General features: G+C 57.3%; 61 protein-coding genes, 1 tRNA gene, 2 pseudogenes and 1 other annotated feature (2 of these 65 cut by a window edge). Of the genes and pseudogenes, 32 read left to right on the top strand and 32 right to left on the bottom strand.

Annotated elements, in window-relative coordinates; all coding sequences use genetic code 11:
• Positions 1-458, top strand: the final stretch of a protein-coding gene (locus HFD97_RS01160) for an AI-2E family transporter (RefSeq protein ID WP_167431138.1). 769 nt of this gene lie to the left of the window's left edge; 458 of the gene's 1227 nt are visible here — the last part of the coding sequence; the start codon falls outside the window, past its left edge; it ends in the stop codon at positions 456-458.
• A gap of 296 nt (positions 459-754) precedes the next feature.
• Here HFD97_RS01160 and HFD97_RS01155 read toward each other — a convergent pair whose 3' ends face one another.
• From HFD97_RS01155 to HFD97_RS01145, 3 genes are all read right to left on the bottom strand, one after another.
• Complete coding sequence (locus HFD97_RS01155) at positions 755-1072, bottom strand: hypothetical protein (protein WP_033736382.1); 318 nt, start codon at positions 1070-1072, stop codon at positions 755-757.
• 138 nt (positions 1073-1210) lie between these two features.
• A complete protein-coding gene (locus HFD97_RS01150) occupies positions 1211-1636 on the bottom strand; it encodes a DUF4186 domain-containing protein (protein WP_046101396.1) in 426 nt (141 codons plus the stop codon).
• Between the two features lie 12 nt (positions 1637-1648).
• The gene (locus HFD97_RS01145; protein WP_009091548.1) at positions 1649-1921 is read right to left on the bottom strand and encodes a cupin domain-containing protein; all 273 of its coding nucleotides are present in this window, start codon (positions 1919-1921) and stop codon (positions 1649-1651) included.
• 170 nt (positions 1922-2091) lie between these two features.
• Between HFD97_RS01145 and HFD97_RS01140 the strand changes: the two genes are divergently transcribed.
• Positions 2092-2988, top strand: coding sequence for a lipid kinase (locus tag HFD97_RS01140; RefSeq protein ID WP_167431139.1), 897 nt, complete (start codon positions 2092-2094; stop codon positions 2986-2988).
• Between the two features lie 19 nt (positions 2989-3007).
• Here HFD97_RS01140 and HFD97_RS01135 read toward each other — a convergent pair whose 3' ends face one another.
• The 8 genes from HFD97_RS01135 to HFD97_RS01100 form a co-directional block, all read right to left on the bottom strand.
• Positions 3008-3241: a hypothetical protein gene (locus tag HFD97_RS01135; RefSeq protein WP_150029393.1), complete on the bottom strand. Its 234-nt coding sequence runs from the start codon at positions 3239-3241 to the stop codon at positions 3008-3010.
• 175 nt (positions 3242-3416) lie between these two features.
• On the bottom strand, positions 3417-3866 hold the full coding sequence (locus tag HFD97_RS01130) for a DUF421 domain-containing protein (protein ID WP_167431140.1): 450 nt from the start codon (positions 3864-3866) through the stop codon (positions 3417-3419).
• Positions 3867-3878: 12 nt separating this feature from the next.
• On the bottom strand, positions 3879-4394 hold the full coding sequence (locus HFD97_RS01125) for a hypothetical protein (RefSeq protein WP_167431141.1): 516 nt from the start codon (positions 4392-4394) through the stop codon (positions 3879-3881).
• A gap of 59 nt (positions 4395-4453) precedes the next feature.
• On the bottom strand, positions 4454-5389 hold the full coding sequence (locus HFD97_RS01120) for a cytochrome d ubiquinol oxidase subunit II (RefSeq protein ID WP_167431142.1): 936 nt from the start codon (positions 5387-5389) through the stop codon (positions 4454-4456).
• Between the two features lie 9 nt (positions 5390-5398).
• Entirely contained in the window at positions 5399-6763 is a 1365-nt protein-coding gene (locus tag HFD97_RS01115; RefSeq protein WP_167431143.1) for a cytochrome ubiquinol oxidase subunit I, read from the bottom strand.
• A gap of 359 nt (positions 6764-7122) precedes the next feature.
• The gene (locus tag HFD97_RS01110; protein ID WP_009091558.1) at positions 7123-8088 is read right to left on the bottom strand and encodes a magnesium and cobalt transport protein CorA; all 966 of its coding nucleotides are present in this window, start codon (positions 8086-8088) and stop codon (positions 7123-7125) included.
• Between the two features lie 103 nt (positions 8089-8191).
• Positions 8192-9211, bottom strand: coding sequence for a DUF481 domain-containing protein (locus HFD97_RS01105; RefSeq protein WP_167431144.1), 1020 nt, complete (start codon positions 9209-9211; stop codon positions 8192-8194).
• Positions 9212-9315: 104 nt separating this feature from the next.
• Positions 9316-9912, bottom strand: coding sequence for a DUF1349 domain-containing protein (locus HFD97_RS01100; RefSeq protein ID WP_167431145.1), 597 nt, complete (start codon positions 9910-9912; stop codon positions 9316-9318).
• A 195-nt stretch (positions 9913-10107) separates the two neighbouring features.
• Between HFD97_RS01100 and HFD97_RS01095 the strand changes: the two genes are divergently transcribed.
• Positions 10108-10344 carry a DUF2171 domain-containing protein gene (locus HFD97_RS01095; RefSeq protein WP_003854080.1) on the top strand — a complete coding sequence of 79 codons (237 nt, stop codon included), beginning with the start codon at positions 10108-10110 and terminating at the stop codon, positions 10342-10344.
• Positions 10345-10477: 133 nt separating this feature from the next.
• On the opposite strand, the gene ddpX is transcribed toward HFD97_RS01095, so the two are convergent.
• Entirely contained in the window at positions 10478-11065 is a 588-nt protein-coding gene (ddpX, locus tag HFD97_RS01090; protein ID WP_167431146.1) for a D-alanyl-D-alanine dipeptidase, read from the bottom strand.
• Positions 11066-11326: 261 nt separating this feature from the next.
• Here ddpX and HFD97_RS01085 point away from each other — a divergent pair, with 261 nt between their 5' ends.
• Complete coding sequence (locus HFD97_RS01085) at positions 11327-11545, top strand: hypothetical protein (protein WP_167431147.1); 219 nt, start codon at positions 11327-11329, stop codon at positions 11543-11545.
• Positions 11546-11931: 386 nt separating this feature from the next.
• Positions 11932-12165, top strand: coding sequence for a SymE family type I addiction module toxin (locus HFD97_RS01080; RefSeq protein WP_058956340.1), 234 nt, complete (start codon positions 11932-11934; stop codon positions 12163-12165).
• A 52-nt stretch (positions 12166-12217) separates the two neighbouring features.
• On the opposite strand, the gene HFD97_RS01075 is transcribed toward HFD97_RS01080, so the two are convergent.
• A complete protein-coding gene (locus HFD97_RS01075; protein WP_140028199.1) occupies positions 12218-12466 on the bottom strand; it encodes a hypothetical protein in 249 nt (82 codons plus the stop codon).
• A gap of 448 nt (positions 12467-12914) precedes the next feature.
• Here HFD97_RS01075 and HFD97_RS22450 point away from each other — a divergent pair.
• The 5 genes and pseudogenes from HFD97_RS22450 to HFD97_RS01050 all read left to right on the top strand — a co-directional run.
• Positions 12915-13157, top strand: a pseudogene (locus HFD97_RS22450) (tyrosine-type recombinase/integrase); the annotation flags it as partial.
• A 253-nt stretch (positions 13158-13410) separates the two neighbouring features.
• A complete protein-coding gene (locus HFD97_RS01065; RefSeq protein ID WP_167431148.1) occupies positions 13411-14214 on the top strand; it encodes a DUF3289 family protein in 804 nt (267 codons plus the stop codon).
• Entirely contained in the window at positions 14207-14659 is a 453-nt protein-coding gene (locus HFD97_RS01060) for a DUF943 family protein (protein WP_058956341.1), read from the top strand. Before HFD97_RS01065 ends, HFD97_RS01060 begins: the two co-directional genes overlap by 8 nt.
• Before the next feature lie 112 nt (positions 14660-14771).
• Positions 14772-15122, top strand: a complete 351-nt coding sequence (locus tag HFD97_RS01055) for a glycoside hydrolase family 19 protein (protein ID WP_244319727.1) — start codon at positions 14772-14774, stop codon at positions 15120-15122.
• A 257-nt stretch (positions 15123-15379) separates the two neighbouring features.
• Positions 15380-15640 (top strand): annotated as a pseudogene (locus HFD97_RS01050) (tyrosine-type recombinase/integrase); the annotation flags it as partial.
• 15 nt (positions 15641-15655) lie between these two features.
• On the opposite strand, the gene HFD97_RS01045 reads toward HFD97_RS01050, so the two are convergent.
• Together HFD97_RS01045 and HFD97_RS01040 are read right to left on the bottom strand one after the other, a co-directional pair.
• Positions 15656-15732: transfer RNA gene (locus HFD97_RS01045), tRNA-Arg, on the bottom strand.
• A 94-nt stretch (positions 15733-15826) separates the two neighbouring features.
• A complete protein-coding gene (locus HFD97_RS01040; RefSeq protein WP_167431149.1) occupies positions 15827-16330 on the bottom strand; it encodes a DUF1198 family protein in 504 nt (167 codons plus the stop codon).
• A 173-nt stretch (positions 16331-16503) separates the two neighbouring features.
• Between HFD97_RS01040 and folD the strand changes: the two genes are divergently transcribed.
• Entirely contained in the window at positions 16504-17370 is an 867-nt protein-coding gene (folD, locus tag HFD97_RS01035; RefSeq protein ID WP_009091578.1) for a bifunctional methylenetetrahydrofolate dehydrogenase/methenyltetrahydrofolate cyclohydrolase FolD, read from the top strand.
• On the top strand, positions 17371-17583 hold the full coding sequence (gene ybcJ / locus HFD97_RS01030; RefSeq protein ID WP_167431150.1) for a ribosome-associated protein YbcJ: 213 nt from the start codon (positions 17371-17373) through the stop codon (positions 17581-17583).
• Between the two features lie 185 nt (positions 17584-17768).
• Here the strand turns inward: ybcJ and cysS are convergent, their stop codons facing one another.
• A complete protein-coding gene (cysS, locus tag HFD97_RS01025; RefSeq protein ID WP_046101382.1) occupies positions 17769-19154 on the bottom strand; it encodes a cysteine--tRNA ligase in 1386 nt (461 codons plus the stop codon).
• A gap of 212 nt (positions 19155-19366) precedes the next feature.
• On the opposite strand from cysS, the gene ppiB reads away from it, so the two are divergent.
• The 4 genes from ppiB to purK all read left to right on the top strand — a co-directional run bounded on the left by ppiB (position 19367) and on the right by purK (position 22275).
• Positions 19367-19861: a peptidylprolyl isomerase B gene (gene ppiB / locus HFD97_RS01020; RefSeq protein WP_009091583.1), complete on the top strand. Its 495-nt coding sequence runs from the start codon at positions 19367-19369 to the stop codon at positions 19859-19861.
• Positions 19861-20577: a UDP-2,3-diacylglucosamine diphosphatase gene (gene lpxH / locus HFD97_RS01015; protein WP_009091586.1), complete on the top strand. Its 717-nt coding sequence runs from the start codon at positions 19861-19863 to the stop codon at positions 20575-20577. The genes ppiB and lpxH overlap by 1 nt, the downstream gene beginning before the upstream one ends.
• A gap of 130 nt (positions 20578-20707) precedes the next feature.
• Entirely contained in the window at positions 20708-21214 is a 507-nt protein-coding gene (purE, locus tag HFD97_RS01010) for a 5-(carboxyamino)imidazole ribonucleotide mutase (RefSeq protein WP_009091589.1), read from the top strand.
• The gene (gene purK / locus HFD97_RS01005; RefSeq protein WP_058956345.1) at positions 21211-22275 is read left to right on the top strand and encodes a 5-(carboxyamino)imidazole ribonucleotide synthase; all 1065 of its coding nucleotides are present in this window, start codon (positions 21211-21213) and stop codon (positions 22273-22275) included. The genes purE and purK overlap by 4 nt, the downstream gene beginning before the upstream one ends.
• A 77-nt stretch (positions 22276-22352) precedes the next feature.
• Here purK and ybbP read toward each other — a convergent pair whose 3' ends face one another.
• Both ybbP and ybbA read right to left on the bottom strand, forming a co-directional pair.
• Positions 22353-24770 carry a putative ABC transporter permease subunit YbbP gene (gene ybbP, locus HFD97_RS01000; protein ID WP_167431151.1) on the bottom strand — a complete coding sequence of 806 codons (2418 nt, stop codon included), beginning with the start codon at positions 24768-24770 and terminating at the stop codon, positions 22353-22355.
• Positions 24767-25453, bottom strand: a complete 687-nt coding sequence (gene ybbA, locus HFD97_RS00995) for a putative ABC transporter ATP-binding protein YbbA (RefSeq protein WP_154927999.1) — start codon at positions 25451-25453, stop codon at positions 24767-24769. The genes ybbP and ybbA overlap by 4 nt, the downstream gene beginning before the upstream one ends.
• Here ybbA and tesA point away from each other — a divergent pair.
• The 5 genes from tesA to HFD97_RS00970 all read left to right on the top strand — a co-directional run bounded on the left by tesA (position 25421) and on the right by HFD97_RS00970 (position 29206).
• The gene (gene tesA, locus HFD97_RS00990) at positions 25421-26047 is read left to right on the top strand and encodes a multifunctional acyl-CoA thioesterase I/protease I/lysophospholipase L1 (RefSeq protein ID WP_140028190.1); all 627 of its coding nucleotides are present in this window, start codon (positions 25421-25423) and stop codon (positions 26045-26047) included. The genes ybbA and tesA overlap by 33 nt on opposite strands.
• A gap of 30 nt (positions 26048-26077) precedes the next feature.
• Positions 26078-26851: an SDR family oxidoreductase gene (locus tag HFD97_RS00985; protein WP_009091599.1), complete on the top strand. Its 774-nt coding sequence runs from the start codon at positions 26078-26080 to the stop codon at positions 26849-26851.
• Between the two features lie 79 nt (positions 26852-26930).
• A complete protein-coding gene (locus HFD97_RS00980) occupies positions 26931-27788 on the top strand; it encodes a co-chaperone YbbN (RefSeq protein ID WP_058956350.1) in 858 nt (285 codons plus the stop codon).
• 57 nt (positions 27789-27845) lie between these two features.
• The gene (locus tag HFD97_RS00975; RefSeq protein ID WP_009091604.1) at positions 27846-28760 is read left to right on the top strand and encodes an SPFH domain-containing protein; all 915 of its coding nucleotides are present in this window, start codon (positions 27846-27848) and stop codon (positions 28758-28760) included.
• On the top strand, positions 28760-29206 hold the full coding sequence (locus tag HFD97_RS00970; protein ID WP_167431152.1) for an NfeD family protein: 447 nt from the start codon (positions 28760-28762) through the stop codon (positions 29204-29206). The genes HFD97_RS00975 and HFD97_RS00970 overlap by 1 nt, the downstream gene beginning before the upstream one ends.
• Here the strand turns inward: HFD97_RS00970 and cueR are convergent.
• Positions 29194-29598, bottom strand: a complete 405-nt coding sequence (gene cueR, locus HFD97_RS00965) for a Cu(I)-responsive transcriptional regulator (RefSeq protein WP_009091609.1) — start codon at positions 29596-29598, stop codon at positions 29194-29196. The two genes, HFD97_RS00970 and cueR, sit on opposite strands and share 13 nt — an antisense overlap.
• Positions 29599-29695: 97 nt before the next feature.
• Here cueR and copA point away from each other — a divergent pair, with 97 nt between their 5' ends.
• The 3 genes from copA to ybaK all read left to right on the top strand — a co-directional run bounded on the left by copA (position 29696) and on the right by ybaK (position 33739).
• Positions 29696-32209 carry a copper-exporting P-type ATPase CopA gene (copA, locus tag HFD97_RS00960; RefSeq protein WP_167431153.1) on the top strand — a complete coding sequence of 838 codons (2514 nt, stop codon included), beginning with the start codon at positions 29696-29698 and terminating at the stop codon, positions 32207-32209.
• Positions 32210-32280: 71 nt separating this feature from the next.
• Positions 32281-33084 (top strand): TraB/GumN family protein, encoded by an 804-nt coding sequence (locus tag HFD97_RS00955; RefSeq protein WP_167431154.1) that lies wholly within the window; start codon positions 32281-32283, stop codon positions 33082-33084.
• A gap of 175 nt (positions 33085-33259) precedes the next feature.
• A complete protein-coding gene (ybaK, locus tag HFD97_RS00950) occupies positions 33260-33739 on the top strand; it encodes a Cys-tRNA(Pro)/Cys-tRNA(Cys) deacylase YbaK (protein WP_167431155.1) in 480 nt (159 codons plus the stop codon).
• Here ybaK and HFD97_RS00945 read toward each other — a convergent pair.
• Positions 33736-34605 carry a LysR family transcriptional regulator gene (locus tag HFD97_RS00945; RefSeq protein ID WP_009091617.1) on the bottom strand — a complete coding sequence of 290 codons (870 nt, stop codon included), beginning with the start codon at positions 34603-34605 and terminating at the stop codon, positions 33736-33738. The genes ybaK and HFD97_RS00945 overlap by 4 nt on opposite strands.
• 89 nt (positions 34606-34694) lie before the next feature.
• Between HFD97_RS00945 and HFD97_RS00940 the strand changes: the two genes are divergently transcribed.
• Positions 34695-35126, top strand: coding sequence for a multidrug/biocide efflux PACE transporter (locus HFD97_RS00940; RefSeq protein ID WP_009091619.1), 432 nt, complete (start codon positions 34695-34697; stop codon positions 35124-35126).
• A gap of 34 nt (positions 35127-35160) precedes the next feature.
• Here HFD97_RS00940 and ushA read toward each other — a convergent pair whose 3' ends face one another.
• Positions 35161-36933 carry a bifunctional UDP-sugar hydrolase/5'-nucleotidase UshA gene (gene ushA / locus HFD97_RS00935; RefSeq protein ID WP_167431156.1) on the bottom strand — a complete coding sequence of 591 codons (1773 nt, stop codon included), beginning with the start codon at positions 36931-36933 and terminating at the stop codon, positions 35161-35163.
• 505 nt (positions 36934-37438) lie between these two features.
• On the opposite strand from ushA, the gene ybaL reads away from it, so the two are divergent.
• Entirely contained in the window at positions 37439-39133 is a 1695-nt protein-coding gene (ybaL, locus tag HFD97_RS00930) for a YbaL family putative K(+) efflux transporter (protein WP_009091623.1), read from the top strand.
• A gap of 62 nt (positions 39134-39195) precedes the next feature.
• On the opposite strand, the gene HFD97_RS00925 is transcribed toward ybaL, so the two are convergent.
• The 4 genes from HFD97_RS00925 to HFD97_RS00910 form a co-directional block, all read right to left on the bottom strand.
• A complete protein-coding gene (locus tag HFD97_RS00925) occupies positions 39196-40497 on the bottom strand; it encodes an inosine/guanosine kinase (protein ID WP_009091626.1) in 1302 nt (433 codons plus the stop codon).
• Between the two features lie 57 nt (positions 40498-40554).
• Positions 40555-41514 (bottom strand): ferrochelatase, encoded by a 960-nt coding sequence (gene hemH, locus HFD97_RS00920; protein WP_058956355.1) that lies wholly within the window; start codon positions 41512-41514, stop codon positions 40555-40557.
• A 113-nt stretch (positions 41515-41627) separates the two neighbouring features.
• The gene (adk, locus tag HFD97_RS00915) at positions 41628-42272 is read right to left on the bottom strand and encodes an adenylate kinase (protein WP_009091630.1); all 645 of its coding nucleotides are present in this window, start codon (positions 42270-42272) and stop codon (positions 41628-41630) included.
• Positions 42273-42385: 113 nt separating this feature from the next.
• Entirely contained in the window at positions 42386-43261 is an 876-nt protein-coding gene (locus HFD97_RS00910) for a DUF6024 family protein (protein WP_167431157.1), read from the bottom strand.
• 187 nt (positions 43262-43448) lie between these two features.
• Here HFD97_RS00910 and HFD97_RS00905 point away from each other — a divergent pair, with 187 nt between their 5' ends.
• Positions 43449-44318: a LysR substrate-binding domain-containing protein gene (locus HFD97_RS00905; RefSeq protein ID WP_009091634.1), complete on the top strand. Its 870-nt coding sequence runs from the start codon at positions 43449-43451 to the stop codon at positions 44316-44318.
• Between the two features lie 276 nt (positions 44319-44594).
• Here the strand turns inward: HFD97_RS00905 and htpG are convergent, their stop codons facing one another.
• The 6 genes from htpG to HFD97_RS00875 all read right to left on the bottom strand — a co-directional run bounded on the left by htpG (position 44595) and on the right by HFD97_RS00875 (position 50866).
• Positions 44595-46469, bottom strand: a complete 1875-nt coding sequence (gene htpG / locus HFD97_RS00900) for a molecular chaperone HtpG (RefSeq protein WP_033736390.1) — start codon at positions 46467-46469, stop codon at positions 44595-44597.
• A gap of 97 nt (positions 46470-46566) precedes the next feature.
• The gene (gene recR, locus HFD97_RS00895) at positions 46567-47172 is read right to left on the bottom strand and encodes a recombination mediator RecR (protein WP_046101370.1); all 606 of its coding nucleotides are present in this window, start codon (positions 47170-47172) and stop codon (positions 46567-46569) included.
• Positions 47172-47504, bottom strand: coding sequence for a YbaB/EbfC family nucleoid-associated protein (locus tag HFD97_RS00890; protein WP_009091641.1), 333 nt, complete (start codon positions 47502-47504; stop codon positions 47172-47174). The genes recR and HFD97_RS00890 overlap by 1 nt, the downstream gene beginning before the upstream one ends.
• Before the next feature lie 55 nt (positions 47505-47559).
• Positions 47560-49623 (bottom strand): DNA polymerase III subunit gamma/tau, encoded by a 2064-nt coding sequence (gene dnaX / locus HFD97_RS00885; RefSeq protein WP_167431158.1) that lies wholly within the window; start codon positions 49621-49623, stop codon positions 47560-47562.
• Positions 48157-48218 (bottom strand) — a sequence feature (DnaX frameshifting element). Its footprint overlaps the gene before it by 62 nt.
• A 157-nt stretch (positions 49624-49780) precedes the next feature.
• Positions 49781-50332, bottom strand: a complete 552-nt coding sequence (apt, locus tag HFD97_RS00880; RefSeq protein WP_009091646.1) for an adenine phosphoribosyltransferase — start codon at positions 50330-50332, stop codon at positions 49781-49783.
• Positions 50333-50476: 144 nt separating this feature from the next.
• Positions 50477-50866, bottom strand: coding sequence for a DUF454 family protein (locus HFD97_RS00875; RefSeq protein ID WP_009091649.1), 390 nt, complete (start codon positions 50864-50866; stop codon positions 50477-50479).
• A 57-nt stretch (positions 50867-50923) separates the two neighbouring features.
• On the opposite strand from HFD97_RS00875, the gene priC reads away from it, so the two are divergent.
• Genes priC through rsmS form a run of 3 tightly spaced genes read left to right on the top strand, consistent with a single transcriptional unit; the run spans position 50924 to position 51909 of the window.
• Complete coding sequence (gene priC / locus HFD97_RS00870; RefSeq protein WP_167431159.1) at positions 50924-51445, top strand: primosomal replication protein PriC; 522 nt, start codon at positions 50924-50926, stop codon at positions 51443-51445.
• A 57-nt stretch (positions 51446-51502) separates the two neighbouring features.
• A complete protein-coding gene (locus HFD97_RS00865; RefSeq protein WP_046101367.1) occupies positions 51503-51748 on the top strand; it encodes a GlsB/YeaQ/YmgE family stress response membrane protein in 246 nt (81 codons plus the stop codon).
• A gap of 8 nt (positions 51749-51756) precedes the next feature.
• Positions 51757-51909 carry a pleiotropic regulatory protein RsmS gene (gene rsmS / locus HFD97_RS00860; protein ID WP_009091656.1) on the top strand — a complete coding sequence of 51 codons (153 nt, stop codon included), beginning with the start codon at positions 51757-51759 and terminating at the stop codon, positions 51907-51909.
• Here rsmS and acrR read toward each other — a convergent pair.
• The gene (gene acrR, locus HFD97_RS00855) at positions 51906-52544 is read right to left on the bottom strand and encodes a multidrug efflux transporter transcriptional repressor AcrR (RefSeq protein WP_009091658.1); all 639 of its coding nucleotides are present in this window, start codon (positions 52542-52544) and stop codon (positions 51906-51908) included. The two genes, rsmS and acrR, sit on opposite strands and share 4 nt — an antisense overlap.
• Positions 52545-52686: 142 nt before the next feature.
• On the opposite strand from acrR, the gene HFD97_RS00850 reads away from it, so the two are divergent.
• Together HFD97_RS00850 and HFD97_RS00845 are read left to right on the top strand one after the other, a co-directional pair.
• Positions 52687-53880: an efflux RND transporter periplasmic adaptor subunit gene (locus HFD97_RS00850; protein ID WP_009091659.1), complete on the top strand. Its 1194-nt coding sequence runs from the start codon at positions 52687-52689 to the stop codon at positions 53878-53880.
• A gap of 16 nt (positions 53881-53896) precedes the next feature.
• On the top strand, positions 53897-53970 hold the beginning of the coding sequence (locus HFD97_RS00845; protein ID WP_150029368.1) for an efflux RND transporter permease subunit. It continues 3082 nt past the right edge of the window; only the first 74 of its 3156 coding nucleotides appear in the window; it begins with the start codon at positions 53897-53899; its stop codon lies beyond the right edge, outside the window.

Raw genomic sequence — 53970 nt, 5'->3', positions numbered from 1 at the left:
CCATTATCTGGGTGCCTGCAGCGGTCTTCTTCTTCGCCACCGGTGCCGTGTGGAAAGGCCTCTTCCTGGTCGGTTTCTTCGTGGTGATTGTGGGGCTGGTGGATAACATCCTGCGTCCGCTGCTGGTCGGTAAAGACACCAAAATGCCTGACTACCTGATCCTGATCGCCACGCTGGGCGGGATGGAGATTTACGGCATCAACGGTTTTGTCATCGGTCCGGTGATTGCGGCGCTGTTCATCGCCTGCTGGAACCTGCTCTCCGGTCGCGATAATCGCGAGAACATCGAAGTCATCGACGAAGAGGTGATCGAAGAGGGCAAGAAACAGTCTGAGACCGCCGCCGAGGCCGCGGCAGAAGCCGCCGCCGTTGCAGCCGAAGCAGCGGCTGACGCGGAGATGAAAGTCTCAGCCTTAGCGGCGGCGGAGAAAGAAAAAGCCGCCGCCAGCAAAGCCTGATTTTCTCTGGAAATAAAAAAACCCACCTTTCGGTGGGTTTTCAGAGGCTACAAAATTTAAGACCCGGTTAATCAGGCAGCAATGAAAACGCGCAACGCGTCGGGAACAGGGTCAGAAGAGGAAAGCGTCCCGCGCCAGGGACGGTGCGGGCCGAGCGGCCATGGATGGCATAAGCGACTTTCCGATCTGCCCCTGCTCCCGGGGCAGGCTCAATATCAAAGCAATCTGCCCTGGCATTGCAGCCATAAAAAAACCCACCTTTCGGTGGGTTCTTTTTTATCTGAAATGGCAGCGAATCAGTTGGTCGCTTTGTTTTTCAGATCTTCAGCGCCCTGCTTGGTTTTATCCCAGCCTTTCTCGGCACCTTCTTTCGTTTTGTGCCAGCCCTTCTGGGTGCCTTCGCTGATTTTGCTGCCGGTGGTGTGGCTCTTGCCTTCCGCCGCGTGCTCAGATTTCAGCTTCAGCTCTTCGCCCTGATTCTGCGCATGATGCAGTTTTTCTTTAGCGGTATCCGCGCCTTTGTGCGCTTCCGCAACGGTGTTATCGGTAGTGGTAGCAGCAAATACCGGCGAGGCCAGCAAAATAGCAGACAGTGCAATAATTGATTTCTTCATAATTCCCTCTGTATTCATTGTTGCCGTGTAGGTTTTAATCCTGGCATAGCGATTCCAGGAAAGATTTAAGAATAAACCAGGAATGAAAAAGGGCCAGTTTTCACCAGAAAATTCCCTCCGGGGCAGCCTGATCGTCCGTTACCAGAGCGCGAGCTGCGGATCGTCATCCGGCTTCGTCGTCTTTCTGACCACCCGCGCGGGCGGTGCGGGACGCTGCATCTGATCGCTGATCCACTGCAACAGCACTGACACCACATAGGCCTGCTGCTCTGCGCTCAGGGGCTGCTGCTGAGCAATATTGTGCCATTTGCTCAGACAGCCGCGACAGCAGGTCGCGGTGGCGTGCTGGGCGATAAACACCGGATGACCGCGCATCGGCGTCTGTTTGCCATCACGCGCAGGCCGGGCGGGCGCCAGCCGCTGTGCAACAAACTCTGCGGCATGCTCACGCAACACCGGCTCGCCTTTGCTCAGCGCATAATCATACTCCGCGCGCCCCAGTCGAAAGCGCTGGCGGAATGGCGAGCGCGCCAGGCGGGCAAAGAGATCGTCAGAAACCGTCATACTGCCCGCCCGTCACTCATATTTCCGTCCCGCCAGATAGCGGACGCCCTGCGGCCCGAACGCCTCACGATGCAGCTCATTCGGCTGCAGGTGAAACGTCTCTCCCGGATGGTAAGTGGTCTCGCCCTGTTCTGTACTGATGGTGATATCACCACTGAGGATCAGGGCCAGTGCTTCAAAGGGATGGACATGATTGTCGAGCTCGGTGGCGGGCGCACGTTCCACCAGCAGTGGCTCGTCAAACCCCTCTCCGGCTAATCGTTTTCTGAATTCATCTTCTGTCATTGTCACTCCTCGATATGGAACCGACCCTGGTAGTGTAGACGATTTTTATCGCCATTTATGGCACGCCGGTGGTTACGTAAAGTAGCGCAAGCAGGGTTGTTCACCGCGCATACCGATGCTGTACTTTCCGCCTCGTGCCAGCCATTTTGACATCAGGATGACGGAAAAATATGTCTCACCCTCTGAAAACCGCCCTGCTGCTGATCAATCCGCGTTCGCGTAAAGGCCGTGCGGCGGCCAGCAGGGCCAGGACGCTGCTGACTCAGGCGGGTATCACCCTGCTGCAACCGGCTGAGGAGGAGAGCCGCAGCTACTGCGAACTCATCGCGGCTTATGCCCATCGCATTGATGCGGTGATCGTTGGCGGGGGGGACGGCACGCTTAACGCCGCCGCGCCGGGCGTGATGCAGACCGGCCTGCCGCTGGGGATCCTGCCGCTGGGCACCGCCAACGACTTTGCCCGGACGCTCGGCATCCCCGCCACGCTGGAGCAGGCGGTGCAGATTATCACTGACGGGCAGCTGCGCGCAGTCGATCTGGGGGAGGTGAATCAGCATCTGTTTCTCAACGTCTCCAGCATCGGCTTTTCCGCCGAGCTGGCGCGCAATCTCACCGCAGAATCGAAAAAACGCTGGGGAGTCGGCGGTTATGCTCTGGCGGCGTTGCGGCTGCTGCGTCAGAGCCGTCCGTTCAGCGCCACCCTGATCCATGAGGAGCAGCGCATGCCCATCCGGACCGTTCAGGTTTCCGTGGGCAACGGCCGTTTTTATGGCGGAGGGATGACGGTCGAAGCGCGCGCCGCACCCGACGACGGGCTGCTGGACGTTTACAGCCTGGAGGTCCGGCACAGCTGGCAGCTGATTGCGCTGCTGCCCTTTCTGCGACGGGGTACGCAGGGTCGCTGGCGCAACGTGCGCACCTTCAGCACGACGGCGCTCACCATCGAAACGCGCCGTCCCCATTACATCAATGCAGACGGCGAGATTATCGGACAGACGCCCGCCCATTTTCGCCTGATCGCAGGGGCCATACAGGTTTATGCCCCTGCCGGTCCGACAGCGGAATAGCGGATGTCACATCGCGGGGTTAATGCTGAGTGCCGTTCTTTTCGGCGTCGTTGATCTGCGTGGTGAGGCTGCTGACCAGCTCTTTCGCCATCTCGATGGTCAGGCCAAAAAACAGCGACTCCTGCGCCGATCGCGCGCGCGGGACCTGAGGATCGAGATAGCTGAACTGCAGCACCAGCGCGGCGTGCCCGCTTAACGGGCCGATGTGCCAGCCGGTGACCGGATAGAACGTAAAACGGTTAAAATCATTCACTATATACCTGACTTGTTAAGCATAACGCTGATTGAGTGTCAGGCCAGCTCAGAAAATAAAACACGGTTCGGTTACTCAGCCTGGCGCAGATCGGCTGAATAGCAAGCGAAGCGAGATTCACCCTGCCCGCCAGGCGTGGCATCCGCAGCCCGGCGGACCCTGCCGTCTGTGGCGGTCAGCTGTCCGCGCGGGGGATAACCGAAATATGTCCGTTGACCTCCAGCACGGCATACTTAATCTGATCAAACCGTTCCAGTCCCGGTCCGGAACGCGCCGCCTCCAGCACATCGTCAGGATCAATCCCGGTCATCTTCATACGTTCGGTCAGCAGGTTGCCGTTTTCCACCAGAATCACCGGACCGCCATCGATCGCCTGCTCCACCACCGGAAAGCGGCTTTTCAGTTTTCCCATTACGATGTCGATCGTCACCAGCGTGATAATCGTCAGCGCCGCGCCCGTCACCGAGAAATCATCGCCCAGCAGCGCCTGCTGCGTGGCTTCGCTGATAATCAGCAGCAAGATCAGATCGAAAGAGGTCATCTGCAACAGCGTGCGTCTGCCCGCAATTTTGAACACCACCATCAGAACCAGGTAGATCGCTGCAGCGCGTAAAACCGTTTCCATAAAGTGCCTCTGTCAGGGATAGATCCATTGAGTAAATCGGGCCGGTGCGTGATCATCGCCCTGAATCGTGACGTGAATCAGGCCCGCATCGCGTGGCTGCAGGCCGAGCCAGATCGCGTGATCCGCCCCGGTGTCACCGCTGGAAAAGGTCAGCCGCAGATCGCTGCCGATCGTCACGGCTTCCAGCGGCTGCGGCTGCAGCGTCTGGATCTGCAGATTATTCAGCGCGCCGCCGCCAATCGTGATCGTGAAGCGATCGCCGGCGGGTGCGTTGTAGCCAATCCGCATATCCATATTGCTTTCGGTCCGGCCGAACCGTTCATATTCAACCTGAAGTGTGCCGTCTGGCGAGCGGCTATGGCCATCGCTCAGCACCCCTTTAGAAAAGAGGCCGCACGCCCCTAGAATCACCAGCAGAATTAACAGATACTCCCCTGCCCGCTGAATCAGCCATTCACGCCGTACCCAGCGAAGATCTTCTTTTATCGGGTAGTCCCGACTCACAACGCGATCTCTCTTCACTCTCATTCCCTCTGGTAAGCGTACCCGCCTCTGCAGCACGCTGCCTGAAGCATAGCGGACGGGCATTATTTCGCGCGTCGCTCAACCCAGAACGACCAGCTGTGGTAGAGCAGCGTGAGCGGCATCGCAATCACCGCTCCCACCAGCACAAAACCCTGCGTGACCGGCGAGGCGGCGCTGTCGCTGAGCGTAAACTGATAGGGCACCAGCCACGGATAGAGGCCACACAATACGCCGCTAAAGAGTGCGCTAATCAGCATAAGCGTCAGAATGAGTTGCAGTAGCGGCCTGGCGCGCCACAAGGCCACCGGCAGGGCGATCCAGAGCAATACTATCGCGCCTGCTGCGATCCTGCCCGGCGGTCGCTGCCAGCTCTGCCGCCAGAGATCGGCATTGAGATAGAGGTCGGCCAGAAAAATAACCAGCGCCAGCAGCCACCACAGCCAGCTCAGTGCCGCCGCCAGCGGCTGTACCCGCTCACCAATGCGCCAGCCAATCCAGCAGCAGGCCATCAGCGAATTGATCGCCATCAGGCCCGCGCCGCTGAGCAGCGGCACCAGGCTCAGTCCATCCGGCAGGCCGGTCTGCGGCTGAGCGCTGATGATCATGCCGGCGCACCAGCCCTGAATAAAGGTCGCCAGCGCGGAGCTGCCCGCCATGAGGCGATCCAGCCAGCGACGCAGGCGGGGAGAACTCTGAGCGCGATACTCCAGTGCCATCGCCCGCACCAGCAGCGCCAGCAGCATGGCAAACAGTGGAACACTCAGCTGACTGAACAGCAGCGCATAGACCGGCGGAAACAGCGCCAGCAGCCCACCCGCCGCCAGCACCAGCCAGGTTTCATTCGCATCCCACACCGGCAGAATGCTGTGCGTCATCAGTTCACGCTGTTCATCATCGTGAAACCAGCAGAAAAGCATCCCCACGCCCAGATCCGTGCCATCCAGCAGCAGGTAGAGCAGCAGAGAGAGACAGATAATCAGCGCAGAGAGTTCGGCCATGTCACTCTCCTAATGGGGCGTTTTCAGCGCAATCACCACCGGTTCTCCCGATGGCATCTCACCTTTAACCCGGCGCACCAGATAGCGTAAGCCGAGGGCGAAGGTCAGCGCATAGATCAGCAGCACCGCCACGAAGATGCCCAGCGTGCTGCTGAGTGACAGCGGCGAGACGCTTTGTGCGGTGCGTAACAGGCCATAGACCGTCCACGGCTGACGCCCGACTTCGGTCACGACCCAGCCTGACAGCAGGGCAATAAAGCCCGCCGGTGAGAGCCATGTCAGCCAGCGCAGAAAACGCCCCGACGTGGTCAGCCCTCCCCGCCAGCGCTGCAGATTCGCCGCCAGCGTGGTCGCCAGGATAATCACCCCCAGCCCCACCATCAGGCGAAAAGCGAAAAAGACCGGGAGCACCGGGGGGATGGCATCCGCGGGAAATTCGCTCAGGCTTTTAATGTGGCCGGAGAGGTTGTGGCGCAGATAGAGCGATCCGAGTGCGGGCAGAGTGACCTCCAGAATGTTGCGCTGCGCCTGCTGGTCCGGCAGCGCAAACAGCCGCAGAGGTTCCCCCTCCCCGGGGGCTGGCTGGTGCCAGCTGCCTTCCATCGCAGCCAGTTTAGCGGGCTGGTAGTCGCGGGTGTTTTCACCGTGCAGATCGCCGAGAACGATCTGCAGTGGCACCGCAAACAGCAGCAACGTCAGCGCGCTGTTGAGCATCAGACGCGAAGCCGCTTCCCCGCTGAAATACCGGAGTCGCCACGCCGCCACGCCCGCGATCATCACCGCCACGGCAATCAGCGACCCGACCACCATATGGCTGAAGCGCCACACAAAGGAGGGAGCCTGCAAAAGCGACCGCCAGCTGTCGGCCAGAAAAACCCCGTTCGGATCGCGCGTAAAGCCGACCGGCGTCTGCATCCATGAGTTAGCAGCCAGAATCCAGAAGGCGCTGAGCAGCGCGCCGAACGCCACCAGACAGGTCACGGCAAAATGCACGCCGGGCCGGATTTTGTTGAAGCCGAACAGCATCACTCCGGTCAGGGCCGATTCGAGAAAAAACGCGACCAGCACCTCATAGAACATTAACGGCCCAATCACGCCGCCGGCCTGCTGTGAAAAGCGCGCCCAGTGCGTGCCGAACTGAAACTCCATGACGACGCCGGAGGCGGCACCTATCGCCACCGTCAGGGAAAAGAGCGTCAGCCAGAAGTGCAGCGCATCCCGTGCAGCCTGCTGCTTTCCCCACAGCCAGCGCGCCTCAAACCACACCAGAAAGGGGGCCAGTCCCAGCGTCAGCGCCGCCAGCGTAATATGCATGCCCATGGTCAGCGCAAACTGCGTCCGGGCAATTGCCAGCACCCAGTCGCTGTCATTCATGGCAGTATCGTCCCGAAGCCTCAGATCCGCCGGAGTGCGTGACGGATGAGGAGAGACACGCCGCCGCAAGCCGTTCTTTCATCTGAATCTCTCCTGATCTTATTGCCTCTCATCAGCGTCAGGCTTATTTCGCCAGACGGTAAGTCGCCTCTCGTTTTGTCAGTTTATCGTAGTGAAGAAATAAAAATTCAGCCAGCATCGACCGGGAAGGAATAACAGCACGTGCAGATCCACATTAATTGCCATCCGGTGAACAGCGATAAAAAAGATATTATCGCCCTATCAGATGCGCTGCGCTTAAATAACGAAAATAAGCATTAAGCGAGGCGGAGAATTAATTCGTCCGCCTCTGGATTGCCCTACAGCCAGCCGGAGCGACGCAGCCTGGCCCACAATCCGCCGCAGGCCAGCAGCGTCAGACCGACTGCCAGCGGATAGCCATAATGCGACTTCAACTCCGGCATATGTTCGAAGTTCATGCCATACATGCTGAACACCACGGTCGGGATCACCAGGATGGCGCCCCACCCCGCCAGCTTTTTTACCACCTCATTCTGCTGCACCGTCACCAGCGCCAGATTGACCTGCATGGCACTGGTGAGCATCTCGCGCATATCTTCCGCATCGGTCACCACATGGCGGGCGTGATCCTGCACGTCCCGGATATAGGCACGCAGCGGGCGCGGGATCAGATCCTCATGCAGGTGAATAAGCTGGTTGCAGATCTCCTCCAGCGGCAGTGCCGCATTGCGCAGCTTCAGCAGCTGCCGCCGCACGGTATAGACCGCCTGTACCGATCGACGGTCAAATTCGCTGGTGAAGAGATCGTTCTCCATCTGCCCGACGCGTTCGTTCAGCGAGGTGGAGAGTTCGGCATAACGGTCGACAATAAAATCGAGCAGGCAGTAGAGCGGATAACCCGGCCCCAGTTTCAGCAGCGCCGGATTTTCAGCCGCCCGTTCGCGCACCGGACTGTAGCTCTCCGAGGCACCGTGACGGATGCTGATCAGGAAATTTTTTCCGACAAAGAAATGGGTTTCGCCCAGTTCACAGCTGTCATCTTTCGCACGCACCGTTTTCACCACGATAAACAGCGACTCGCCATAATGTTCGATCTTGGGCCGCTGATGCGCATTCAGCGCATCTTCAACGGCCAGTTCGTGGAGTCCGAACTCTTCTTTGATCTTTGCCATAAACGCCGCGTCTGGCTGCCACAGGCCGAGCCAGATAAACGCCTCCGGCTCTTTAATCACGTCGCTGATATCCTCAACGTCTATCTCTTCGCCCGCGCATCCCGGACGATACACCCTGCTGCTTACGATCATCTTCTGTGTTCCCGTTGTGACAATAGAAGCAGCTTAGCCAATCCCGCGCCCGTAACCGGATAAAAACCGTAAGGATTTGCTGCAACAGTGTGTCGTCAGCGGGTTACCACTTCAGGCCTAATCCGGTGGAGAAGATCCCTTCGTTCAGGGTATCAGGAATGCCGCTGACCAGATTACGATGGTAGCCAACATGCAGGGTCGACCAGGAGGTCAGGCTGTAGCGCAGGCCAACTTCCGCATCCAGCATGAATACGCCGTCGTCATCCAGCGAATGACCGACATCACCGTTGCTGTAGAGCGTGACCGATTTGCCCAGCAGATAGCGCTGATAGTTCCAGCGCAGCGAGCCGCCAAAGTGGCGCTCCTCCCGGTCATCGCTGTAACCATACTCAAAGGCACCACCCAGCAGGGAGAGCGAGAAGCTGCTGAGTTCGGTGTCCCACAGCTGATAGCCGGGACCGGTGCCAATCAGTGCCTGGCGCGACAGATTCTCCACCCAGTCGCGCTTATAGGTGGCGCGTGCCTGCCAGAAGAACTGCTCCCGGAACAGATAGTCAACGGCGTAGCGCAGGCTGTAGTTGTCAGTGTTGACACTCGCGTTTTCCTGCTCGCGATTGTAGGTTGCGCCAATATCATGCCGCCATTTTCCCTGGTTCAGCTTGGTGTTGAGCGCAAAACTGTAGTCGTCCGTTTTGGTAGAGGCCTTTTTGACCTTCATACCGGCGTCGATGTTGCCGGTCCAGGCGAGCTGATCGCTGCGGACTTTGGCTTTCATAAACTCATCGATGCGCCTGACGGAGACCTGCTGCTCCTGCTCGTCGCGTTCCACCCAGACGTAGCCGGGATCCGAGGAGGAGAGCCGCACCTGATAATGTTCACCGGTTTTTTTGTTTTCAACATTCACCGGATTGTCGCTGGCGAGGGTGCTGACCGCATTCCAGTCCAGCGTGACCGTGCCGGCGTAATGCGTCTCTATCGCCAGCTTGCCATCGCTCAAGTAACGGATGGTGCCGGTGAGCCGGTCGCCATTATTCAGCCAGACGGTATCGGCGACGGCCTGCTGAGCCCATCCGGCGCAGCAGCTGATAACCAGCAGTGTGGTAAACGAGGTGGCACAGCGCATAGCTTTCCCTGAAAAGGCGTCGTCCTGCATGGACGACGCGTCACCGCAAATTTTGACCTGACAATTAAGCCGATTCCGTGACGATATGCAATGTGCCGCCCCGGTTATGACAGGTCGTGCAGATCTTTACTGAGGGGAGGCCCCAGCCTGAAGTCGGAAAAACGGATCGCCAGCCCCTGCCGCTCCGGCGAGCAGCCCATCACGCCGACAAAACGCCGCGCCTGACCGGGCCAGGGACAGAGCCGCAAAAGTGGCCAGGTCAGGCCGTCGGTGGAGTACTGGATTCGCAATGCCGCCTTTTCCAGCGTGGCGCGCATCCAGAACTGACGCGCATCACCGGGGAAAACACCGGTAGACCAGTCAGAAAACTCGCGCGTGACCACGCTGCCGATAGCAGGCTGGTCATCGTTAAACTCAATGCCTGCTTTAACCCAGTGCGTTTCACTGTCCTGAATAAACAGACCGGCCTGGTCATAAAGCTGGCTGAAGTCCGCCCTCACCTGCACCTGAACGGTAAAGTCGTGTTCCACCCAGAAGCCAAATGCATGGCCGCTGTGCCGTTCGAAGCCGTACCAGGTGCGCTGCCAGAAATCACTGTTTAACGCGGTTTCAAACTGCAATGTTTCACCATCCAGACTGTGCACCGGCGGCTGATTAATCCAGACGCCGCCTTCGGCCGTTATTGAACTGACTGCTCTCATGGTCACTCCTTTCAGTAAGGTAAAACGTCTGCAGGCTGGCCTGCAGCGAGGTCATCGGTCTGATCACCATCGCCATCAGGGCCAGTCAGCTTAACTATTTCATTTTGTTAATCGCCTGGCTAAAACGGCATTTAACAGCCAGACTTGTTTTGTCTGACGGCAACTGAACTCATTAAATATAAGGATTAAGCCACCATGGTAGATAAATCAGAAATTTTAGATCACGCCCAGGTTGTTGATGTTAACGGTGAACATGTCGGTATCGTCGATCATTTCGAAGGTGACGACAAAATTAAGCTGGCGAAAAGCGATCCGGAAGCGGGCGGCAAACACCACATTATTCCTTTCAGCTGGGTGAAAGAGGTTGACGATAACAAAGTCATCCTTTCTAAAGCCAAAGCTGACGTTGAAAGCGAGTGGCAGTCTGCATAATATCGTCGCCGTGGCTCCCGCCACGGCGTATTTATTTCACGTACCTGTTTCTGCGCCCTGCCCCGCCCGTTCTCTCTATCCCTTTAAATTTATTACTGCATAAACTTTTCGCCTGTAATAAAACCTGCGTCCTTTACGAAGACAGGCTGATATTTTCCATTCGCGTTGTTGCATAGCAGCCGAATAGTCCTTCGATGAGTGGATAGCGCCCGGCATCGGGCAGTTCAAAATGCCACCATTCAGTTGCAATGCCGGTAAAGCCACCTCCCAGCATGATGGCATTGAGCAGCAGCCGGTTGCGCTGCGCCTGCACGGCTACCGCAGGATGATAAGGATGAGAGTGCTCGCTCATCTCATCAAAGCCGGTGCCCATATCCATTATCTCGCCGCGCTCGTCGATCAGCGTCACATCCACCGCCGTGCCCCGGCTGTGATTAGAGCCGAGTGCCAGGGGAACAACATAGTCCGGATTCGGGCACGCCTGCCAGAGGATCGCCTGCGCTTCAGGAGGCCGGTATGCGTCGAGAATGAGCAGCGTATAGCCTGCGACCTCTGCAATATCGATACTTTTCGCCAGCGCTTTTGCCGCATCTGCGTGCAGCAGACAGCGCGCGTCGCGGTAGATTGGCTGCCCGGTGAGGTTGTCGGCGGTGGCGTATTTCAGATCGATGGCTAACTGAGGAAAGGCGTCAGCGATGTCTGTCAGATGGTTATTTTCCATGGTGGTGAGTTCCCTGTTTATGCGCTGTGTCAGGCTGGCCATGAACGGTGATGATGAGGGGTATCATGGCACTGCGGCAGGGGGAAGGAAAGTGTGTGATGAGGCTTGCTGTGGCAGCGTGATTACTCAATGTGGTGGCTGGCATATTTAAGGCTTCGCAATAGCTTCAGGATTCACCCACTCAATAGTGTCGACTCCGGTGTATGATGGGGTTGCATACTGCTGCATTGATGTTCATCATTTCACAAAGGGTGTCTCGCAATGAAAATAGGGATATTTATGGCAATCCTTTTCGCTTCCTGGGTTCTTATACCCGAAGGATTCATCACATCACTGATTGCAGGCCAGACTAATGGTGATGGTGAAAGTGCTATGGATAGCTTCGGATTCACAGTGATTCTTCTAAAGGCGCTTTTTTCTGTGCTGCTTGCCTTCACTGGCATCTGGTTATATCACAAAGCTAAACGACGCAGTCTGTAAAAAGCGCGTCATTGGCAGCCATCAGAAATCCCGCTGAGCCTCAGGCGTAACCATAAAAAATATACTGAGTGTAAGGAGCAGCGGCATTTTTGAGAGGGACTGAAGGCGAATAACACAGATTCACAATATGAATGCCCGCCCAGAGCAGATATTACAGACCTCATAAGAAAGAAGAGATAAGAAAAATGTGAAATGGAAAGAATTCATTTTTCCAGAGAGGCATCGCAAGATTATATTTAAGTTTCAGCGCGTTTACCGGGCAGAAGTTGTATATTTAAACAGGGAATAACAGAACGGGAAGCGCGAAAAGAGAGATTTTTGCGCGGCTGAAGCGGGCGGCAACCCGCAGCAGCCGCTGACCATAAGCAACTAAGAAGGAGTTGATCATGGCTGACACGCATCATAAGTCAGAGACACGCACATCCACAACCGCCGCCAGCGAATCGCGGGCGCATTATTACAGAGTGGGATACCGACCCAATAAAGGTCAGCCGAACCCGCTGCCACAGCTCACCATCAAGGGACGCTGGCTGGAAGCGCTGGGCTTTACCACCGGGCAAAAGATCGAGGTAATCACCGGGCCGGGACGGTTAATCATCCAGCTGGCGACTGAAGGGTAACTGGCTGACACATAATGTAAAATCCCGGCAACAAGGCCATGATTTATGTACATCACTCAGGATTTGAAGGCGAGGACGGTTTCTCTTTCGACATGAGACATTGTCCTACGCCAATAATCACCCCACATCCAATTGATATTTCAGCTGCTCTGACTAAGTCATTTCGATAAAAATCAAAATCACCTGATAAAAAATAGGATGCCAGAGATATAAATATTCGACCACCTACAAGAATAATGAAAAGGCCCACTACCCATGAAGAAATCAATAATAATAAGAGTTTAATTTTCTTATTTTGCATCACTCTTTTCTCCAGTTGCTGCTGAACTTTTTCAGCCAGGTTCTGTTCGGAACTTTCAGGATATTCAGAACCAGCAGATTCAGCTACTGCTCCTTTAATTTAGGTATAGAAAGTCTGGTAAGCCTGCCCGCTGATGTCCCCAGCCGTTGGCTTTTTACCCGGATTCGCCCCGCCTCTGCCGTCTTCAGCTGCCCCGGCGTGACATCCTTCACCCGTTCGTTCGCGGCCTTCGTCGCGGCTATCTGCTCCTCTTTCCGTGGGATGTCCGCCGCCCGGTTACTGATTTTACCTATCAGCTGCGTCTCACGCAGCCGGTTCTACTCACGCTCCTTGTCAAATAGCGGCGACAGCGTCTGGTTCGCGTGCTCTGCGGCTCAGCTCGCCCCCATTCACCCGCCACCTTCGTCACCGAGCTGTCGCTGCTCATAACCGCCCCATCCAGTTGCGAGTGAAAGACTTCCGCTTTCATGCCCTAAGACACACCTAAGCGAACTGCTTAATCCAGTCTGGCGTTCCGCTGTCCGCGCTGCAGGAAATAGGCGGATGGGAAAGCATCGAAATAGTGCGTCGATATGCTCATCTGGCACCTAACCATCTGACTTAACATGCGCGCAAAGTTGACTCACTTTTGGAGGAAAACAACACAAATATGACACAAGGAGAAAATCAGGTAGGGTGGAATATGGCGTAAGCCACTGAAATCGATGCAGGATTATAACTTTCGAGCCAGTTATCTGTTGCATATGTGATTTTTTCATTTAAATTTGTGATCTGCCTCCAAATATGACTCTTTAGAAAATGACTACTCTCACGGCTAAAGTTCATCACTGCATGATCGTGTGGGCGTCGATGACTCTGAACAATGTTGAGAAGATTCTTAACTTACTTTACAAACAGAAAATGTATAATACTCAAACATTTGAATAAAAGGGATTGATTTTTAAATGAAAGGAATCGACAAAAAACTGATCATCTTCACTACAAAAAAAAGCTTCAATGACAGAAATGCCGATGACATGCAAAGTGGCGATATGGATGTTGATTTACTAAAAAAGCATTATCATCTCGGGCAAGTATCAACTTTCATCGATTGGGCTACTTTTGGTCCCTCCTATCAGCATCCTGCTACTCACTCTATACAGCCGGTTAATAGAGAAAAAGCTATTGCGATATTATATGATGAGCTACGATCTCAGTCCTATGCTTTTTCTTTCCGAGGACCATACCAAGGCTTGATTATAAATCTTTTCAATCACATGGAACGTAGTAATGGAAATGATTTTCAACATCCTTTTATGAACAATGCCTACAGAAATCTCATATTGAGTGACAACTCTATCGATAGCACATTATCCATAATTAAAAGCACTATCGAGCAATTTGATTTTAATAAGTCACAATTGACGAAAGAGCATTTTTCAAATGTGTTGTCTAAAAGTCGCCTACCTAAATACACAAGATGGAAAGATTTCGTCAATGGAATGGGCATTACTGTTCACGATATAAACAGCACAGAAATCTCTATAGAAAGCCTGACCTTTCAGGGCAATAAATATAGTGCGACTGTCAAATACAGAGCACAAGATCATTTTGGCTTAGATAAAGAAGATATCTTAAAAGTTAAATTTAACTCTATTGCTTTCTTTAGAATATGGTTCGTTCTACAGAGAGCAAAGCATTTTTCTCAGAAGCCATTTTTCACAAATTTCGAGGCTACTATAACATTGACAGGAGAAAACAATGTTTAAATACAAAAGGATTAGCGTAGTTGTGATTTTTTTAATAACAGCATACTGCGTATGGATTGCTACAAAGCCAGCCAAAATAGTCAGAGTTAATAATGGTGCAGTTTTTGTCGAACATCTACCAATGACTACTGAAGGAAAACTAAACTGGTGGTTGAAAAATAAAGATTCACTTCAGAAAAAATATCATATTATCAGCACTCCCGATAATTACACAGTTATCGTCATGAACTTCGGCGGTTATGAACAATTACCAAAAGGAACCAGAGATGGTTCAATTGATGACTATACCTGCTTTGATGATAGTAATGGCGAGAATAAGAAATGTGTTTATAACAGCATAGCAATTATTGTTAGAGGAAGCCTTAATAGTAAAAGCTATATTAATATAGATGAGCATACATACACCTTAACGCCAGATGGTAAATTAAAAGCTGAAGAGAAATAATAAAGATAAAACAGGCATAATTTTCCTCTTTTTAAGCTTTTATCGTCACAGGATTAAACTTAGTTTTCATCAACCTTTTCATGCGTTGAAACAGACAGTTTCCCTGCACTCATTGAAAGAGCCAGATACAAGAACAGGCCGCAATGTCGGCAACAACTTTCCGGGAGACGGACCTGAATATATTGGCCGTAGGATGCTGCATCTTACGGGCAGAGAAAATTATGACCGCTACGGCAAAATTCTACATAAGGATTTGGTCAATCATCCAGATTCCGTTGCCGTTTATCCGGACATTGCAGTCAGAACAGCGTGCGGGTTCTGGGTCTCACGGTTCGTTAATCCACGTGCGGATAAAGACGATTTGAAAGCCGTTACACTGCTTGTTAATGGTGGCCTGAATGGCTTTACTCAAAGGCATCTGGCGTTGGATCGTATTAAAAAGGAAATGGGGATTGCTCAATGAAAAACATTAAAGCTGCTGTCATTCTATCGGGATAACGGTGACAGAATCTCTATTGATAAAAAAGTTACCCCGCTGGCAAAGATTAAGAATCCGCAAGGCGGCACCCAAAAATTAGACGCTCTTGAAATTTGGGGATATATCTATAAAGGTAAATACCGTATGCGCTTTATGTATTATTCGGACGTGGATTGTACGCTGATGGGTGAAGAAATACTGGAGTATGCGAACCTGTAAGATTCACATCACCCCAGAATATCGGTCTGAAAGCGGCAGGGATTGAAGACTTCCATTTGCATGACCTGAGGCACACCTGGGCGAACTGGTTAATCCAGTCTGGCGTTCCGCTGTGAGCACTTCAGGAAATGGGAGGCTGGGAGAGTATCGAAATGGTACAACGATATGCTCATCTTGCACCTAACCACTTAACGGAGCATGCACAGCAAATTGATGCGATTTTTGGCAGTCGTGTCCCACATCTGTCCCATGTGGAAAATCAGGTAGTCGGAGGAGGGGGGTAAGTCATTGAATTTATTTGGCACGCCCTACAGGATTCGAACCTGTGACCTACGGCTTAGAAGGCCGGTGCTCTATCCAGCTGAGCTAAGGGCGCATGGAGATGGCACGGATTATACGTCGGGAAGCGGGTACGTCAACGTTTTTGCCATTTCCCGACAGCGAAGTGCTGATGTAATAACCAATCGGCGTCAGTGACGCTTGCGCCATTCGCTGAGTGACACAAGTTTACTGGTGCCGGTGAATTCTCCTTCCAGCTCAATCCCTTGTGATGTGAAACGCGCATTGTATTGCTCACGAAGTGCGTGCAGCTCCTGGCTATCTGGCTCCAGCTGTCGCAGAAAGCCCAGCGCGAGCAGCAGCTGCTGGCGGCTGATAAGCGGTGGAAAACCGGCATGCCTGAGAATCGCATGCCAGCGCTGGCTGTTCTCTTCGCTGCCGTCAACAATCAACACCTGCCAGATCAGCAGCACCGCTGCACCATTATGCAGATGCGTTTCATTGTCGCTGCTGAGATAGTCGGTAAACTCTTTCGCCGCCTCTTTGCCCATCATAGAGATCATCGATTCCACCTGTACCGGTGGCAGACGCAGCCGTTTGCTGAGCCGCTGGGCGGCGTGGCGTGAGCCAGCGGTGAGCAGCTGAAATCCAGCGACAAATACCACCGCCAGCGTAGCAATCATTATCCAAATCATGACATCGTCCCCGGGTTATCCTGCCGATATCATACGCATGCAGGCTGGCTCTCGTCGCGACGAAAAAGCCGGAAGGCGCATGCACGGCTGAAACTGTGACTGACAGCAGCCCGCGCTTCTGACAAAATAGCCCCCTTCCCCGATTCAACACAACACAGTGGATTTCCTCTCTGATGGCAGCAAAAATTATTGACGGTAAAACGATTGCGCAGCAGGTGCGCGTTGAGGTTGCGGAAAAAGTGAAGCAGCGCCTGGCGGCCGGAAAACGCGCCCCGGGCCTGGCTGTCGTGTTGGTGGGTGAAAACCCAGCCTCACAAATCTATGTGGCCAGCAAACGCCGTGCCTGTGAAGAGGTCGGATTCCACTCGCGCTCTTACGATCTGCCCGCCACCACCCGCGAAGATGAGCTGCTGGCGCTGATCGACACGCTCAATCAGGATGACGACATCGATGGCATCCTGGTTCAGCTGCCGCTGCCAGCGGGCATCGATAACGTGAAGGTACTGGAGCGCATCACCCCTGATAAAGATGTCGATGGATTCCACCCTTACAACGTGGGTCGCCTGTGTCAGCGCGCGCCCACGCTGCGTCCCTGCACGCCGCGCGGTATCATCACGCTGCTGGAGCGCTACAACATCGACACCTACGGCCTGAATGCCGTGGTGGTCGGCGCGTCCAATATCGTCGGTCGTCCGATGAGCATGGAACTGCTGCTGGCGGGTTGCACCACAACCGTCACCCACCGTTTTACTAAAGATCTGCGTCACCACATTGAACACGCCGATCTTCTGGTGGTCGCGGTGGGCAAACCCAACTTTATTCCAGGTGACTGGATTAAACCCGGCGCGATTGTCATCGACGTGGGGATTAACCGTCTTGAGAGCGGCAAAGTGGTGGGCGACGTTGATTTTGAGAGCGCATCAGCACGCGCCTCCTACATCACGCCAGTGCCGGGCGGTGTGGGACCGATGACCGTCGCAACACTGATACAAAACACGCTGCAGGCGTGTGAAGAGTTTCACGATAAAGAGGTAGATTAAATGGCAACGTTTTCACTGGGAAAATTCCCGCATGTCGATCTGTGTGACCTGCTGAAGCTGGAAGGCTGGGTTCAGAGCGGCGCACAGGCGAAAGTCGTGATTGCCGACGGTGAAGTCAGGGTCGATGGGGCGGTGGAAACCCGTAAGCGCTGCAAAATCGTGTCCGGTCAGACCGTTGAGTTCGCGGGTTACCGCATTACTGTGGTCGCGTAACCTTCAGGCGTCCCTGCGGGGACGCTGTTACCGCATCGTCTCTCCCCTTCCCGCTGTTCCCATGCAATATGATTCACTGCCGTATGCGGCGCAATCAGCCTCAGGTTACGGACTGAACGGAAGCCGCGGATCTCGATCTGTTCAATCGTCATAATAAAAAAGGGCGATTGCTCGCCCTCTCCGGTTTATTTTCGACGCCAGCTGGAACCCTGAGGCCCGTCTTCGACAATCACGCCCAGCGCGTTCAGTTTGTCGCGGGCGATATCCGCTTCCGCCCAGGCTTTAGCCGCGCGCGCATCGGCTCGGGCTTTCACCCAATGCTCAATCTCGGCAACCTCTTCATCATTCACCTGCGCGCCGCTCTGCAGGAACAGCTCCGGATCCTGCTGCAGAATGCCCAGCACTTTGGCCAGCTCACGCAGCTTCGACGCCAGCCCATGCGCTGAGGCGCCCTCTTCGCTTTTCAGGCGGTTCACCTCACGCGCCATATCAAACAGCACCGAGTAGGCTTCCGGGGTATTGAAGTCATCATCCATTGCGCTGCGGAACCGCGCTTCAAACGCTTCACCGCCGCTGGCTGGCACGCTGCTGTCGGTGTGGCGCAGCGCCGTATAGAGACGCTCCAGCGCCGCACGCGCCTGATTGAGGTTATCTTCGCCGTAGTTGAGCTGGCTGCGATAGTGACCGGACATCAGGAAGTAACGCACCGTCTCCGCGTCATAGTGCTGCAGCACATCACGTACGGTGAAGAAGTTGCCGAGTGACTTAGACATCTTCTCACGGTCAACCATCACCATGCCGGAGTGCATCCAGTAGTTAACGTACGGACCGTCATGGGCACAGCCCGACTGGGCGATTTCATTTTCATGGTGCGGGAACATCAAATCGGAGCCGCCGCCGTGAATATCGAAATGGCTGCCCAGCTGTTTGCAGTTCATGGCCGAGCACTCGATGTGCCAGCCAGGACGACCGTTGCCCCACGGTGATGACCAGGCCGGTTCATCCGCTTTAGACATCTTCCACAGCACGAAATCCATCGGGTTACGCTTCACGTCAGCGACTTCAACCCGTGCGCCTGCCTGCAGCTGTTCCAGATCCTGGCGCGACAGTGCGCCGTAGTCAGGATCGCTCAGCACATCAAACATCACGTCGCCGTTATCCGCCACATAGGCGTGACCACGGGCGATCAGCGTCTCCACCAGCGCAATGATTTCCGGGATGTGGCGGGTCGCACGCGGCTCCTGATCCGGCGGCAGAATCCCCAGCGCGGCGAAGTCATTGTGCATCTCGCCAATCATGCGGTTGGTCAGGGTTTCGATGCTCTCGCCGTTTTCGTTGGCGCGTTTGATGATTTTGTCATCAATATCCGTAATGTTGCGCACATAATTAAGCTGATAACCCAGATAGCGCAGGTAGCGCGCCACCACGTCAAACGCCACGAACGTCCGCCCATGACCAATGTGACAGAGGTCATACACCGTGATGCCGCAAACATACATGCCGATTTTCCCGGCATGAATGGGTTTGAATTCCTCTTTCTGTCGACTCAGGGTGTTATAAATCTTAAGCATTGAACGGTTCCGTTTTCGCGTGTGGTTGACACTTTTAAGTATCCAGACATTGTGCCGTATTTTTATCGCTCGCGCGACGCAAAGCAAGCCAACTGCGCCGTGCTGCTGACGCGTCATTGGAAATTATGATATAAGAACGGTCGACAAAAAGGGGGACGCCATCCGACAGAGCGACCCCGGCTACTGATCACAACCTTTACAGGACGACAAAAATGGTAACTTTCCAGACGAACCATGGCGATATCGTAATCAAAACCTTCGATGATAAAGCGCCAGCAACCGTACAGAACTTCCTGGATTACTGCCGTGAAGGTTTTTACGACAACACCATTTTTCACCGCGTAATCAACGGCTTTATGATTCAGGGCGGCGGCTTTGAGCCGGGCATGAAACAGAAAGCGACCAAAGACGAAATCAAAAACGAAGCGAACAACGGCCTGAAAAACACTAAAGGTACGCTGGCTATGGCTCGCACCTCTGCGCCGCACTCAGCGACGGCACAGTTTTTCATCAACGTGGCTGACAACGACTTCCTGAACTTCCGTGACGAAAGCGTTCAGGGCTGGGGCTACTGCGTATTCGCTGAAGTGGTTGAAGGCATGGATGTGGTCGAGAAGATCAAAGCGGTCTCTACCGGTCGCAGCGGCATGCATCAGGATGTTCCGAAAGATGACGTCGTTATCCAGAAAGTGACCGTCAGCGAGTAATGTCGCGCACGCTGTTTATCGCAGATCTCCATCTGTGTCAGGAAGAACCGGCGATTACCGCCGGTTTTCTGCATTTTTTACAGCGCGAAGCGCCCCACTGCGACGCGCTCTATATTCTCGGCGATCTGTTTGAGGCCTGGATTGGCGACGACGATCCCAATCCTCTGCATCAGCAGGTGGCCAGCGCCCTTCGCGCCCTGCCGGTTCCGGTTTACTTTATTCACGGCAATCGCGACTTTCTGGTGGGCCGACGTTTCGCGCGTGCCAGCGGGATGACGCTGCTGCCCGAAGAACAGGTGCTGACGCTGTATGGCCATCGACTGCTGATCATGCACGGCGATACGCTCTGTACCGATGACGCCGGTTATCTGCGCTTTCGCGCCAAAGTGCACAATCCGTGGATTCAGCGGCTGTTTCTGGCCCTGCCGTTGTGGGTCCGCAAACGCATTGCTGCCCGGATGCGCGCCGACAGTAAACAGGCTAATCAGCACAAATCACAGAGCATCATGGATGTGAATCAGGATGCGGTGGTCGCGACGATGCAGCGCCATCAGGTGCCGCTGCTGATCCACGGGCACACCCATCGTCCGGCGATCCATACGCTGACCCTGCAGAGTGAGACGGCGCAACGCGCGGTACTCGGCGCCTGGCACAGCCGCGGCTCCATGATCCAGCTCGACGCTGCTGGCATTCAGCTTATCGATTTCGACTTTTAACCGGCGGGTAAATCCCCGACATCAGCCCGACGCAACCGTTTTCCTTGCGCCCTTCTCATGCTATTCTCTGTGCCCTTCAAAACCTGTCCGCCCGGCCAGGTCTGTTTGTTCATTCACAGGAGTTGACCGCATGTCATCCAACGCCCCGGCCCGCATCGCCATTGTCATGGGTTCCAGAAGTGACTGGGCCACCATGCAGTTCGCCGCTGAGATCCTTACCAGCCTGGACGTCCCATTTCATGTCGAAGTGGTCTCTGCGCACCGCACCCCGGATAAACTGTTCAGCTTCGCCGAATCGGCAGCCGAAAACGGTTTTCAGGTGATCATTGCCGGCGCAGGTGGCGCGGCACATCTGCCGGGTATGCTGGCGGCGAAAACCCTGGTGCCGGTACTGGGTGTACCGGTGCAGAGCGCGGCACTGAGCGGCGTGGATAGCCTCTACTCGATTGTTCAGATGCCGCGCGGTATTCCGGTCGGTACGCTGGCAATTGGCAAAGCGGGCGCAGCCAATGCCGCCCTGCTGGCAGCGCAGATTCTGGCCCTGCATGACGGCGCACTGGCGTCACGTCTCGATCACTGGCGGCAGAGCCAGACTGATGAGGTGCTGAACCATCCCGATCCGCGGGTGGATGCATGAAGCCGGTCTGCGTTCTGGGCAACGGCCAGTTAGGCCGTATGCTGCGTCAGGCCGGTGAACCGCTGGGCATTGCGGTCTATCCGGTGGGTCTGGACGCCGATCCTGCCGCGCTTCCTATCGCCGACAGCGTGATCACCGCCGAAATCGAGCGCTGGCCGGAAACGGCGCTGACGCGGGAACTGGCCCGTCATCCCGCCTTTGTGAATCGCGATATTTTTCCACGTCTGGCCGACCGCCTGACGCAGAAACAGCTGCTGGATGAGCTGGGGCTCGCCACCGCGCCGTGGCAGTTGCTGGCGGATAAAAGCGAATGGCCGGCGGTGTTTAACTCGCTGGGCGAACTGGCCATTGTAAAACGCCGCACCGGGGGTTACGACGGGCGCGGTCAGTGGCGTCTGCGCGCCGGTGAGACGCACACCCTGCCGGAGGAGTGCTACGGTGATTGCATCGTTGAGCAGGGCATTAACTTTTCCGGTGAAGTCTCCCTGGTAGGCGCACGCGGCCACGATGGCAACGTTGTGTTCTATCCGCTGACGCATAACCTGCATCAGGACGGCATACTGCGCACCAGCGTGGCGCTGCCGCAGGCAGATCAGGCGCAGCAACAGCAGGCCGAGGCGATGCTGAGTGCGATCATGCAGGCGCTGAATTACGTGGGCGTGATGGCGATGGAGTGTTTTGTTACGCCTGCCGGACTGCTGATCAACGAGCTGGCCCCGCGTGTGCATAACAGCGGCCACTGGACGCAGAACGGCGCGTCAGTCAGCCAGTTTGAGCTGCATCTGCGTGCCATTCTTGGCCTGCCCCTGCCGCAGCCGGTGGTGTTTGCCCCGTCGGTGATGGTCAATCTGATCGGCACTGCGGTGAACCTCAGCTGGCTGCAGCAGCCGCTGGTGCATCTGCACTGGTATGACAAAGAGGTACGTCCGGGCCGTAAGGTGGGTCATCTCAATCTGACCGACAGCGATGCAGAACGGCTTAAGGCCGCGCTGGATGCGCTGGTACCGCAGTTACCGGAAGAGTACGCCAGCGGCATCGCCTGGGCCGTTGAAAAACTGTAGTTCCCCGTTACCCGCTCGCGGGTACGGTCCGGATGAAGCTTAAAGGCGGCCTGGTGCCGCCTTTAAGCCATTATCCCTTACGCCGCATCAAACTTCCTGAACAGCGCCTTTCCTTTCAGTAACCGGATCCCCAGCCAGCCGCCGCACAGCGATAACAGCAGGGCACCGCACAACGGCAACGCCAGCCACAGTGTCCAGTCCGGCTGCCAGGGGAAGTCGAAAATCTTACGCTGCAATCCCCACAGCGCCGCCTCCGCGCCTATGGCCGCCGCCACACCTGAAACTACCCCCAGCAGTGCAAACTCACACCACAGCGTGGTGCGCAGCAGTCGCCTGCCGGCACCCAGCGTGCGATAGACCACCAGCTCCTGACGCCGCTGGCGCATGCCGACCTGAATCTGCGCCAGCAACAGCAGGATGCCGCAGGCGGTAACCAGCACCACCATAATCTCCAGCGCCTGACTGACCTGCGTCAGCACCTGACCGACCTGCCGCATAATGGTGCCAATATCCAGCAGGCTTAGCGTCGGAAAGGCCCGGTTAAGCGCGGCCAGCAGGGCGGGATCGGACGCCATGCGGAAGCTGGTGAGCCAGGTCTGAGGCTGGCTGTCGAGCGCCCCAGGTGGAAAGATAAAGAAGAAGTTTGGCTTCAGGCTCTCCCAGTCCACTTTGCGCAGACTGCTGATGCGGGCGCTGAAGGTCTGCGTATCGCCTTCAAATGTCAGGGTATCACCCAGCTTCAGGCCCAGCCTGTCCGCCAGTTCCACTTCCATCGATACTTCACCCGCGCCAGGCGGCCAGCTGCCGGCCACCAGCGGATTGTGATCCGGGCGCTCCGCCAGGGCCGTCAGGTTAAGTTCACGGTTGAGAGCGTTATCCCGTTCGGGGTCGGCAGGTTTGCCATTGAGTCCGGTGAGCCGCACCCGTGCAATCGGATAAAAGGTTTCGGGCCTGATCTGGTGCGACTGCAGGAAATCGCGCACCTGCGGCACCTGATCGGCCGTCATATTCAGCAGGAAGAAGTTCGGGCTGTCCGCCGGTAGCTGCTGCTGCCAGCGATCCAGCAGATCGCCGCGCATCACCAGCAGCAGCGCCAGCAGCATAAACGAGAACGAAAAAGCCGCGAGCTGGCTCAGCGTCATGCCGGGCTGGCGCAACAACCGGTTGATAGCCAGCCGTAACGCCAGATTGCGCACCACCAGCCGGCGCAGCAGCAGCAGGGTTCCCCAGCCGAGCAGGGCCAGCAGTGCCGCCAGCACCACCACGCCTGCCAGCAGCGCCCAGAGCATTTTACTGCCGCCGACCAGCAGAGCGAGCAGCGCAACGACCACGCCGCCCATCAGCGGAATATAGATTTTCAGCGGCCAGAGGCTGGCGACCGCATCACGCCGCAGAACGCGGAGTGGCTGCGTCGCCAGCAGCAGCCGGTAGGGGCGCAGGCCGACCAGCAGCGAAATCACAAACAGCGATCCCACAGCCCAGAGCCACGGCCAGAGGCTGGCGGCGGGTAAGCTGGCGGGCAGGACCGGTTTCAGCATCGCCATCAGCATCGCTTCCACGCCCTGCCCCACCAGGCCACCGGCTATCGCTGCCAGCAGCAGCACAGCCAGCCACTGACCGATAATCAGGCGCTGCAATGCGCCCTGCGTAGCGCCCAGGGTTTTCAGCACCGCCACCAGATCGTAGCGGCTGCGGCAGTAGTGACTCATGGCGACCGCCACGGCGGCTATCGCCAGCATCAGCGTCAGCAGCGCCGAGAGCAGCAGAAACTGCTGCGCCCGCTGCATGGATCGCCCCAGCGCATCTTCGGAATTGTCGACGCTGATCCAGCGCTGGTCCGTTTTCAGCTGTGGTTCAATCCAGCGATCATAGCGGGCCAGCGCTTCAGGATTACCCAGAAACTTATAGCGCCAGGTCAGGCGACTGCCGGGCTGAATTGCACCGGTTTTTGCAGCATCCGTCAGGTTAATCAGCAGACGCGGCGCCATTTCAAAGGGGTTGAAGCCACCATCCGGCTCCTGGATCAGCTCCCCCGTTATCCGCAGCCGGGTGTCCCCCACGTCCAGCATATCGCCCACTTTCAGATTCAGCAGCGCCATCAGACGCGGCGCGGCCAGGGCGGTGCCCGCCTGCGGTTTCAGCCCTGGCGGGGCTGTCTGCAGCGTGCCAGCCATCGGATAGCGATCGTCTACCGCTTTCACGGCGGCGAGCTGAGGCGACTCACCGGCAAAGGTCATCGTCATAAAGGTCAGCTGACGGCTGACCGTCAGACCGCTCTGCTGCGCTTTCTCCAGCCAGGCTTCCGGTGCCGCATCTGTGCTGCGCAGCGTGCGGTCACCCGCCATAAAATCACGGCTCTGCTGATTCAGCCCCTTTTCCATCCGATCGCTGATCGATCCCAGTGCCAGCACGCAGGCCACCGCCAGCGTCAGGGCCAGCCAGACAATCAGCAGCGAGGGCGACCGCCACTCGCGCCAGAACCAGCGCCAGATCATTGCTCCTCCCACAATTTACCGTCACGTAGCCGGAGACGGCGGTCGCAGCGCGCCGCCAGTTGCTCATCATGAGTCACCAGAATCAGGGTGGTAGCAAAGTCACGGTTAAGGGAAAAGAGCAGATCGGCGATGCGATCGCCGGTTTTGCGGTCGAGATTGCCGGTCGGCTCATCGGCAAACAGCAGACCCGGCCGCCCACTGAAGGCGCGTGCCAGCGCGACCCGTTGCTGTTCGCCGCCGGAAAGCTGAGCCGGCAGATGATGCAGACGTTCCCCCAGCCCCAGCAGCGTCAGAAGTTCACGTGCCTGTTCACGGCTCTGACGGTCACTGTCGCCACGCAGCAGCGAGGGCAGCTGCACGTTCTCCAGCGCGTTGAGGGTTGGCACCAGCATAAACGACTGAAAAACAAAGCCGACCTGCCGGGCGCGCAGGGCCGCTCGCTGCTCTTCGTTCATGCGGTGCAGCGGCTGCCCCAGCAGATGGACTTCGCCGCTGCTGCCATCATCCAGCCCGGCCAGAATGCCCAGCAGCGTTGACTTACCGGAACCTGACTCGCCTATCAGCGCAATGGTCTCGGCTGGTTTGACAACCAGCTCAACTCCGGTAAGGATGGTTAACTGATGCTCTCCCTGACCGACGGACTTAGTAAGATGATGAACTTCAACAATGTTTTCCGCTGGCATTATCCCTTCCTGTTATTGGTTCTTCTGCTGGTGTCGCGGTTTGCGGCTGCCGATACCCTGATGGTGCTGGGCGACAGCCTGAGTGCGGGCTATCGCATGTCCGCCACGGCCGCCTGGCCCAGCCTGCTTAACAAGCAGTGGCAGCAGCAGCCTGAAGTCATCAACGCCAGTATCAGCGGTGATACCTCCGCTCAGGGGCTGGCGCGTCTGCCCGCGCTATTAAAACAGCATCAGCCGCAATGGGTGTTAATCGAATTGGGCGGTAACGATGGCCTGCGTGGTTTCCCGCCCGCGACCATTACGCAGACGCTGAGTAAAGTGATCGAAGATGTCAAAGCCGCCAATGCGAAACCGCTGCTGATGCAGATTCGCCTGCCGGCCAACTATGGTCGCCGCTACACCGAGGCGTTCAGCGGCATCTACCCGGGATTAGCGCAGCAACACAATATTCCGCTGGTGCCCTTCTTCATGGAGCAGGTCTATCTAAAACCTGAATGGATGCAGCAGGACGGCATCCACCCCAATCCCGATGCCCAGCCTTTTATCGCCCGGTTCATGGCGAAAGAGCTGGCCCCTTTAGTTAAGCAGCCGTAGCGCGACCGGATACGCGAAAAGGGTAAAGAAATGCAAAAAACCATCCTGATTACAGGTTGTTCCAGTGGCATCGGCCTGGTCGCCGCACAGGATCTGCTGGCGCGTGGCTATCGGGTGATCGCCGCCTGTCGCAAAGCAGACGATGTCGCGCGCATGAATTCGCTGGGCTTTACCGGACTCCAGCTGGATCTTGACGATCCGCAGAGCGTGGATCAGGCCGCAGACACGGTCATTGCACTCTGCGATAACCGTCTGTACGCGCTGTTTAACAACGCCGGCTTTGGCCTCTATGGCCCGCTTCGCACGCTGACCCGCCAGCAGCTGGAACAGCAGTTTTCCAGTAACTTTTTCGGTGTCCATCAGCTGACGCTGCGGCTGTTACCCGCGCTGCAGGCCAGCGGCGACGGACGCATTGTTAACACCAGTTCGGTGCTGGGACTGATCTCGACCCCCGGCCGCGGGGCGTATGCCGCCAGTAAATATGCACTGGAAGCCTGGAGCGATGCGCTGCGGCTGGAAGTACGCAGCAGCGGCATCCGGGTCAGCCTGATTGAGCCCGGCCCGATCCAGACCCGCTTTACCGACAACGTGACGCAGGGCGAACAGCACAATCCGGTGCGCAATCCCGGCATCGCGGCCCGCTTTACCCTGCCACCGGAAGCCATTCTGCCGAAACTTCGTCACGCACTCGAGAGTCAGCATCCCCGTTTACGCTATCCGGTGACCCTGGTCGCACACGTGATGAGCCTGCTGAAACGGTTGCTGCCGGGCTGGATGCTGGATCGCATTTTGCGCAGCCATTAATCAGCCGCAGACATTAGCGCTTGAAGCCGGGTCCGTTGGCCCCATATTCTTAGAACACTTTTTGCAAAGAGACTTCTCCATGTCACCACATGCTTCGATCATCGACATCAACGAATCTAACCTGCAGCAGACCCTTGAGCAGTCGATGCAGCTGCCGGTGCTGTTCTACTTCTGGTCTGAGCGCAGCCAGCACTGCCTGGAACTGACGCCGCTGCTGGAGCGACTGGCGCAGGAGTATGCGGGTCAGTTTATTCTCGCCCGACTGGATTGCGACAGAGAGCAGCGCGTGGCGGCGCAGTTTGGTCTGCGCTCTATCCCGACCGTCTACCTGTTCCAGGATGGTCAGCCGGTCGACGGCTTCCAGGGTCCGCAGCCGGAAGAGGCTATCCGCGCCCTGCTGGAAAAAGTCCTGCCGCGCGAAGAAGAGCTGAAAGCCCAGCAGGCGATGGCGCTGATGCAGGAAGGGAAACCGCTGGAAGCGCTGCCGCTGCTGAAAGAGGCGTGGCAGTTAAGCAAACAGTCCAGCGAAATCGGCTTCCTGCTGGCGGACGTACTGATTACGCTGAACCGCAGCGATGAAGCGGAAGCGGTGCTGAAAGTGGTGCCGTTGCAGGATCAGGATACCCGTTATCAGAGCCTGATGGCGCAGATCGATCTGCTGAAACAGGCGGCGGACACGCCGGAGATCCAGCAGCTGCAATCCCAGCTGGAAGCGGAGCCGGCTAACGCCGGGCTGGCTGCTAAACTTGCGTTACAGCTGCATCAGGTGGGCCGGAATGAAGAGGCGCTGGAACTGCTGTTCAGCTTCCTGAAATCCGATCTGAATGCGGCAGATGGCCAGGCGCGTAAAATGCTGCAGGAGATTCTGGCTGCGCTGGGCACCGGCGATGCACTTGCCGCGCGCTACCGTCGTCAGCTCTACTCCCTGCTTTACTGACCGGCAGACCCCGGGCCGAAGCGACTCGGCCCGTTATTCTGACAATGCGGAGGTTGTATGATTACAGTAATTCCTGCCCTGATTGTGCTGGCACTGGTGGCTGTCTGGGCGACAGTCAAGGTCGTGCCACAAGGTTTTCAATGGACGGTTGAACGTTTTGGACGTTATACCCGCACCCTGCAACCCGGACTGAGCCTGGTGGTGCCGTTCATGGATCGTGTCGGTCGCAGGATCAACATGATGGAACAGGTGCTGGATATCCCCTCCCAGGAGATCATCTCCAAAGACAATGCTAACGTCACCATTGATGCGGTCTGCTTTATTCAGGTCGTTGATCCGGCGCGCGCCGCCTATGAGGTCAGCAATCTTGAGCAGGCGATTCTGAACCTCACCATGACTAACATGCGCACCGTGCTGGGCAGCATGGAGCTGGATGAAATGCTCTCTCAGCGCGACAGCATTAACACCCGCCTGCTGCACATTGTGGATGAAGCGACCAATCCGTGGGGCGTCAAGATTACCCGTATAGAGATCCGCGATGTCCGTCCACCGCAGGAGCTGGTTGGCGCGATGAATGCGCAGATGAAAGCGGAGCGCACCAAACGCGCTGATATTCTGACCGCCGAAGGGGTGCGTCAGGCGGCTATCCTGCGGGCTGAAGGGGATAAGCAGTCGCAAATCCTCAAAGCCGAAGGGGAACGGACCTCGGCCTTCCTGCAGGCTGAAGCGCGTGAACGTCAGGCAGAAGCGGAAGCCAACGCCACGAAAATGGTCTCTGAAGCGATCGCCGCGGGCGACATTCAGGCCATCAACTATTTCGTCGCGCAGAAATATACCGATGCACTGCAGAAAATCGGCGAAGGGAATAACAGCAAAGTGGTGATGATGCCGCTGGATGCCAGCAGCCTGCTCGGTTCGATTGCGGGCATCGGCGAACTGCTGAAGGAAACCCGCACTGAGTCGAAACGCTGATGCTGGTCGATATCATTGCGCACCCGCACCGGTTCTGGCTGACGCTGGGAGGATTACTGCTGGCGGCGGAGATGCTGGGCACCAGCGGTTATCTGCTCTGGATCGGGCTGGCGGCGGTGCTGGTCGGAGTCTTTGAATGGTTTGTTCCGCTCAGCTGGACGGCACAGGGGGCAACGTTTGCTGTGCTGACGCTGGTCTGCGTCTTCTTATGGTATCGCTGGATGCGTCACCGCGAAGCGCATCAGGCTCCGAATGCGCTGAATCAGCGGGGTCGTCAGATGATCGGATCGACGCTGACGCTGGATACTGCCTTGCAGAATCGTACCGGACACGTGCGCATCGGAGACAGCAGCTGGCGGGTGGAGGCCGATCGGGATCTGCCGGCGGGAACTCCGGTGATCGTAGTCGGCATTGAAGGCATTACGCTGCGTATTCAGCCACGCTGAGCGCAGCACCCGGCCAGATTGTTGATAATCGGACATTCGGCGCTCTCATCGCCCGGACAGGCGTCTGCCAGTGCCAGCAGACGAGCCCGCATAGCGTGCAGCTCTTCAATGTGCGCGGCTATTTCTTCGGCTTTCTGCAGGGTTCGGGCTTTAACATCGGCACTGTGGCGCGAGGGATTATTAAACAGCGCCACCAGCTCACGGCACTCATCCAGCGTGAACCCCACCTGCCGCGCCTGACGTAACAGGTTCAGCTCATCAAGATGGTGTCCGCTGTAGCTGCGGTAACCATTTTCACTGCGCACTGGCGGCGTGACCACCCCCTTCTCTTCGTAAAAACGGATCGCCTTGCTGGTCAGCCCGGTCTTTTTCGCCACATCGCTGATGTTCATTTTCGTCCCCTTGACCTTCCCCTTGATGGAAGGTTTATGCTTAAGCATGAATCGAAACTGGCTTAACGGTCAAATATGTTCACCTGAGGAGCTGATTATGTCACATACCCTTTCCCTGGCCCTGGACGGCCTGTCCTGTGGACACTGCGTCAAACGCGTGAAAGAGGCACTGGAACAGCGCGACGACGTCGACCACGCGGAAGTCACGCTGCAGGAAGCCCAGGTTACCGGTCATGCGGAGGCCGCTGCGCTGATCGCCACCGTGGAGCAGGCAGGCTATCACGCGACGCTGAAACCGGCGGACACCTTCCCAAAGTCTGAACCGTTGACAGCATCGGAGCCGCCGCCGGAGGCGCTGACAACGGATAATGCCTCGCATCCGGCAGAAAAAACCGCTCCCACTCATGTGCTGCTGATCGACGGGATGAGCTGCGCCAGCTGTGTCAGCCGGGTAGAAAAAGCACTGCAGCAGGTTGCCGGCGTCACTCAGGCGCGGGTTAATCTCGGTGAACGCAGCGCGCTGGTGCTGGGTGATGCTGATCCGCAGTCGCTGGTGGCCGCTGTCGATGCCGCAGGCTATGGCGCGCAGGTGGTTGATGACGAACAGGAGCGGCGCGAAAAGCAGCAGCAGAGCGCCCGCAGCGCGATGCGCCGCTTTAGCTGGCAGGCGGCTGTCGCGCTGGCCTTTGGCGTGCCCCTGATGATCTGGGGCATGGTGGGCGACAACATGATGCTCACCGACAGCAACCACCGCCTCTGGCTGACGCTGGGCTGCCTGACCCTGCTGATCATGGTGCTTACCGGCAGCCATTTTTACCGCAGTGCCTGGCGCAGTCTGCGCAACGGCAGTGCCACCATGGATACGCTGGTGGCACTCGGCACCAGTGCGGCCTGGATCTACTCTTTCAGTGTGGTGCTCTGGCCGGGCTTCTTCCCGCCGCAGGCCCGCCATCTCTATTTTGAAGCCAGCGTCATGATTCTGGGCCTGATCAACCTGGGCCATGCCCTGGAGCAGCGCGCACGTCAGCGCTCGTCAGAAGCGCTGGAGCGCCTGCTCGATCTGACCCCGGCTCAGGCGCGCCAGGTCGGCGAACAGGGTGACCAGCTGATACCGGTCAGCGCGGTGCAACCCGGCATGCGGCTGCGTCTGGTCACGGGCGACCGGGTGCCGGTCGATGGCGACATCGCCAGCGGTGAAGGCTGGTTTGATGAGGCGATGCTGACCGGCGAAGCGGTGCCACAAAGTAAAAGCCCGGGTGCGGCGATTTTTGCCGGTACCCTGGTGCAGGATGGATCGGTGGAATTCGTCGCGAAAGCCACCGGCGAGCAGACGACCCTGTCGCGCATTATCCGGCTGGTGCGGCAGGCTCAGAGCAGTAAACCCGACGTGGGCCGGCTGGCCGATCGCATCTCTGCCATTTTTGTGCCGGTGGTGGTGGTGATTGCGCTTCTCAGCGCTGCCGTGTGGTATCTGTTCGGGCCACAGCCGCAGATTGCCTACACGCTGGTGATTGCGACGACGGTGCTGATTATCGCCTGCCCCTGCGCACTGGGACTGGCGACGCCGATGTCGATCATTGCCGGTGTGGGTCGCGCCGCTGAGCTGGGCGTGCTGGTTCGCGACGCCGATGCGCTGCAACGCGCCAGCCGGATCGACACCCTGGTATTTGATAAAACCGGCACCCTGACCGCGGGTACGCCGCAGGTCAGCGATGTTCAGGCCTGGGGCACAGCCAGCCGGGAATCGGTGATCGCAGCGGCCGCCGCGCTGGAGTTTGTCTCCGGGCATCCGCTGGCCAAAGCGATTGTGGCTGAAGCGAAACTGACACAGCCTCCTGCCGTTGCGCAATTTCGTACAATACGCGGCAAAGGTGTCAGCGGCATACTGGATGGCAGAACGCTGCTGCTGGGTAATGCGGCACTGATGCAGGAGAACGGCGTCGATTGCCGGATAGCGGAAGCAGAGATCGTGCGCCTGACGCAGCAGGGCGCCACCCCTGTGTTGCTGGCTGAACAGGGTGAGCTGGTCGGATTAATCGCGCTGCGCGACAGGCTGCGACCGGAAAGCCGGGCCGCCCTCCAGCGCCTGCATCAGCAGGGTTATCGTCTGATGATGCTGACCGGGGATCACGAGACGACCGCGCGCGCCATTGCTGCCGAAGCGGGCATTGACGAGGTTATTGCAGGCGTTCTGCCGGAAGGCAAAGCGGCAGCGATTACCCAGTTACAGCAGCAGGGGCATCGCGTGGCGATGGTCGGAGACGGTATCAATGACGCGCCCGCGCTGGCGCAGGCCGACGTGGGTATTGCCATGGGGGGCGGTAGTGATGTGGCGGTCGAAACCGCAGGGATTACCCTGATGCGCGCTGACCTTAACAGCGTGGCGGATGCGCTGGCCCTCTCATCGGCGACACTGCGCAATATCCGGCAGAACCTCTTCGGAGCCTTTGTTTATAACAGCATCGGTATTCCGGTGGCGGCAGGCGTGCTCTATCCGCTGACCGGCACGCTGCTCAGTCCGATTGTGGCCGGTGCGGCGATGGCGCTCTCCTCGATTACGGTGGTCAGCAATGCCAATCGCCTGCTGCGTTACCGGCCACCGCGCCCGTGATCGTCGTTCCGGCGCTGTTTTTCCCTCGCTGAAGTCGCTAGCATGGGGTTTTACATCGCAAAGGACCGGGAATGACAGGCAACCTCTGGCGCTCACTGCGCGGCTTTATCGGCCAGCTTTTCCCCGCCAGTTACCGCTGGCCGGCAATGGATGTCTGGCTTGGCGACCGTCAGCTGCATCTGGTTGGCAGCATCCACATGGGGACCCGCGACATGCAGCCGCTGCCCGCCCGCCTGTTGCGTCAGCTGCAGCAGGCTGATGCGCTGATTGTGGAAGCGGATATTACCCAAGGCGGCTCACCCTTTGATCACGCTGGCGATCGCCCTGCCCTCGCCTCCCGCCTCGATGACCAGGCGATGCAGAGGCTTAGCGCACTCTGTCAGGAGATAAGCCTGACGCTAAGCCAGTTTGATCATCTGCCTGCGTGGCAGGTGGCGCTGATGTTACAGGCACAGCAGGCGCAGAGGCTGGGATTACGGCCTGATTACGGCATTGATTATCAGCTGTTGCAGGCCGCGAAAGGTCTGAACAAACCGGTGATTGAGCTGGAAGGCGCCGATGCGCAGATCGCCCTGCTGACCGCGCTGCCCGATGACGGTATGGCCCTGTTACAGGATACGCTGCTGCACTGGCACACCAATGCCCGGCTGCTGCAGATGATGGTGAGCTGGTGGCTCGATACGCCACCCCGTCAGCCAGATATTACCCTGCCCTCCACGTTCAGTCAGACGCTGAACGATACCCTGATCGGTCAGCGTAATGCGCAGTGGTGTAAAAGCCTGCAGAGTCTGGCGGCGGGCAACTATGTGGTGGCGGTGGGGGCGCTGCACCTCTATGGCGAAGATAACCTGCCTGAGATGCTGAAGAGGCCCTGAAAAAAAAGAGAGCCGATAAGATTATCGGCTCGTCAAAGAGGAATTTGTTTATGATTTTGGTTATCGCTCAGCAACCGAATTGCTGGCGCGCGGCCAATTTTCACTCAAAGAACAAAATTCCGCCACCTTTTTCCATCATTAAGCGTAATAAGATTTTTCTGAGTAAGGAACCCGTATGACGCCCGCCGTAAAATTGCTGGAAAAACAGAAGGTCAGTTTTACCCTGCATCCCTATGAGCATGACAGCAACGAAACCCATTTTGGAGACGAAGCGGTGCGCAAGCTCAATCTGGATGCCCGCCAGGTCTATAAAACGCTGCTGGTCGCCCTTAACGGCGAGGCGAAGCAGCTGGCGGTGGCGATTACGCCGGTTTCGACGCAGCTGGATCTGAAGAAGGTGGCAAAGGCGCTGGGCGCAAAAAAAGCGGATATGGCCGACCCGCAGCTGGCACAGCGGGTCACCGGCTATCTGGTGGGGGGGATCAGCCCGCTGGGACAGAAAAAGCGGCTGCCTACCGTCATCGATCGCTCCGCCAGCGCGTTCAGCGCCATATTTATCTCCGGCGGCAAACGGGGGCTGGATATCGAACTGGCACCCGGCGATCTTTCACGACTGCTGGATGCGCCGTTTGCGGATATTGCCCGCCACGATTAAACCCGTGGCTGAGCGCAGAGCTGGTCGATCATCCAGCGCCCCGCCGGACCGGGTGGCGTGCGGCGTGACCAGACCACCTCAACAGCGATATGCTGCGGCCAGCCCGGCAGCGACAGCTCTTTCAACACGCCATGCCCGAATTGTTTCACCAGCCAGCGCGGCAGAATCGTCCAGCCAAATCCCTGTTCCGCCATCTCCAGCAGTAACAGATAGGTGGGCGCAGACCAGATACGCCCCATCGGTTTTGGCTGGTGCGCTTCAACCCAGGTGTTAAGCCGCAGATGCCGAACCGGCTCCAGCTGGCTTTCGCTGAGGATCTCCGCCTGTGCCAGCGGGTGATCGCGATGTAAAAAGATGGCCATCTGTGCTTCAACCTGCAGTCGCGCCACCGCGATATCCACCGGCAGATTGGGTTGCGCCCGCACAACGCCCAGATGGACCCGCCCGGCCTGCAGCAGGTCCAGCACGTCCTCATCTTCCGCAATCATGCACTCCAGTTCCAGCTCCGGGTAGCGGGCATCAAGCTGTTTCAGCAGCTGTTCATGATGATCGGTTTGCCAGAAATCGGACATGGCAAAACTGAGACGGGGCTCAACCCCCTGCGACAGGCGTATTGCCAGCGCATCCAGCCGTTCACTGGCGGCCAGAATCTGCTGAACCTGAGGCAGCACGCGGTGCCCCTGTTCGGTCAGGATGGGCTGACGACCGGCACGGTCAAACAGCGCAAAGCCGAGGTCGTCTTCTAAACTGGCCACCGCTGCACTGATGGTGGACTGGCTTTTGCCCAGCGCGCGCGCAGCCGCAGAAAAGGAGCCGCTCGCCACCGTCTGCATAAAAGCCTCAAGGGATTCCGGGGAGTATCGCATTCGTTCCATCGCTTTTTCCGATAGGTGTTCATTTTATCTTAGCATTCTGCGATGGGAAAATGCGCCGCATGATTGAAGGAGAAAACACAATGCGTACCCGCTCACTTAAAGAACGTATTCTTCATGCCGTCTGTTTTGAGACGCTGGCGATTCTGACCGTTTCGCCGCTGGCGGCCTGGGTGATGAATAAACCGCTGTTTCAGATGGGATCGCTGGCGATTATGCTTTCAACCGCGGCGATGCTGTGGAACATGATCTACAACGCCGGGTTTGATCGGATCTATGCGCCGGGCGAGAAACGCGGGCCTGTCGTGCGTGCCGTTCATGCGCTGGGATTTGAAGGTGGCTTTATCCTGATTGGTCTGCCGATTGCCGCCCTGATGCTGGATATTACCCTGTGGCAGGCGTTTCTGGTGGAAGTGGCCTTTTTCCTCTTCTTCCTGCCGTTTACCCTCGCTTATAACTGGGGCTGGGACCAGCTGCGCGCCCGCTGGATCAGGCGTCGCCACTGCCGGGCATGAGAAAATCGGGAGGCGCAGACGCCTCCCGGTGCGTTCAATGCGTGCGGGCTGTTTCGTTCCCCCACGGCCAGATCCACGCCAGAATCATTTTCGGGTAGTTACGCTTACGCGCTTTTTCGGCCGCCTCATCCCGCGCCCGGATCTGCTCATCGGTCAGATGTACGATCTGGCCTTTGGGCTGATAGTCACTGGCTTTAAGCGGCGAATGGGCGTGAATCCACTCACGCAGTACCTGCGCATCCACCGCTCCGCTGTTGCGATAGCCCGCGTGGTTATCCAGACGCGGATAACCGTCGCCGCCTGCCGCATTAAAGCTGTTGGTCGCCATACGATAGTGCTGCGTCTCCTGCAGCGGCTTGCCGTTGATCATGACGTCGCTGACCTGCTTTCCATCCGCGGTCAGGCTGATCCCGGCAAACTGGGCGTAGCCCCCCGTGTCCGGCTGAATATTGGCAACCACATCCAGATATTTTTTGATCTCCGCGCCGGTCAGACTGACAGAGACCACCTGATTGCCAAACGGCTGAACCTGCAGCAGATCGCGCCAGCTGAGCTTGCCCGATTTCAGCGAGGTGCGAATGCCGCCACCACTCATCACGGCAAAATCCGCCTGCGTGTGCGCCATCTGGGCACCCAGAATCAGCTGGCCGAGGTTGGTCTGCTCAAAGCGAACCTGCTCTTTTTCACCGCTGAACTCGCCGTCGGCGCTGCCGACATTGACGGTTAACTTCGCCTCCGCCCGCTTCTGGAACGGCATCAGCAGTTTCATCATCGCGCTGTTTTTAGGGATCTCTTCCTGCCAGGTGAGCCAGGTTTCGCTGCCATCGGCGTTTTTCACCCGGTGTTTAAGATTCACCGGCACCAGCTGATACGCCTCCAGCGTCACCTGACCGTTGCGGAAGGTAAAATCGCCGCGTCCGACATATCTGCCCCACTTGTCGGCCTGCATAATCCAGATGCCATTTTGCTTATCAGGCTGGCATGGCTGGCCAGGCTGATAATTTTTCACGCTGACGTTCTCTTTTTCCATACAGACGGCGTCATGTGAATGCCCGCCGACAATCAGATTGATTGTCCCGGCGGGCAGGCTGCGTGCCAGGGTGACATCGTCAATGCCGTTGCTGCCATGGTTGCCATCGTCATAGTGACCAAGATGGGTCAGCGCGATAATCACATCCGGCTTCTCTGTGGCGCGCAGTTCGGCCACCGCCTTCACGGCTTCAGCAATCGGATCGCGGAAGTCGGTATCTTTCAGTCCTTCAGGGTTAGCCAGCTTCGCCGTGTCAGGCGTGATCAGCCCGACAACCGCGATTTTCAGTCCAAGACGGTTAAAGACCGCCCAGGGTTTAAACATCCGCTGACCGGTGCTTTTCTGATAGACGTTGGCAGCCAGCAGCGGGAAGCGCGCCCACTTCTCCTGCTTGCGCAGCACCGCAATCGGCTTATCAAACTCATGATTTCCCAGCGCCATGGCGTCATAACCAATCAGGTTCATCGCCCGAAAATCAGGTTCTGCATCCAGCTCGTCAGACTCCGGCACCCCGGTGTTCACATCCCCGGCGGAGAGGATCAGTGCGCCGCCGCCTCTGGCCTGCACGTCATAGCGCATCGTGTCCATCAGCGTTTTCTGTGCCGCCAGACCATACTCGCCCTGTTCATTGAACCAGAAATGGCCATGCTCATCGTTTGTGTGCAGCACGCTGAAGCGATAGCTGCGATCGGCCTGGGCGGCCTGTGAAAACAGCGGAAACAGCGCCACCAGCAGCGCGATCCCCGCCCCTGTCCATCTTGAAAACACCACTGACATTCTCCTTAATTTTCCCCTGGCCCGAATTCCCGGCCGCATTGCCCCACTGTGTCGCACATTCTCCCGGCGAACTCAAGGCCAATGCGCATCACGCCAGCTGCCCCGGTCCGCGCAATGCCGCCAGCAGAACCGGGGGCGGGCACCGTATCGCAGGCTCCCTGTCTGCCAGCGTCACCTCAACCGCCAGTTCGCTCTATTGTTAACTGATTGTTTACTCCTGCAAAAAGAGGGGCTGGCGGGCTTTAGCCGCTCTGAGAGGCCATTTACCGGCTATTTGCGTCATACTCCCGGCATTTACTCATGATAATTTTTATTTATCCTGCTCTGTCTGAACCGCAAACTCAGCCAGTATTGCCGATAATGAGCAGAAATGGCCTTCCGATTGTGTAATTGGCTTTTTTTCCGGTTTTTTTACGCTATTCCCGCAAATTGCTCAGCGGAAGGTGTGATTTTACATTAAACTCGTTTGTTACAAGCGGATACATTTGCATACAAGGAGACAGGCATGCATCACACCACCCCGTTGATCACTACCATTGTCGGAGCGCTGGTTCTGGCATTTCTCCTTGGGATGCTGGCGAATCGCCTGCGTATCTCCCCGCTGGTCGGTTACCTGATGGCCGGCGTGCTGGCCGGCCCCTTTACCCCTGGTTTCGTTGCCGATACCAATCTGGCCCCTGAACTGGCTGAACTTGGCGTTATCCTGCTGATGTTCGGTGTCGGCCTGCACTTCTCAATGAAAGATCTCATGTCGGTAAAGTCGATCGCCATTCCCGGTGCCATCGCGCAGATCGCCGTCGCGACCTTACTGGGAATGGGATTGTCCTGGACGCTGGGCTGGTCATGGATGACCGGCCTGGTCTTTGGCCTCTGCCTCTCTACCGCCAGTACCGTGGTGTTGCTGCGCGCGTTAGAGGAGCGGCAGCTAATCGATAGCCAGCGCGGGCAGATTGCGATTGGCTGGCTGATTGTTGAAGATCTGGTAATGGTGCTGACGCTGGTGCTGCTGCCTGCGATTGCCGGCATGATGGAACAGGGCAACGCCAGCGCCGGCCTGCTGGCCTGGGATCTGCTGTGGACCATCGGCAAAGTGGCGGCCTTTATGGTGCTGATGATGGTCGTGGGACGCCGGGCTGTGCCCTGGATCCTCGCCCGCAGCGCGGCGACCGGTTCACGTGAACTCTTCACCCTGGCCGTGTTAGCCCTGGCGCTGGGTATCGCGTTTGGCGCGGTTGAATTTTTCGATGTCTCGTTTGCGCTGGGTGCGTTTTTCGCCGGTATGGTGCTCAACGAGTCCGAACTGAGCCACCGCGCGGCACGCGATACCCTGCCGCTGCGCGATGCCTTTGCGGTGCTGTTCTTCGTCTCGGTGGGGATGCTGTTTGACCCTTCCATTCTGGTAACGCAGCCGCTGGCCGTGCTGGGTGCGCTGGTGATTATTGTGGTCGGCAAGTCAGTCGCCGCCTGGCTGCTGGTGTCACTGCTCGGCCATTCGCGTCGCACGGCGCTGACCATTTCGGTCAGTCTGGCGCAGATCGGTGAGTTCGCCTTTATCCTGGCGGGTCTGGGTATCTCACTCGGCCTGCTCAGCGATGAGGGGCGCAACCTGGTGCTGGCCGCCGCTATTCTGTCGATTATGCTCAACCCGATTCTGTTTACCCTGCTGGAGCGTTTTCTGGCGAAAACCGAAACCATGGAAGAGCAGACGCTGGAAGAGGCCATCGAAGAAGAGAAGCAGATTCCGGTCGATTTCTGCAATCACGCGGTGATTGTTGGTTATGGCCGGGTGGGCAGCCTGATTGGTCAGAAGCTGCTGGAGGCGAATGTGCCACTGGTGGTGGTTGAAAACTCCCGTCCGCGGGTCGAAGCGCTGCGCGAGCAGGGTATCAAAGCGGTGCTGGGCAACGCGGCCCGCGCTGAAACCATGGAACTGGCACGACTGGACTGCGCCCGCTGGCTGTTACTCACGATCCCGAATGGCTATGAGGCGGGTGAAGTGGTCACCGCCGCGCGTGAAAAACACCAGAACATTGAGATTATCGCCCGCGCCCACTACGACGATGAAGTGGAATACATCATGGAACGCGGGGCATCGCGCGTCGTGATGGGTGAGCGTGAAATCGCCAGCAGCATGCTGCAGATCCTGCAGGATGAGATGACGCAGGGCGAGGATTTACAGCCCTGTGATGTAGTGCGCTGATTGCTGCTCATGAAGGCCCTGCTGTTCAGAAGGGCCTTTTTTATATCCTGTCGCGACCCGCTTTACCGATCCCAGTAGGACTCTTCCAGGCTGTCCTCGCGTTCCGGCAGTCCGCGGGTTAAACGCGGCGAATGCTGGTTCAGCACCTGATAGCTGACACGGTTGGCGTACTTACACACCTGCGCCAGCGACGAGTAGGTCAGATAAGGACGCGCATGTTTACTGGAGTTGGGTACGTTCAGACTGTGATAGGTGTTGGCGGTAATATCATGCAGTAACGCCGCCAGCGCCCCATCCCCCGCGCCATTGGTGTTCATGATCTTCTCCGGGCCGCCCATATAAGGCGCGATATGCGAGAAGACACGCAGCGGCTGCTGGCAATCCTGCTGGCGCATCACCCGGCTGAACTCATACTGATTGAACTCCGCAATCGCGCCCGGCAGCAGCGGATGGTTGGTTTTGCGTTTAAACTCTTCCTCGGTGTACCCCGCCATATAGAGCCCGATTGGGCCAGCGGTACAGAGCACCAGATCCACCCACTCCAGCGCCATATCCGCGGCGAGAAGCGGATCGGACTCTCCGGTCAGCGCCAGCGCTTCTTCTTCATTCATCGCCACGATGCTGACATGGTCACGCAGGAAGTCACGCCAGAACTGAGGGTTGTCGCCAATCACATGTTTGGTGCCCAGCGTCAGCACCACCGGCACATGATGGCGTTTGGCATACTCAATCGCGCGCAGCGTTGCCTGCGGCATCGGCTCACCCTCGGCACAGCGCACCAGATAGGACGTGAGAACCAGCGCCGAGGCCCCGGCAATTACGTCTTCCGGCACACTATCCGGATGAAGCTGATTCATCTGACCGGGGCTGATAGCAAAGGTGCGCTCGCCATGCTCGCCAATCAGCGTGAAGCAGCGACCGATCGCGCCATCCACTCCCTGAAGGAAGTTGAGATCTACCCGGCTTGAGGTGTTGCAGAGATAGCGATAGGCGTAGCCGCCAATCTGGATGTTGTTACACATCACGCCCAGCAGGACCGAGCGATCATCGGCCAGCACCGAAAAGTTATGCAGCGTGTTACCGATGGTGCCACCGGCAAACTGATGGGTGATGAGCCCGTCACGCATCAGCTCGCTGTACAGCGCTTCCGCGACAGCATTGTCGATGACCAGTGAGTGCCCGGCACTCAGGCCGTATCGTGACAGAAAAGCGTCATCGACTTTTGCTTCGATATCCACCAGCGTCTGGTCGATACCCACCACCCAGCTGCCCGCATCAACGTCGGTCTGAGTCGGCTGTAACAGGGGATCGCGTGCGCTGACGGGAAAGTAGTGTTTAGATTTGCGTTTGCCGGGAAATTTCATCGGGAGTGCCGTCTGGAAAAACAGGCGGAGAATGATATCACACTCTCCGCCTCTGCTTTAACGACGTGCGTTGACCAGTTGCACCATCATGTCGATGTGCGCGTCATCGGCGTTCAGTGCGGGAATGTACTCAAACTTCTCGCCGCCGGCGTGCATGAAGATTTCGCAGTTTTCACCACTGATCTCCTCCAGCGTCTCCAGGCAGTCTGACGAGAAGCCCGGACTCATCACCTGAACATGTTTAATCCCCTTCGCAGGCAGGCTTTCCATCGTTTTGTCGGTGTAGGGCATCAGCCAGGGCTCACGGCCAAAACGCGACTGGAAGGTCATCATGTACTGATCCTCACGCAGGCCGAGCGCTTTCACCAGGGCCGCTGTGGTATCCGCGCAGCGCTGCGGATAGTCATCACCTTCGTTGGCAAAGCGCTGCGGAATGCCGTGGAAGGATAACACCAGCAGATCGGGCTGACCGTGCCGCGCAAAGGATTGCTCGACAGAGGCTTTCAGCGCGGCGATATAGGCCGGATGCTCGGCGTAGTCGCGGATAAACTGCACCTCAGGCAATGAGCGATACGCTCTGAAGACGCTGGTCAGGCCATCCCACACCGCCGCCACGGTGGAGCAGGAGAATTGCGGATAGAGCGGCAGCACAATCAGGCGGGTCACGCCCTGCGCCATCAGCTTATCCACGGCGCTTTTCAGGCTGGGATTGCCGTAGCTCATACCCAGTTCAACCGGCATATCGACGCGGGCCGCCAGGGCGTCGCGCTGACGCTGGCTATAGACCAGCAACGGCGATCCCCCTTCCATCCAGACCGAAGCGTAGAGCTTCGATACACGCGGTGAGCGAAACGGCAGAATGACGGCATTGAGAACCGGCCACCAGAGCCAGCGCGGCGCATCGACCACGCGAGGATCGCTTAAAAACTGTTTCAGATAACGTTTAACAGCAGGTGTGGTAGGGGCGTCTGGCGTACCTAAATTAACCAGTAACACGCCGGGCTTATCTTGCCTCATTGGAGTTCCTTGATAACAACGGGGATGCGTGAAAACAGGGAAATTGTAGCGGAATTAGTGGGAGGTAAAAGCAATTACTGCAAAAGGGGCCGGTAATCCCGGCCCCGGTGAGCTTAGCCCAGAATCTTAGCCAGCTCAGCACTCACTTCGGACACCTTACGGGTGCCGTCGATTTTGTGATAGGCGGTGTTGCCCGCTTCCGCTTCTTTGCTGTAGTAAGCAATCAGCGGCGCGGTCATCTCATGGTATTCCACCAGACGCTTACGCACGGTCTCTTCCTGATCGTCTTTGCGCGTGGTGAGCTCTTCACCGGTCACATCATCTTTGCCTTCCACTTTCGGTGGATTGAAGGTGACGTGATAGACGCGGCCTGACGGCGCATGCACGCGACGACCTACGATACGTTCGACGATCAGTTCGTCCGGTACAGCGAACTCCAGCACGTGATCAACGGTGATCCCGGCTTCTTTCATTGCATCCGCCTGAGGAATGGTGCGCGGGAAACCGTCCAGCAGGAAACCGTTTTTGCAATCTTCCTGGGTGATACGCTCTTTAACCAGCGCAATCACCAGCTCATCGGTCACCAGTTTGCCAGCATCCATGATGGCTTTCGCCTGGTTGCCCAACTCGCTGCCTGCTTTCACTGCTGCACGCAACATGTCGCCAGTGGAGATTTGCGGAATGCCGTACTTCTCCATGATGAATTGGGCCTGAGTCCCCTTACCTGCGCCCGGAGCTCCGAGCAGAATAATACGCATTGCGTAAATCCCCTTGCGAATCGCATTGATCTATCTTGAAGGCGAAGAACATACCATTATGACCCGCTCATCACAAGGAAGGGCGCGGATCGCTCAGGGCTACTTTACTGGCTTTATGGCGCGAAACCAGACCCGGCTGGTCTGCCTGACGCTTTTTCAGATTTCATGCCGGTGCCGAGCAAATACTGCAGCCGGCGGCTCAGATAATGGGTCATATTCACGCTTTTTTTACCGCTGCCGCGCACGTTGGCATTCAGCTGCAGCCGCGCCTGCTGCGGCCACTTCACCACGTCATCGGCGTCCGACAGCCTGGCGAACAGCGGTGCCGGGAGCGTAAAGCTGGCAAAGGGAAGACCGGGCTGATGGCTGGAGTTGAGCGACAGCGGCCCTGAAAGTGAAAGCGCATCGACGGTGGCGGCATTGTAAGGCCGCCACTGCGGATCGTTGAGGCGATGCAGCGCCTCGTCGATGGCGGGCAGCGCCAGCCCCTGTTCAAACAGACGCAGCTCACTGCGTACCAGGGTGCTGAAGTTGTGCGTTCTTAGCGCCACCAGCACCAGATCGCTGCAGATCTCCGCATGCCGATCCAGTCGGGTCACAAACAGACGGGCTTCGTCGATCAGTTTGTGATGCAGCACGCTGGCGAAGCTCTCGCTCGCTTCCGTCACGCCGTGGCGCTGGCACTCCCGCAGCGGGCGCACCCGGCCATCCGGTAAATCGACGTGCGGCACCAGCGTGATGTTACCGGCTATCAGGGGGATCGCGGGCAGAACGCTGAGTTCGGTAACCGGATAGTGTGAGGCGTAGCGGGTCTGATTGCGCGTCTGCTCCTGGCGCAGAAACAGCTGAGAGAGCAGCACCTGAGCCACATGCAGTGAGGGGGTAAAGAAGAGGTCAAACTGCTCAAGTTTATAATAACGTGACAGCGCCAGGCGCAACCGATGACGCGCCTCTTCAGACGTTTCAGAGGATAAAGGGCCGTTTGCCATGGCAGTCTCGCTTGAATAATAGTGTGGCGTGAACGCAGGTGAAGCCAGGCGGAATATCTGTGAAAAATCACAGATATAAGGATGAGTCAACCCGCCAGAATTTGTCCTGTAGAGTAGGCCAATGCGGCTGGACTTTAAAATGATATAAATTGACAATCCCTGTTAGATTTTTGCACAGGGGATAAGGATGAACGGACTGCCGCCACTGAGAGCGCTGCACTATTTCCACCAGGCAGCCTTGCACAGCAGCTTCAGCGTGGCGGCTGAACATCTGCACGTCACGCACAGTGCTATCAGCCATCAGATTCGCCAGCTGGAGAGCTGGATGGGCAAACCGCTGTTTGTCCGCACCAATGGCCGCGTAAAGCTGACGGCACATGGCGACCGTCTGCTGCTGAGCTGTCAGCAGGCATTCAGTGAATTACGCAGCAGCTGTGAAAATATCCGCACCGGTCTGCTTCAGCAGATTCGCATCTCCTGTGCCCCCAGTTTTTTATCGCAATGGCTGATCCCCCGCATCTCCAGCTTTTATCAGCGCTATCCGGAGATTGAGGTTCACTTTCAGCCGCTGGCTCAGGTTCCTCAACTGCGCAGCGAGCATGTGGATGTGCTGATCCTCAGCCATAGCGAGTCACCTGAACCCGATATTGACGCGATGCTGGTGAGCGAGGATGAGATCGGACCGCTCTGCGCCCCGCATTTCGCTTCACAGCTGCGGGTGGGCGAAGATTTATCGGCAATGCCGTTGCTGCATGCGGATACCCGTCTCCACGCCTGGTCAGAGTGGGCCTCAAAGGCAGGGGTCAGCGGCCGTTTCAGCAGCGGTAAGCACTTTGAGACGCTGACGCTGGCTATTCAGGCGGCACGCAGTGGTCTGGGCGTGCTGATGGCGCCGCGTCTGCTGGTTCGGCGGGAGCTGGAGGAGGGATCGCTGATCGCCCCACTCGGCTTTGTCCCGACCGATCGGGCAACATGGATGATGACGAAGCAGAGTCGCCGTGACGACAGCGAGATCACCCTGTTTCGGGACTGGCTGCGGGATGCCGCACAGCCATAAAAAAAGCCGGTGATGATCACCGGCTTGATGTTGTTGACTCTGCTCTGAACTGCCCTGCTGTCAGATCGAGCCCGCACAGGGAACACGGTCAGGCAGACGACACCAGAGCTAAAGCGATGGGAGCATACGCCAGGAGCAAAGCATAGCGGGCCATGGATGGCCCGCGCTGAGCCCGCCAGGGATGGCGGCGTTTGCGTCTTTGCGTAGGGCGTATGCTCCCTGAGCCAGCGCTGCACAATCCGCGTCAGGCCATTAAAATCGCCGCCCCGTTAACGTTTAAGCCGTCAGCAGCTGATTCATGCGACGGATAAACTGGTTTGGATCGTCCAGCGTGCCGCGCTCTGCCAGCAGTGCCTGATCCAGCAGCAGCTCAACCCACTCACCGAAGCGTGCTTCATCCTGAGTATCGGCAACACGTTTCACCAGCGGGTGATCCGGGTTAATTTCGAACAGGTATTTCACTTCCGGCACCTCTTGTCCGGCCGCGGCAAACAGCTTCGCCATCTGCGTGGTCATCTCGTTGGCGTCGGTCGTGACAATGGCGGGTGTGTCGGTCAGACGGTGAGTCAGACGTACTTCTTTCACGCGCTCACCCAGCAGATTTTTCACCCGCTCAACAAACGGCTCCAGCGCTTTTTCCGCCTCTTTCTGCTCTTCGGTCTCTTCATCGGCCAGCTTGCTCAGCGACTCGTCCGCTTTGCTCACTGACTGGAAGGTTTTCCCGTCAAACTCGGTGAGGTAGCTCATCATCCATTCGTCTATGCGATCGGAGAGCAGCAGCACCTCAATGCCTTTTTTGCGGAACAGCTCCAGATGCGGGCTGCTCTTGGCAGCGGCATAGCTGTCAGCAGTGATGTAGTAAATCTTCTCCTGACCTTCCACCATGCGGCTGACGTAATCTTCCAGCGAAACGGTCTGTGCCGCGCCGTCGCTCTGGGTGGTCGCGAAACGCAGCAGCTTCGCGATCGCTTCCTGATTCGCGTGATCTTCTGCCGGCCCCTCTTTCAGCACCAGACCGAACTCTTTCCAGAAGGTCTGATACTTCTCACTGTCATCTTTCGCCAGTTTTTCCAGCATCTGCAGGGTACGTTTGGTCAGCGCACCGCGCAGGCTCTGCGTGACGCGGCTGTCCTGCAGGATCTCACGGGAGACGTTCAGCGGCAGATCGCTGGAGTCAATCAGGCCACGTACAAAGCGCAGGTAGTTCGGCATAAACTGCTCAGCGTCATCCATGATAAAGACGCGCTGTACATAGAGTTTCAGGCCATGCTTCTGATCGCGGTTCCACATATCGAACGGCGCACGCGCCGGAATGTAGAGCAGGCTGGTATATTCCTGCTTACCTTCCACCCGGTTGTGGCTCCACGCGACCGGATCGCTGAAGTCGTGGGCAATGTGCTTGTAGAACTCGTTGTACTCTTCATCGCTGATATCAGATTTGTTGCGGGTCCAAAGCGCCTGGGCTTTGTTGATCTTCTCCCAGTGCGTCGTGTCGCTCTCTTCATCTTTGCTTTCGATCTCAACCGGCAGCGCGATGTGATCGGAGTACTTGCTGATGATGTTGCGAACGCGCCAGACATCCAGGAACTCATCTTCGCCTTCGCGCAGATGCAGGGTGATCTCGGTCCCGCGGTCGGCTTTCTCAATCTCCGCCAGGGTATATTCACCCTCGCCTGCTGACTCCCAGAAAACCCCTTCATCGGCTGAGGCGCCCGCGGCACGGGTGCGCACGGTCACTTTATCCGCCACGATAAAGGCGGAGTAGAAGCCCACACCAAACTGACCGATCAGCTGGCTGTCTTTCGCCTGGTCAGAACCCAGGGATTCAAGGAAAGATTTGGTGCCTGATTTGGCGATAGTCCCGAGGTTCTCAATCACCTCATCACGACGCATACCGATACCGTTGTCGCTCAGCGTCAGGGTACGGTTGTCCTTATCAACAGAGAGACGAACGTGCAGCTCGCCATCACCTTCATACAGGCTGGAATCTGACAGGGCGCGGAAGCGCAGTTTGTCTGCCGCATCCGAGGCGTTGGAGATCAGCTCACGCAGGAAAATCTCTTTGTTTGAATAGAGGGAATGGATCATCAGGTGCAGAAGTTGTTTTACTTCCGACTGAAAGCCACGGGTCTCTTGTCCTTTCATGGTCATTGCTACCTCAACAAAACAGGTTGAACAAACGTTGAGGTTGATGTGGGGATGACGGGGGGATTTTCAAGCCGGTGTCTGTCACAACACCGGCAAGTGATTAAAATTTAAACTTCTGGCGACCCGCCAGTGAATGGGAGAGCGTGGTGCCATCGACCATCTCCAGCTCACCGCCCACCGGCACGCCGTGCGCGATTCGGCTGGCGCTGACGCCATACTGGCCACAGAGCTCCGCGATATAGTTTGCGGTCGCCTCACCTTCCACCGTCGGGTTGGTGGCGAGGATCACTTCCTGCAGGGTTTCACTCTCCAGACGCTGCTCCAGACGATCCAGACCGATATCGGCCGGACCGATCCCGTCGAGCGGCGAGAGATGGCCCATCAGGACAAAGTAGCGACCGCCAAACTGGCCGGTCTGCTCAATGGCGTGGATATCCGCCGGGCTTTCCACCACGCAAATCTGACCGTTCTGCTGACGCCGTGGGTTGGCGCAGATCGTGCAGATTTCCTGCTCGGTGAAGGTGCGGCAATCGGCACAGTGACCAATTTCCGACATCGCCCGGGTCAGCGCCTGTGCCAGCCGCATGCCCCCGCTGCGATCGCGCTGCAGCAGCTGAAACGCCATGCGCTGAGCCGACTTTGGCCCCACGCCGGGCAGACAGCGCAGCGACTCCATCAATGATTCAAGCAGTGGGCTGGTTTGCATCAGAATGGCATCTTAAAGCCTGGCGGCAGCTGCATGCCTGAAGAGACAGAAGCCATCTTCTCTTTCTGGGTTTCGTCAATGCGACGTGCGGCGTCGTTGAACGCTGCGGCAACCAGATCTTCCAGCATGTCTTTATCATCTTCCAGCAGGCTGGGATCGATTTCCACGCGACGGCAGTTATGCGCGCCGTTAATGGTGACTTTTACCAGGCCAGCACCGGACTCACCGGTCACTTCAAGCGCGGCGATCTCTTCCTGAACTTTGGCCATTTTGTCCTGCATCTGCTGGGCCTGTTTCATCAGGTTGCCCAATCCGCCTTTACCACCAAACATAGTTTTCTCTCTCAGCTAAGGCTACAACGCTATCGTGACGATAGCAGCAGCGTGTTCAAACAGGTCGGATACTCTCCTCATCCAGATCGGCATCGAAAAATCGCTGTAGCGTCTGGATGTGGGTATCACAGGTGATAGACTGACGCGCCTGCGCCAGTTTCTCTTCGTAAATGGCCTGACGCCACTCCAGTGGCGTCAACACCGATGAATTATCGTCTTCAACTACCGAGAGTTCAACTCTCTGCCCGGCGTGCTGACTCAGCGCCTCGCTTAACACCTGCTGCGCCGACGCTGAATTAAGATGCCGCTGGCTGCTGCGCAGATGCAGGCAGACGCCGCTTTCGGTCACCTCTTTCCACGCGTTTAAGGCCAGCTGCTGTACCAGCTTCGGCAGCGGCAGGAGAGCGATTTCTGCGGCCCAGGGATCGCGCTGCTGCGCCTCTTCCGCCAGACGCGCCGCCAGCTCAGGGGTTTTCTCATGCTCCAGTGCAGAACGCAAGGCCTTTGGCGTCGCCACCGGCTCCGCCACTTCCTCCGTCTGATTTACCGCCTTCCAGCGGTACGCTTCCTCTTTTACAGGCGCGGCAGGCTCGCGATCGCGGATCCGCTGCTGACTGCGCTCGGTAACGGAAGCCAGCCGCTCCAGCGCGGAGTTGGCCGGCCGCGCACCTGGCGCCGCCGGCTCACTCTTTTTTGGTTTGTTCGCTCCCTGACGCAGCAACTGAGTGCGCGCCTGCAGGAGCTGGCTGGTGGAACTCGACAGCGGGCTGTCCGGTGCGACATCGGGCGGTGACGAACGCGGTGGCTCCGCGTCGGGTGCCGCCATCTGTGGCTGCGCGGCAACCGGCTCCGGCGTTGCGGCTGGCTGCAGCTGTGCCGTCTGCGGCGGTGTCGCAGCGGCCGGTGACGGCGTGGCCGGTTGTCGGGCGGCTGGTGCCGCTGATGTCGATCCCGCAGCCGATCGCTGTGCCGGGGCTACTGGTGACATCTGCTCGGTTAATGCGGGACGCGCAATGGGTTCCGCCACGGCGGCTTTCGGATGAAACGCCAGTGCACGCAGCAGCGTCATCTCCACCCCCATGCGGCGGTCGGGCGCAATCGGCAGATCCTTGCGCCCCATCAGCAGGGTCTGATAGTAGAGCTGCAGATCGGCGGGCGGCACCACCCGGGCCAGTTCCCGCAAACGAAGCGCGCTGCTCTCGTCATCATCGTTGAGTGAGGCGGGCAGCAGTTGCACCATCGCAATCTGATGCAGCAGGCGCAGCATTTCTACCAGCAGCGCCTCCCACTCGACGCCGCGAGACGCCGCCTGACTCAGCAGGTTCATCACCTGCTGACCGTCACCCTCGACCAGCGCCTCCAGCAGCCCCAGCGGCTGCTCATCATCCAGCGTGCCAAGCATGACGCTGACCGTGCTGCTGGTCACCGCCCCCTGCCCCATGGCAATGGCCTGGTCAGTGAGGCTCAGCGCATCGCGCATACTGCCATCGGCAGCCCGTGCCAGGAGTTGCAGCGCACGGGTTTCACTCTCAATCTGTTCCTGCTTCAGGACATGCTCAAGCTGCTGACGGATTTGATCGACATCCAGCGCCTTGAGGTGAAACTGCAGACAGCGCGAAAGGATGGTCACCGGCAGTTTCTGCGGATCGGTCGTGGCCAGTAAAAACTTAACGTGTGAAGGCGGCTCTTCCAGCGTCTTTAACAGCGCATTGAAGCTGTGACGTGACAGCATGTGCACTTCATCGATCAGATAGACTTTGAAGCGGCCACGCGCCGGGGCGTACTGCACGTTGTCGAGCAGATCGCGGGTGTCTTCAACTTTGGTGCGTGATGCGGCGTCAATCTCGATCAGATCGACAAAGCGGCCCTGCTCGATTTCCCGGCAGTTGTCACACTGACCACAGGGTGTCGCGGTGATACCGGTTTCGCAGTTAAGGCCTTTGGCCAGCAGACGCGCAATGGTGGTTTTCCCGACGCCGCGGGTGCCGGAGAAGAGATAAGCATGATGGATGCGTCCCAGAGACAATCCATTCGCCAGCGCGGTCAGAACATGTTCCTGACCGACAACATCAGCAAAAGCCTGGGGACGCCATTTTCGCGCAAGTACCTGATAGCTCATGTGGATTCGACGAAGTTGGATGGAAAGATGAGCGCAGACGCTCTGCAACCCCTGTATAAGATTGCAGTAGTCTATCAGCTACGCTTTTGCCTGGCACTCGTTATCTTGACGCCAGGGGCGTGACGGCCTCGCGTGGGAGCAAGGCCGGAAGAGTGGCTTAGTGGCCGGGGAATTTAACCAGGCTGTAGCTCTCAACGCCCAGGGCAGTCAGACGCGATTCACCGGTCAGGTCGAACAGATTAATGATGAACGCCGCGTCTTTCACTTCACCGCCTGCACGACGAATCAGTTTCACTGTCGCTTCGATCGTGCCGCCGGTCGCCAGCAGGTCATCGACCACCAGCACCACGTCGCCAGGCTGAATGGCATCTTTGTGCAGTTCCAGCTGATCGGTGCCGTACTCCAGCTCATAGGCTTCGCTGTAGGTTTCACGAGGCAGTTTGCCCGGCTTACGTACCGGTACAAAACCGACGCCGAGGCCCAGCGCCACCGGTGCGCCAAACAGGAAACCGCGCGCTTCCGTGCCGACCACTTTGGTGATGCCTTTATTACGGTAACGCTCAACCAGCAGCGCAATCGACGCGGCATAGGCTTTGGGATCTTCCAGCAGGCTGGTGACATCGCGGAACAGGATGCCTGGCTTAGGATAATCGGGGATGCTTTTGATGCTGTTTTTAATGAATTCAAGCTGCTGCGCAGTGTCGGTCATGATGATACGCCTGGTAAAAAATTCTGTTTCGCGCAGCTTCAAAAGCGCTAATACCTGGTAAAAGGCTCAGCGGAAGTTAATTCACAAAGGGAAGCCACGCACGAAGACGCCCAAATCTAAGCAAATGACCGGCTAATTGCAACTTTATCCGGGTGGTGGCGGTGCGTCCGCTGTTTCTGCCACCACCGGAATCCGCCACATAAACAGCAGCAGTGCGGCCAGCATGATCAGCAGCATGACGCGAACCCAGACCTGGTGCACCAGAAACAGGGAGAGGCTAAAGGTCGCCACGATCAGACAGATGGCACGCACTTTGGCACCCGGCGGCATGGCGCGATGCTGCTGCCAGTGGCGCAGATAGCGGCCAAAAGGCGATTTCCACAGCAGCCAGTGATGAAAGCGCGGCGATGAGCGGGCGAAACACCAGGCTGCCAGCAGCATGAATGGCGTGGTAGGTAATAAAGGTAATACAATGCCCAGCGTTCCCAGCACAATGGCCAGCCAGCCGAGGGTTAATAACAGAATGCGTTGCATAAATGCCGCCCAGCTCTTTCTTCATCTGCTTACGTTAGCACAGTTGAGCGTGCCGCGATGAGGGCGATCGCTATTCAGCAGCGATTGCAGCAGCTTATTCTCACCCTGCGTGAGACCCTGGCACGTCACCCGGACGGCGTCTGCCGCCTGCCACGTTTTGACAGCCAGCTGTTCCACACCAAAGGCACCCGGCTGGCGGATTATCTGCAGGAAGTGGAGCTGAATTTCGCCCGTCTGTGCGACAGCAGCCAGGATCTGTCTCGCAGCCGCTGGCTGGCGGAACGCCTGGTCGATCAGATTGCGGCTCTGCAACGTGAGGTGGGTACCCAGCAGTTGCGTCTGCGACGTGAACAGCCGGTGCAGGGACCCGCCCCGACAAAATATCAGGAGTACCGTGAATTTGAACGGCGTCTGCTGGCGATGATCGATCAGCGTGAGCAGCGTCTGGCCCTGGCGGAAACCCTGATGATTCAGCAGCAGCTGAAGCAGGAGCTGGAAACGTTAGAGGGTCGGCTGGCTCGCTGCCGTCAGGCGATTCACTCGGTGGAGTGGGCGGCCTCACTGCGCGGCAGCGAATAAAACGCAGCGCGACAAAAGCGCTTCTATACTGGGTGTGATTCTGCGCGGAGAAGAACAATGGGCTTATTCACCTGGCTGTTATGCGGGCTGCTGCTGGGGTTGCTGAAACGTCTGCTGCTGCCGGGACGCCCTGGCGGGCTGGTGGCCACCCTGACACTGTCGATGATCGGCGCCCTGATTGGCGGCTATATTGCGACGTACTTTGAACTGGGTTCACTGGCCACGGTGCACATCGGCGCGCTGGGGATGGCCATTGCAGGTGCGCTGCTGATGTTGCTGGTCGTGGCCCGATTACGTATATAGGAGAAGCGATGTCACTGGAAAATGCTCCTGACGACGTCAAACTGGCCGTCGATCTGATTCAGCTGCTGGAAGAGCATCAACTGCCGGTGGAGACGGTGCTCTCAGCGCTGGCCATGGTGCAGCGCGACTTCGAGAACAAACGCGACCGTCAGCCCGATTAATGGCGGGCGGTCAGCGTCGGGCTGAGGCACAGCATATCGATAAAGGCATTCACCAGCGTCGGTGCGTCGGCGGCTAAATCAAAGCTTTCTGGCGCGAACAGCCAGCTTTCCATCATGCCGTTGACATACCCACGCAGAATAATGGCGGCCTGCCGCGTGCTGAGCGTGCCCGGAAGCTGTTCCGCTTCAATACACTGACGCAGGACATCTTCGATTTTGTCATAGCACTCCAGCAACAGGCTCTGCTGCATACTCTTCATCGCCGACATTTCGCCAACAAATTCGCATTTGTGGAAAATGATCTCCATTAAGGCGCGGCGCTGAGGATCCTTTGCTGTCGCTTCAAAGATATAGACCAGCATTGCACGCAACACAGAGAGTGGATCACCAGGGTATTTTGTCTGATACTCAAGTTCCACATCATCCAGACCGGCATCACAACGAAGCCATATTTCATGTAAGAGATCGGCTTTATTTTTGAAGTGCCAGTAGATTGCCCCGCGCGTCACACTGGCAGCGGTTGCAATATCGGCCAGAGACGTGGCTGAGACGCCCTGCTGCGAAAACAGAACAAGGGCGGCATCAAGAATTTGATGCCGCGTTTCAAGTGCTTGCGCTTTGGTTTTTCGTGCCATAGGGGGCTTTTTTTACAAACGGGTAAGTTTACATACATTTGTGAATGTATGTACCATAGCACGACCTGCGACTTGACACAGCAATGGGTTTTTCAGTTTGTGATCCATTGACCAATTGATATCGGACACTAGAGGTTTATTTATGAATAAAATCAGAGGATTATCGCCTCTGGCGGCCGTCCTGATGCTATCAGGCAGCTTTTTGTTAACAGGATGTGACAATAATAAATCCGAACAAGCCGCCCAGCAACCGCCAGAAGTGGGTGTCGTGACCCTGAAAACTGAACCCCTGAAAATTTCGACTGAACTTCCAGGCCGTACCTCAGCCTATCGCGTGGCTGAAGTGCGTCCGCAGGTTTCCGGTATCATTCTCAAGCGTAACTTTATTGAAGGCAGTGATATCAAAGCCGGTCAGTCTCTCTATCAGATCGACCCGGCCACCTATCAGGCTGCTTATGACAGCGCGAAAGGCGATTTAACCCAGGCACAGGCCAACGCCCGTATCGCTCAGCTGACCGTTAAGCGTTACAAGCCACTGCTCGGCACGAAATATATCAGTCAGCAGGATTACGACACGGCGGTTGCCACGGCTGCGCAGAATGACGCAGCGGTCCAGGTGGCAAAAGCTAACGTGGAAACGGCCCGCATTAATCTGGCCTACACCAAAGTCACCTCCCCTATCAGCGGCCGCATCGGCAAATCGTCAGTCACCGAGGGTGCGCTGGTTCAAAGCGCCCAGACCACCGCGCTGGCGACCGTGCAACAGCTTGACCCGATGTATGTCGATGTGACCCAGTCGAGCGAAGATTTCATGCGCTTACGTTCAGAGCTGGAGTCAGGTCAGCTGAAGCAGACCGATGGCAAAGCCAGCGTGACCCTGCTGATGCAGAACGGCAACACTTTTGCGCAGAAGGGAACACTGGAGTTCTCTGACGTCACCGTCGATGAGACCACCGGCTCCATCACCCTGCGTGCCATTGTCCCGAACCCGGACCATACCCTGTTACCGGGCATGTTTGTGCGCGCGCGTCTGGAGGAAGGGACCAATCCGAATGCGTTGCTGGTTCCACAGCAGGCGGTCACCCGCACGCCAACAGGCCAGGCGACGGTCATGGTGGTCGGCGCAGACAACAAAGTTGAATCGCGTCAGGTCACGACCTCACAGGCGATTGGCGACAAATGGTTAGTCACCGACGGCGTTAAAGCGGGTGAACGTGTGATCAGCACAGGTCTGCAGCGAGCCAAGCCGGGCGCACAGGTTACCCCACAAGAAGTCTCAGACGATGCGAAAGCGGCACCCGATTCTAAGCCGCAGTCTGACAAGTCATCGTCATAACAGGAGCCGTTGATTCATGGCTAAGTTCTTTATCGATCGCCCCATCTTTGCGTGGGTGCTCGCCATCATCATCATGCTGGCCGGTGCGCT

It is taken from the genome of Pantoea sp. EKM103V (genome assembly GCF_011800365.1).
Taxonomy (GTDB): domain Bacteria; phylum Pseudomonadota; class Gammaproteobacteria; order Enterobacterales; family Enterobacteriaceae; genus Pantoea; species Pantoea anthophila.
Note: the sequence above shows the minus strand (reverse complement) of the source record. Positions and strands in the feature narration are given on the sequence as shown.

What these genes read in the sequence shown, in the direction of transcription:
- HFD97_RS01155 (WP_033736382.1), bottom strand. Translation starts at nt 1,072, where the DNA reads ATGAAGAAATCAATTATTGCACTGTCTGCTATTTTGCTGGCCTCGCCG.
- HFD97_RS01150 (WP_046101396.1), bottom strand. Translation starts at nt 1,636, where the DNA reads ATGACGGTTTCTGACGATCTCTTTGCCCGCCTGGCGCGCTCGCCATTC.
- HFD97_RS01145 (WP_009091548.1), bottom strand. Translation starts at nt 1,921, where the DNA reads ATGACAGAAGATGAATTCAGAAAACGATTAGCCGGAGAGGGGTTTGAC.
- HFD97_RS01140 (WP_167431139.1), top strand. Translation starts at nt 2,092, where the DNA reads ATGTCTCACCCTCTGAAAACCGCCCTGCTGCTGATCAATCCGCGTTCG.
- HFD97_RS01130 (WP_167431140.1), bottom strand. Translation starts at nt 3,866, where the DNA reads ATGGAAACGGTTTTACGCGCTGCAGCGATCTACCTGGTTCTGATGGTG.
- HFD97_RS01125 (WP_167431141.1), bottom strand. Translation starts at nt 4,394, where the DNA reads ATGAGAGTGAAGAGAGATCGCGTTGTGAGTCGGGACTACCCGATAAAA.
- HFD97_RS01120 (WP_167431142.1), bottom strand. Translation starts at nt 5,389, where the DNA reads ATGGCCGAACTCTCTGCGCTGATTATCTGTCTCTCTCTGCTGCTCTAC.
- HFD97_RS01115 (WP_167431143.1), bottom strand. Translation starts at nt 6,763, where the DNA reads ATGAATGACAGCGACTGGGTGCTGGCAATTGCCCGGACGCAGTTTGCG.
- HFD97_RS01110 (WP_009091558.1), bottom strand. Translation starts at nt 8,088, where the DNA reads ATGATCGTAAGCAGCAGGGTGTATCGTCCGGGATGCGCGGGCGAAGAG.
- HFD97_RS01105 (WP_167431144.1), bottom strand. Translation starts at nt 9,211, where the DNA reads ATGCGCTGTGCCACCTCGTTTACCACACTGCTGGTTATCAGCTGCTGC.
- HFD97_RS01100 (WP_167431145.1), bottom strand. Translation starts at nt 9,912, where the DNA reads ATGAGAGCAGTCAGTTCAATAACGGCCGAAGGCGGCGTCTGGATTAAT.
- HFD97_RS01095 (WP_003854080.1), top strand. Translation starts at nt 10,108, where the DNA reads ATGGTAGATAAATCAGAAATTTTAGATCACGCCCAGGTTGTTGATGTT.
- ddpX (WP_167431146.1), bottom strand. Translation starts at nt 11,065, where the DNA reads ATGGAAAATAACCATCTGACAGACATCGCTGACGCCTTTCCTCAGTTA.
- HFD97_RS01085 (WP_167431147.1), top strand. Translation starts at nt 11,327, where the DNA reads ATGAAAATAGGGATATTTATGGCAATCCTTTTCGCTTCCTGGGTTCTT.
- HFD97_RS01080 (WP_058956340.1), top strand. Translation starts at nt 11,932, where the DNA reads ATGGCTGACACGCATCATAAGTCAGAGACACGCACATCCACAACCGCC.
- HFD97_RS01075 (WP_140028199.1), bottom strand. Translation starts at nt 12,466, where the DNA reads ATGCAAAATAAGAAAATTAAACTCTTATTATTATTGATTTCTTCATGG.
- HFD97_RS01065 (WP_167431148.1), top strand. Translation starts at nt 13,411, where the DNA reads ATGAAAGGAATCGACAAAAAACTGATCATCTTCACTACAAAAAAAAGC.
- HFD97_RS01060 (WP_058956341.1), top strand. Translation starts at nt 14,207, where the DNA reads ATGTTTAAATACAAAAGGATTAGCGTAGTTGTGATTTTTTTAATAACA.
- HFD97_RS01040 (WP_167431149.1), bottom strand. Translation starts at nt 16,330, where the DNA reads ATGATTTGGATAATGATTGCTACGCTGGCGGTGGTATTTGTCGCTGGA.
- folD (WP_009091578.1), top strand. Translation starts at nt 16,504, where the DNA reads ATGGCAGCAAAAATTATTGACGGTAAAACGATTGCGCAGCAGGTGCGC.
- ybcJ (WP_167431150.1), top strand. Translation starts at nt 17,371, where the DNA reads ATGGCAACGTTTTCACTGGGAAAATTCCCGCATGTCGATCTGTGTGAC.
- cysS (WP_046101382.1), bottom strand. Translation starts at nt 19,154, where the DNA reads ATGCTTAAGATTTATAACACCCTGAGTCGACAGAAAGAGGAATTCAAA.
- ppiB (WP_009091583.1), top strand. Translation starts at nt 19,367, where the DNA reads ATGGTAACTTTCCAGACGAACCATGGCGATATCGTAATCAAAACCTTC.
- lpxH (WP_009091586.1), top strand. Translation starts at nt 19,861, where the DNA reads ATGTCGCGCACGCTGTTTATCGCAGATCTCCATCTGTGTCAGGAAGAA.
- purE (WP_009091589.1), top strand. Translation starts at nt 20,708, where the DNA reads ATGTCATCCAACGCCCCGGCCCGCATCGCCATTGTCATGGGTTCCAGA.
- purK (WP_058956345.1), top strand. Translation starts at nt 21,211, where the DNA reads ATGAAGCCGGTCTGCGTTCTGGGCAACGGCCAGTTAGGCCGTATGCTG.
- ybbP (WP_167431151.1), bottom strand. Translation starts at nt 24,770, where the DNA reads ATGATCTGGCGCTGGTTCTGGCGCGAGTGGCGGTCGCCCTCGCTGCTG.
- tesA (WP_140028190.1), top strand. Translation starts at nt 25,421, where the DNA reads ATGATGAACTTCAACAATGTTTTCCGCTGGCATTATCCCTTCCTGTTA.
- ybbA (WP_154927999.1), bottom strand. Translation starts at nt 25,453, where the DNA reads ATGCCAGCGGAAAACATTGTTGAAGTTCATCATCTTACTAAGTCCGTC.
- HFD97_RS00985 (WP_009091599.1), top strand. Translation starts at nt 26,078, where the DNA reads ATGCAAAAAACCATCCTGATTACAGGTTGTTCCAGTGGCATCGGCCTG.
- HFD97_RS00980 (WP_058956350.1), top strand. Translation starts at nt 26,931, where the DNA reads ATGTCACCACATGCTTCGATCATCGACATCAACGAATCTAACCTGCAG.
- HFD97_RS00975 (WP_009091604.1), top strand. Translation starts at nt 27,846, where the DNA reads ATGATTACAGTAATTCCTGCCCTGATTGTGCTGGCACTGGTGGCTGTC.
- HFD97_RS00970 (WP_167431152.1), top strand. Translation starts at nt 28,760, where the DNA reads ATGCTGGTCGATATCATTGCGCACCCGCACCGGTTCTGGCTGACGCTG.
- cueR (WP_009091609.1), bottom strand. Translation starts at nt 29,598, where the DNA reads ATGAACATCAGCGATGTGGCGAAAAAGACCGGGCTGACCAGCAAGGCG.
- copA (WP_167431153.1), top strand. Translation starts at nt 29,696, where the DNA reads ATGTCACATACCCTTTCCCTGGCCCTGGACGGCCTGTCCTGTGGACAC.
- HFD97_RS00955 (WP_167431154.1), top strand. Translation starts at nt 32,281, where the DNA reads ATGACAGGCAACCTCTGGCGCTCACTGCGCGGCTTTATCGGCCAGCTT.
- ybaK (WP_167431155.1), top strand. Translation starts at nt 33,260, where the DNA reads ATGACGCCCGCCGTAAAATTGCTGGAAAAACAGAAGGTCAGTTTTACC.
- HFD97_RS00945 (WP_009091617.1), bottom strand. Translation starts at nt 34,605, where the DNA reads ATGCGATACTCCCCGGAATCCCTTGAGGCTTTTATGCAGACGGTGGCG.
- HFD97_RS00940 (WP_009091619.1), top strand. Translation starts at nt 34,695, where the DNA reads ATGCGTACCCGCTCACTTAAAGAACGTATTCTTCATGCCGTCTGTTTT.
- ushA (WP_167431156.1), bottom strand. Translation starts at nt 36,933, where the DNA reads ATGTCAGTGGTGTTTTCAAGATGGACAGGGGCGGGGATCGCGCTGCTG.
- ybaL (WP_009091623.1), top strand. Translation starts at nt 37,439, where the DNA reads ATGCATCACACCACCCCGTTGATCACTACCATTGTCGGAGCGCTGGTT.
- HFD97_RS00925 (WP_009091626.1), bottom strand. Translation starts at nt 40,497, where the DNA reads ATGAAATTTCCCGGCAAACGCAAATCTAAACACTACTTTCCCGTCAGC.
- hemH (WP_058956355.1), bottom strand. Translation starts at nt 41,514, where the DNA reads ATGAGGCAAGATAAGCCCGGCGTGTTACTGGTTAATTTAGGTACGCCA.
- adk (WP_009091630.1), bottom strand. Translation starts at nt 42,272, where the DNA reads ATGCGTATTATTCTGCTCGGAGCTCCGGGCGCAGGTAAGGGGACTCAG.
- HFD97_RS00910 (WP_167431157.1), bottom strand. Translation starts at nt 43,261, where the DNA reads ATGGCAAACGGCCCTTTATCCTCTGAAACGTCTGAAGAGGCGCGTCAT.
- HFD97_RS00905 (WP_009091634.1), top strand. Translation starts at nt 43,449, where the DNA reads ATGAACGGACTGCCGCCACTGAGAGCGCTGCACTATTTCCACCAGGCA.
- htpG (WP_033736390.1), bottom strand. Translation starts at nt 46,469, where the DNA reads ATGACCATGAAAGGACAAGAGACCCGTGGCTTTCAGTCGGAAGTAAAA.
- recR (WP_046101370.1), bottom strand. Translation starts at nt 47,172, where the DNA reads ATGCAAACCAGCCCACTGCTTGAATCATTGATGGAGTCGCTGCGCTGT.
- HFD97_RS00890 (WP_009091641.1), bottom strand. Translation starts at nt 47,504, where the DNA reads ATGTTTGGTGGTAAAGGCGGATTGGGCAACCTGATGAAACAGGCCCAG.
- dnaX (WP_167431158.1), bottom strand. Translation starts at nt 49,623, where the DNA reads ATGAGCTATCAGGTACTTGCGCGAAAATGGCGTCCCCAGGCTTTTGCT.
- apt (WP_009091646.1), bottom strand. Translation starts at nt 50,332, where the DNA reads ATGACCGACACTGCGCAGCAGCTTGAATTCATTAAAAACAGCATCAAA.
- HFD97_RS00875 (WP_009091649.1), bottom strand. Translation starts at nt 50,866, where the DNA reads ATGCAACGCATTCTGTTATTAACCCTCGGCTGGCTGGCCATTGTGCTG.
- priC (WP_167431159.1), top strand. Translation starts at nt 50,924, where the DNA reads ATGAGGGCGATCGCTATTCAGCAGCGATTGCAGCAGCTTATTCTCACC.
- HFD97_RS00865 (WP_046101367.1), top strand. Translation starts at nt 51,503, where the DNA reads ATGGGCTTATTCACCTGGCTGTTATGCGGGCTGCTGCTGGGGTTGCTG.
- rsmS (WP_009091656.1), top strand. Translation starts at nt 51,757, where the DNA reads ATGTCACTGGAAAATGCTCCTGACGACGTCAAACTGGCCGTCGATCTG.
- acrR (WP_009091658.1), bottom strand. Translation starts at nt 52,544, where the DNA reads ATGGCACGAAAAACCAAAGCGCAAGCACTTGAAACGCGGCATCAAATT.
- HFD97_RS00850 (WP_009091659.1), top strand. Translation starts at nt 52,687, where the DNA reads ATGAATAAAATCAGAGGATTATCGCCTCTGGCGGCCGTCCTGATGCTA.